At 68.4% G+C, this 57,207-nt stretch carries 53 protein-coding genes; 36 read left to right on the top strand and 17 right to left on the bottom strand.

All coding sequences use genetic code 11. The features are described 5' to 3' along the window. The first annotated feature begins 283 nt into the window (after positions 1–283). From ABD231_RS28480 to ABD231_RS28445, 8 genes are all read left to right on the top strand, one after another. A complete protein-coding gene (locus ABD231_RS28480) occupies positions 284–439 on the top strand; it encodes a hypothetical protein (protein WP_344158574.1) in 156 nt (51 codons plus the stop codon). Between the two features lie 21 nt (positions 440–460). Beyond that, on the top strand, positions 461–610 hold the full coding sequence (locus ABD231_RS28475; protein WP_344158572.1) for a hypothetical protein: 150 nt from the start codon (positions 461–463) through the stop codon (positions 608–610). A 6-nt stretch (positions 611–616) separates the two neighbouring features. After that, positions 617–778: a hypothetical protein gene (locus tag ABD231_RS28470; protein WP_344158570.1), complete on the top strand. Its 162-nt coding sequence runs from the start codon at positions 617–619 to the stop codon at positions 776–778. A gap of 12 nt (positions 779–790) precedes the next feature. Beyond that, on the top strand, positions 791–958 hold the full coding sequence (locus ABD231_RS28465; protein ID WP_344158568.1) for a hypothetical protein: 168 nt from the start codon (positions 791–793) through the stop codon (positions 956–958). A gap of 107 nt (positions 959–1,065) precedes the next feature. After that, complete coding sequence (locus ABD231_RS28460) at positions 1,066–1,194, top strand: hypothetical protein (RefSeq protein ID WP_344158566.1); 129 nt, start codon at positions 1,066–1,068, stop codon at positions 1,192–1,194. Positions 1,195–1,200: 6 nt separating this feature from the next. Beyond that, on the top strand, positions 1,201–2,439 hold the full coding sequence (locus tag ABD231_RS28455; RefSeq protein WP_344158565.1) for a lanthionine synthetase C family protein: 1,239 nt from the start codon (positions 1,201–1,203) through the stop codon (positions 2,437–2,439). A gap of 11 nt (positions 2,440–2,450) precedes the next feature. After that, positions 2,451–5,348 carry a lantibiotic dehydratase gene (locus ABD231_RS28450; protein WP_344158564.1) on the top strand — a complete coding sequence of 966 codons (2,898 nt, stop codon included), beginning with the start codon at positions 2,451–2,453 and terminating at the stop codon, positions 5,346–5,348. Next, entirely contained in the window at positions 5,345–7,255 is a 1,911-nt protein-coding gene (locus tag ABD231_RS28445; RefSeq protein WP_344158562.1) for an ABC transporter ATP-binding protein, read from the top strand. The genes ABD231_RS28450 and ABD231_RS28445 overlap by 4 nt, the downstream gene beginning before the upstream one ends. Here the strand turns inward: ABD231_RS28445 and ABD231_RS28440 are convergent. Beyond that, complete coding sequence (locus ABD231_RS28440) at positions 7,203–7,850, bottom strand: LuxR C-terminal-related transcriptional regulator (RefSeq protein WP_344158560.1); 648 nt, start codon at positions 7,848–7,850, stop codon at positions 7,203–7,205. The two genes, ABD231_RS28445 and ABD231_RS28440, sit on opposite strands and share 53 nt — an antisense overlap. Positions 7,851–7,976: 126 nt before the next feature. On the opposite strand from ABD231_RS28440, the gene ABD231_RS28435 reads away from it, so the two are divergent. Together ABD231_RS28435 and ABD231_RS28430 are read left to right on the top strand one after the other, a co-directional pair. Then, complete coding sequence (locus ABD231_RS28435; RefSeq protein WP_344158558.1) at positions 7,977–9,278, top strand: serine hydrolase domain-containing protein; 1,302 nt, start codon at positions 7,977–7,979, stop codon at positions 9,276–9,278. 88 nt (positions 9,279–9,366) lie between these two features. Beyond that, positions 9,367–10,947 (top strand): IucA/IucC family protein, encoded by a 1,581-nt coding sequence (locus ABD231_RS28430; RefSeq protein ID WP_344158556.1) that lies wholly within the window; start codon positions 9,367–9,369, stop codon positions 10,945–10,947. On the opposite strand, the gene ABD231_RS28425 is transcribed toward ABD231_RS28430, so the two are convergent. Next, positions 10,937–12,340 carry an amidase gene (locus tag ABD231_RS28425; RefSeq protein WP_344158554.1) on the bottom strand — a complete coding sequence of 468 codons (1,404 nt, stop codon included), beginning with the start codon at positions 12,338–12,340 and terminating at the stop codon, positions 10,937–10,939. The genes ABD231_RS28430 and ABD231_RS28425 overlap by 11 nt on opposite strands. 60 nt (positions 12,341–12,400) lie before the next feature. Further along, positions 12,401–13,894: a PfkB family carbohydrate kinase gene (locus tag ABD231_RS28420; RefSeq protein ID WP_344158552.1), complete on the bottom strand. Its 1,494-nt coding sequence runs from the start codon at positions 13,892–13,894 to the stop codon at positions 12,401–12,403. A 122-nt stretch (positions 13,895–14,016) separates the two neighbouring features. Between ABD231_RS28420 and ABD231_RS28415 the strand changes: the two genes are divergently transcribed. After that, positions 14,017–14,679, top strand: a complete 663-nt coding sequence (locus ABD231_RS28415; RefSeq protein ID WP_344158550.1) for a class I SAM-dependent methyltransferase — start codon at positions 14,017–14,019, stop codon at positions 14,677–14,679. A gap of 96 nt (positions 14,680–14,775) precedes the next feature. Then, positions 14,776–15,225, top strand: a complete 450-nt coding sequence (locus tag ABD231_RS28410; RefSeq protein WP_344158548.1) for a DUF805 domain-containing protein — start codon at positions 14,776–14,778, stop codon at positions 15,223–15,225. 53 nt (positions 15,226–15,278) lie between these two features. Here the strand turns inward: ABD231_RS28410 and ABD231_RS28405 are convergent, their stop codons facing one another. Beyond that, the gene (locus ABD231_RS28405) at positions 15,279–16,685 is read right to left on the bottom strand and encodes a metallopeptidase TldD-related protein (protein ID WP_344158546.1); all 1,407 of its coding nucleotides are present in this window, start codon (positions 16,683–16,685) and stop codon (positions 15,279–15,281) included. Beyond that, complete coding sequence (locus ABD231_RS28400) at positions 16,682–18,199, bottom strand: TldD/PmbA family protein (RefSeq protein ID WP_344158544.1); 1,518 nt, start codon at positions 18,197–18,199, stop codon at positions 16,682–16,684. Before ABD231_RS28400 ends, ABD231_RS28405 begins: the two co-directional genes overlap by 4 nt. Positions 18,200–18,294: 95 nt before the next feature. Here ABD231_RS28400 and ABD231_RS28395 point away from each other — a divergent pair, with 95 nt between their 5' ends. Genes ABD231_RS28395 through ABD231_RS28385 form a run of 3 tightly spaced genes read left to right on the top strand, consistent with a single transcriptional unit; the run spans position 18,295 to position 20,157 of the window. Beyond that, positions 18,295–18,807, top strand: a complete 513-nt coding sequence (locus ABD231_RS28395; protein ID WP_344158542.1) for an RNA polymerase sigma factor — start codon at positions 18,295–18,297, stop codon at positions 18,805–18,807. Beyond that, positions 18,804–19,460, top strand: a complete 657-nt coding sequence (locus ABD231_RS28390) for a hypothetical protein (RefSeq protein WP_344158540.1) — start codon at positions 18,804–18,806, stop codon at positions 19,458–19,460. Before ABD231_RS28395 ends, ABD231_RS28390 begins: the two co-directional genes overlap by 4 nt. 22 nt (positions 19,461–19,482) lie before the next feature. Continuing rightward, on the top strand, positions 19,483–20,157 hold the full coding sequence (locus tag ABD231_RS28385; RefSeq protein WP_344158538.1) for a hypothetical protein: 675 nt from the start codon (positions 19,483–19,485) through the stop codon (positions 20,155–20,157). Here the strand turns inward: ABD231_RS28385 and ABD231_RS28380 are convergent. Further along, positions 20,154–21,152: a TerC/Alx family metal homeostasis membrane protein gene (locus ABD231_RS28380; protein WP_344158536.1), complete on the bottom strand. Its 999-nt coding sequence runs from the start codon at positions 21,150–21,152 to the stop codon at positions 20,154–20,156. The two genes, ABD231_RS28385 and ABD231_RS28380, sit on opposite strands and share 4 nt — an antisense overlap. A 10-nt stretch (positions 21,153–21,162) precedes the next feature. Continuing rightward, on the bottom strand, positions 21,163–22,023 hold the full coding sequence (locus ABD231_RS28375) for an alpha/beta fold hydrolase (protein WP_344158534.1): 861 nt from the start codon (positions 22,021–22,023) through the stop codon (positions 21,163–21,165). Positions 22,024–22,169: 146 nt separating this feature from the next. Here ABD231_RS28375 and ABD231_RS28370 point away from each other — a divergent pair, with 146 nt between their 5' ends. The 5 genes from ABD231_RS28370 to ABD231_RS28350 are packed head-to-tail and all read left to right on the top strand — an operon-like array spanning position 22,170 to position 27,745. Beyond that, positions 22,170–23,099, top strand: coding sequence for an ABC transporter permease (locus ABD231_RS28370; protein ID WP_344158532.1), 930 nt, complete (start codon positions 22,170–22,172; stop codon positions 23,097–23,099). Continuing rightward, positions 23,099–24,097 carry an ABC transporter permease gene (locus tag ABD231_RS28365; RefSeq protein ID WP_344158530.1) on the top strand — a complete coding sequence of 333 codons (999 nt, stop codon included), beginning with the start codon at positions 23,099–23,101 and terminating at the stop codon, positions 24,095–24,097. Before ABD231_RS28370 ends, ABD231_RS28365 begins: the two co-directional genes overlap by 1 nt. Next, on the top strand, positions 24,090–25,088 hold the full coding sequence (locus ABD231_RS28360) for an ABC transporter ATP-binding protein (protein WP_344158528.1): 999 nt from the start codon (positions 24,090–24,092) through the stop codon (positions 25,086–25,088). The genes ABD231_RS28365 and ABD231_RS28360 overlap by 8 nt, the downstream gene beginning before the upstream one ends. Continuing rightward, positions 25,085–26,059 (top strand): ABC transporter ATP-binding protein, encoded by a 975-nt coding sequence (locus ABD231_RS28355; RefSeq protein WP_344158526.1) that lies wholly within the window; start codon positions 25,085–25,087, stop codon positions 26,057–26,059. The genes ABD231_RS28360 and ABD231_RS28355 overlap by 4 nt, the downstream gene beginning before the upstream one ends. A gap of 6 nt (positions 26,060–26,065) precedes the next feature. Beyond that, complete coding sequence (locus tag ABD231_RS28350) at positions 26,066–27,745, top strand: ABC transporter substrate-binding protein (protein ID WP_344158524.1); 1,680 nt, start codon at positions 26,066–26,068, stop codon at positions 27,743–27,745. A gap of 3 nt (positions 27,746–27,748) precedes the next feature. Here the strand turns inward: ABD231_RS28350 and ABD231_RS28345 are convergent, their stop codons facing one another. Then, complete coding sequence (locus ABD231_RS28345; RefSeq protein ID WP_344158522.1) at positions 27,749–28,246, bottom strand: phosphatase domain-containing protein; 498 nt, start codon at positions 28,244–28,246, stop codon at positions 27,749–27,751. Continuing rightward, positions 28,239–28,784 carry a GNAT family N-acetyltransferase gene (locus ABD231_RS28340; RefSeq protein ID WP_344158520.1) on the bottom strand — a complete coding sequence of 182 codons (546 nt, stop codon included), beginning with the start codon at positions 28,782–28,784 and terminating at the stop codon, positions 28,239–28,241. Before ABD231_RS28340 ends, ABD231_RS28345 begins: the two co-directional genes overlap by 8 nt. A 749-nt stretch (positions 28,785–29,533) precedes the next feature. On the opposite strand from ABD231_RS28340, the gene ABD231_RS28335 reads away from it, so the two are divergent. Both ABD231_RS28335 and ABD231_RS28330 read left to right on the top strand, forming a co-directional pair. Beyond that, a complete protein-coding gene (locus tag ABD231_RS28335) occupies positions 29,534–30,664 on the top strand; it encodes a metallophosphoesterase family protein (protein WP_344158518.1) in 1,131 nt (376 codons plus the stop codon). After that, positions 30,661–33,426, top strand: coding sequence for an AAA family ATPase (locus tag ABD231_RS28330; RefSeq protein ID WP_344158516.1), 2,766 nt, complete (start codon positions 30,661–30,663; stop codon positions 33,424–33,426). The genes ABD231_RS28335 and ABD231_RS28330 overlap by 4 nt, the downstream gene beginning before the upstream one ends. Here ABD231_RS28330 and fdhD read toward each other — a convergent pair. Then, on the bottom strand, positions 33,410–34,243 hold the full coding sequence (gene fdhD / locus ABD231_RS28325) for a formate dehydrogenase accessory sulfurtransferase FdhD (RefSeq protein WP_344158514.1): 834 nt from the start codon (positions 34,241–34,243) through the stop codon (positions 33,410–33,412). The two genes, ABD231_RS28330 and fdhD, sit on opposite strands and share 17 nt — an antisense overlap. A gap of 10 nt (positions 34,244–34,253) precedes the next feature. Next, positions 34,254–35,234, bottom strand: a complete 981-nt coding sequence (locus ABD231_RS28320) for a phosphotransferase (protein ID WP_344158512.1) — start codon at positions 35,232–35,234, stop codon at positions 34,254–34,256. 155 nt (positions 35,235–35,389) lie between these two features. Between ABD231_RS28320 and ABD231_RS28315 the strand changes: the two genes are divergently transcribed. Both ABD231_RS28315 and ABD231_RS28310 read left to right on the top strand, forming a co-directional pair. After that, positions 35,390–35,842, top strand: a complete 453-nt coding sequence (locus tag ABD231_RS28315; RefSeq protein WP_344158510.1) for a hypothetical protein — start codon at positions 35,390–35,392, stop codon at positions 35,840–35,842. Between the two features lie 61 nt (positions 35,843–35,903). After that, a complete protein-coding gene (locus ABD231_RS28310) occupies positions 35,904–36,509 on the top strand; it encodes a trimeric intracellular cation channel family protein (protein WP_344158508.1) in 606 nt (201 codons plus the stop codon). Here ABD231_RS28310 and ABD231_RS28305 read toward each other — a convergent pair. Together ABD231_RS28305 and ABD231_RS28300 are read right to left on the bottom strand one after the other, a co-directional pair. Beyond that, positions 36,506–37,381 carry a MerR family transcriptional regulator gene (locus ABD231_RS28305; protein ID WP_344158506.1) on the bottom strand — a complete coding sequence of 292 codons (876 nt, stop codon included), beginning with the start codon at positions 37,379–37,381 and terminating at the stop codon, positions 36,506–36,508. The two genes, ABD231_RS28310 and ABD231_RS28305, sit on opposite strands and share 4 nt — an antisense overlap. Positions 37,382–37,422: 41 nt before the next feature. Further along, a complete protein-coding gene (locus ABD231_RS28300; RefSeq protein ID WP_344158504.1) occupies positions 37,423–38,622 on the bottom strand; it encodes an MFS transporter in 1,200 nt (399 codons plus the stop codon). A gap of 103 nt (positions 38,623–38,725) precedes the next feature. On the opposite strand from ABD231_RS28300, the gene ABD231_RS28295 reads away from it, so the two are divergent. From ABD231_RS28295 to ABD231_RS28285, 3 genes are all read left to right on the top strand, one after another. Then, entirely contained in the window at positions 38,726–39,799 is a 1,074-nt protein-coding gene (locus ABD231_RS28295; protein ID WP_344158502.1) for a ferrochelatase, read from the top strand. Continuing rightward, entirely contained in the window at positions 39,796–40,587 is a 792-nt protein-coding gene (locus ABD231_RS28290) for an inositol monophosphatase family protein (RefSeq protein ID WP_344158500.1), read from the top strand. Before ABD231_RS28295 ends, ABD231_RS28290 begins: the two co-directional genes overlap by 4 nt. A 296-nt stretch (positions 40,588–40,883) precedes the next feature. Then, positions 40,884–41,183 carry a DUF4193 domain-containing protein gene (locus tag ABD231_RS28285; protein ID WP_130379292.1) on the top strand — a complete coding sequence of 100 codons (300 nt, stop codon included), beginning with the start codon at positions 40,884–40,886 and terminating at the stop codon, positions 41,181–41,183. A gap of 76 nt (positions 41,184–41,259) precedes the next feature. Here the strand turns inward: ABD231_RS28285 and ABD231_RS28280 are convergent, their stop codons facing one another. Both ABD231_RS28280 and ABD231_RS28275 read right to left on the bottom strand, forming a co-directional pair. Then, a complete protein-coding gene (locus ABD231_RS28280; RefSeq protein ID WP_344158498.1) occupies positions 41,260–41,574 on the bottom strand; it encodes a DUF4235 domain-containing protein in 315 nt (104 codons plus the stop codon). A gap of 30 nt (positions 41,575–41,604) precedes the next feature. Beyond that, positions 41,605–42,060: a DUF3093 domain-containing protein gene (locus ABD231_RS28275; RefSeq protein WP_344158496.1), complete on the bottom strand. Its 456-nt coding sequence runs from the start codon at positions 42,058–42,060 to the stop codon at positions 41,605–41,607. A gap of 52 nt (positions 42,061–42,112) precedes the next feature. On the opposite strand from ABD231_RS28275, the gene dut reads away from it, so the two are divergent. From dut to ABD231_RS28255, 4 genes are all read left to right on the top strand, one after another. Further along, the gene (gene dut / locus ABD231_RS28270) at positions 42,113–42,565 is read left to right on the top strand and encodes a dUTP diphosphatase (protein WP_344158494.1); all 453 of its coding nucleotides are present in this window, start codon (positions 42,113–42,115) and stop codon (positions 42,563–42,565) included. Between the two features lie 80 nt (positions 42,566–42,645). After that, entirely contained in the window at positions 42,646–43,296 is a 651-nt protein-coding gene (locus ABD231_RS28265) for a DUF3710 domain-containing protein (protein ID WP_344158492.1), read from the top strand. Positions 43,297–43,316: 20 nt separating this feature from the next. Continuing rightward, positions 43,317–43,706 (top strand): OB-fold nucleic acid binding domain-containing protein, encoded by a 390-nt coding sequence (locus ABD231_RS28260; RefSeq protein ID WP_344158490.1) that lies wholly within the window; start codon positions 43,317–43,319, stop codon positions 43,704–43,706. Further along, positions 43,699–44,424: a DUF3159 domain-containing protein gene (locus ABD231_RS28255; protein ID WP_344158488.1), complete on the top strand. Its 726-nt coding sequence runs from the start codon at positions 43,699–43,701 to the stop codon at positions 44,422–44,424. The genes ABD231_RS28260 and ABD231_RS28255 overlap by 8 nt, the downstream gene beginning before the upstream one ends. A 174-nt stretch (positions 44,425–44,598) precedes the next feature. Here ABD231_RS28255 and ABD231_RS28250 read toward each other — a convergent pair whose 3' ends face one another. Both ABD231_RS28250 and ABD231_RS28245 read right to left on the bottom strand, forming a co-directional pair. After that, entirely contained in the window at positions 44,599–45,279 is a 681-nt protein-coding gene (locus tag ABD231_RS28250; protein WP_344158486.1) for a potassium channel family protein, read from the bottom strand. After that, positions 45,279–45,941 carry a potassium channel family protein gene (locus ABD231_RS28245; protein WP_344158484.1) on the bottom strand — a complete coding sequence of 221 codons (663 nt, stop codon included), beginning with the start codon at positions 45,939–45,941 and terminating at the stop codon, positions 45,279–45,281. Before ABD231_RS28245 ends, ABD231_RS28250 begins: the two co-directional genes overlap by 1 nt. 92 nt (positions 45,942–46,033) lie before the next feature. Here ABD231_RS28245 and ABD231_RS28240 point away from each other — a divergent pair, with 92 nt between their 5' ends. The 5 genes from ABD231_RS28240 to acnA all read left to right on the top strand — a co-directional run bounded on the left by ABD231_RS28240 (position 46,034) and on the right by acnA (position 57,204). After that, positions 46,034–48,061: an APC family permease gene (locus ABD231_RS28240; RefSeq protein WP_344158482.1), complete on the top strand. Its 2,028-nt coding sequence runs from the start codon at positions 46,034–46,036 to the stop codon at positions 48,059–48,061. Further along, a complete protein-coding gene (locus ABD231_RS28235) occupies positions 48,058–49,239 on the top strand; it encodes a class I SAM-dependent RNA methyltransferase (RefSeq protein WP_344158480.1) in 1,182 nt (393 codons plus the stop codon). The genes ABD231_RS28240 and ABD231_RS28235 overlap by 4 nt, the downstream gene beginning before the upstream one ends. A 64-nt stretch (positions 49,240–49,303) precedes the next feature. Continuing rightward, positions 49,304–53,347 (top strand): hypothetical protein, encoded by a 4,044-nt coding sequence (locus ABD231_RS28230; protein ID WP_344158478.1) that lies wholly within the window; start codon positions 49,304–49,306, stop codon positions 53,345–53,347. A 10-nt stretch (positions 53,348–53,357) separates the two neighbouring features. Further along, entirely contained in the window at positions 53,358–54,299 is a 942-nt protein-coding gene (locus ABD231_RS28225; protein ID WP_344158476.1) for an LLM class F420-dependent oxidoreductase, read from the top strand. Between the two features lie 130 nt (positions 54,300–54,429). After that, positions 54,430–57,204: an aconitate hydratase AcnA gene (gene acnA, locus ABD231_RS28220; RefSeq protein WP_344158474.1), complete on the top strand. Its 2,775-nt coding sequence runs from the start codon at positions 54,430–54,432 to the stop codon at positions 57,202–57,204. Positions 57,205–57,207: the final 3 nt, after the last annotated feature.

Genomic DNA, 57,207 nt, shown 5'->3' with positions numbered 1-57,207 from the left:
CTCCGGGAACGACCGGGAAATTGTCCCGGCCGTTCCCGGCCGTCGTCTCTGTCGTCCCGGGACCGAAGGCCCGCAGGCTGAAGCGCAGAACAGTTCATCCACCGGGAGGACCAACGTGCCGACAGCCACCATCGACGAGTTCGATCTCGACATCCACCTCGGGCCCGTCGACACGGGCTCCGTCACCCTGCAGCGGACGGCGGAACCGAGCTGCGTGACGTCGGCAGCGGCCAGCGAGCCGCGTATCTGTTGCACTGACGGCTGCTGCTGAGAAGGGGACACCATGCCGATCATGACCCCCGACGAGTTCGATCTCGACATCCGGCTCGGGCCGTACGACGCCGACGGCTTTCCCGAAGCGGCGACCCGGCCGCCGGTCACGCGTGTCGGGAGCTGGGACTACTGCTGCACGGACAACTGCTGTACGACGACCGACTAGCCGAACCATCAGGAGGAACCGGTGAACACAACACTTGTCGACGAGTTCGATCTCGACATCCAGCTCGGGCCCGTCGACTTCATCGAGATCGAAGCCGCGACGGTGCGCACCAGTGGCCGGGCATCGACCGAAGGCGTCTGCTGCACCGACTACTGCTGCACGACCCTGTAGGCCGGCATGTCTACCGCAACGCTTGACGAGTTCGATCTTGACATCCGGCTCGAGGTGATCGATTCGCAGCGGATCGGTACGCCGATGATGGCGACCAGCCGGCCGTGGTCGGAGCCGTGCTGCAGCCACAGCTGCCCGATCGAGTGCAAGCCGTCCGTCGACTGCTGATTCGGAGGAAACATGCCTACCGCAACTCTTGACGAGTTCGACCTGGACATCAAGCTCGCACCGGCCTGGCGGCCGCGGATCGACCAGCCGATGCTGTCCGGGACCCGGCCGGACTCGGAGCAGGTTTGCTGCACCGACTCCTGCCCGATCAATTGCCAGACGACGACGCAAGTCTGCTGAAACGAAAGAGGCAGCATCCGGCTGCCGAAGGCGCAGTCCCGGGGTATCGCACTGGTGTCCCGGGGCGGGCGCTCGGATCATGGACGAAACCGATGAAGGGGAGAAAGATGCCGACAGCAACTATCGATGAGTTCGAGCTCGACATCCGGCTGCAGGAGCCTGAGCAGCTGAGCGCCGAGAAGTACCCGCCGCCGACCATCCCGCTCAACTGCACGACCTCGAAGTACTGCGACTGAGTGCCGATGCCTACAGCAACCAGCACCGGCTGGCAGCCGGTGCTGAGTGCGGAGTTGCGGGCGGCGGCAACCGCGCGTGCCTTCGAGGTGGCTGAGCGGTTGCGGGGGCGGAGCGAGCGGGAGCCGGGGCTGGATGGCTCGGCGGGTACGGCGTTTCTGTTCGGGCAGCTGGATCGGATCGCTCCCGGCGAGGGCTGGGACCAGCACGCGCACGCGGCGCTCACGGACGCGGTTCGCGGTACCGAGACCAACGGGCGGAATCACCCCGGCCTGTTTGTCGGGACCAGCGGGCTCGCGGCTGCGGCCACCTACCTGTCGCGGGAGGGCAGCCGGTACGGCGGTTTGCTCGCGACGCTGGACGAGCAGGTCGCGCAGGCGACGTCGGAACTGTCGGAGCGGTTCGTCAAGAAGCCCGCCCGCCAGCCGTACGAGGACTTCGACGCGATCTGCGGTCTGGCCGGCCTCGACCGCTATCTGTTGTCGCGAGAGCGGCCTCAGCTGGCTGGCCTGGTCGCGCTGTGCGACTCGGGGCCGGACGATCCGAACTGGTTCACCCCACCGGAGGCGCTTCGCAAGGACACTGCCATCGCGGAGTGGTACCAAGGCGGCGTCTACAACCTTGGGCTCGCCCACGGCATCCCCGGACCGCTGGCGGTCCTGTCGGTGGCCTACTCGCAGGGGTACGTCGTACCTCGGCACGCAGAGGCGATCGCGCGGACTGCGGAGTGGCTGGCCGCGCAGCGGTTCGACGACGAGTGGGGTGCGAACTGGCCTGCGTGTCTGACACCTGGTGGATCGCCGGACTCGTCCCAGGCTGCTTGGTGCTACGGCAGTCCAGGGGTGGCGAACACGCTCCTGCTGGCGGGCAATGCGATCGGTGACGACAAGCTGCGGGAGCTGGCGATCGAGGCGATGGCCGCGCTGTACCGCCGGCCGTGGTCGGCGCGGCTGACCGGGCAGTCACCTGGTCTGTGTCACGGGGTCTCCGGTCTGCTGCAGATCACACTGCGGTTCGCCAACGACACCGGGGAGCCGCTGTTCACCGAGGCGGCCACCGAGCTAACCGAGCGGCTGCTCGACCTGTACCGGCCGGAGCTGGCGACCGGCTACTACTCGCGCAAGTCGACCGGTGAGCTGCGCGAGCACGCAGGACTGCTGGATGGAGCAGCCGGCACCGCACTGGCGTTGCTGGCGGCCAGTACGCCGGTTGAGCCGGCCTGGGATCACGTATTGCTGCTGAGCTGAGGGGGAGCCGCATGTTTCGGCCGTTGGACTGGGTCATGGTGCGTACGCCGCTACTACCGGTCGAGGCGTTCCTTGACCCGCCGACGGCGGTTGCGCCGGGTACCGAACTGCCCGCGGATCCGCGCATCCAGCGTGCGCTGGCAGTCGGGGCCGGTGACCTGTCACGCGCGCTAGGCAAACCACCCAACACCGAGAAAGCGTTGCGGCGGATGCGCAGTAGCCTCCAGCGCTATCTGATCCGGATGTCGACGCGACCCACGCCGTACGGGACGTTCGCAGGAGTCGCGGTCGCGCAGTGGGGTGACACGACAGACCTGGCGCTGACCACCGACCCAGCACGGGCCAGGACGCGGCCGGACATGGGCTGGCTGCTCGAGCTGATCGCCGAGCTCGAGCAGAAGCCGGATGTCCGGGCCGGGTTGCGCTGGTACACCAACCCGGCTGCCAGCTTCCACGCGGACCGGCTGTTCCTTTCCGAGCGCGCTGTCCTGACTGACCCCGCCGAAGCCGGCCGCGCAGTGAACCTCCGGGCCACTCCAGTCGTGCGCGCTGCTCTCGAAGCCGCCCGCACACCTGTCCCGTACGACGACCTGGTCGGCGCACTCGTTGCGAACGGCGCACCGCGCGACAAGGTGGAAGGCCTGCTGCAGCAGCTCTGGGAGCAGACCGTTCTACTGACCGACCTGCGGCCGCCGGTCACGATCTCAGACCCAGCCAAGTACGTCGTCGACCGGCTAGCGACTGTGCCGGCCGCCCGGGCCGAGGCGGCCGCGTTGGCCGAGCTGCTGGACGACGCCGCCGAGTGGGACGGGCTGGACGTTGAGCAGGCCGCCGCGCAGTACCCGAAGCTGGTTGCGAAGGCGAAGACCCTGCGGGACTCGCCCACGCAGTTCCAGACCGACATGGCACTCCCACTCACCGGCCGGGTCACCCGGGAGGTGGCGGAGGAGTCGGCCCGGTTGGCCGAGCTGCTGGCACGACTGTCGCCGTCCGCTGCCGGTGTGTCCTCCCTGGACGGCTACCGGAGCCTGTTCGAGGACCGCTACGGCCGGGACCGCGAGGTGCCGCTGCTCGAGCTCCTCGACCCGGAGCGAGGTCTCGGCGTACCGCCGCGCCCCGAGCGTCTCGAGCCGACCGATGAGCAGAAGCGCCGCAACCGGACGCTGGTCGACCTCGCACTCGATGCGCTGAAGGACGGCCGCGCGGCGGTGGAGTTGGATGACGCGACCCTGGAGAAGCTCACCCTGGGCTCGCGACCGGCACCCGATTCGCTCGATCTGTCGGTGTTCGTGGTGGCCGGCTCCGCGGCCGCTGTGGATGCCGGTGACTTCCGCTTGGTGGTCGGGCCGAACGTCGGTGGTGGCGCGGCCGGGCGTGTGCTGGGCCGGTTCGCCGATCTGGTCGGGGTGGAGCCCCTGCAGGCAGCGGCCGCCGCCGAGGCTGCCGTGAACCCGGAGGTGCTGCGTGCCGAGGTGAGCTACCTCGCGCGCCACGTCCGGTCGGCCAACGTCAGCATCCGTCCGCTGGTCCGCGAACGCGAGATCGCCCTCACGACCACACCTGGCGAACACCAGTTGCCGCCGGACGAGCTGGTCGTCGGCCTCAGCGGCGGCCGGTTCGTCCTGCGCTGGGCAGCTGATGGTCGCGAGGTCGTTCCGTGCGCCGGGCACATGCTGAACACCGTCGGCGCACCGGAGATCGTGCGTTTCCTGGAGCAGGTCTTCCACGATGGCCGGCTGGTGGGCCTGAGCTTCAACTGGGGAGCTGCGGCCGACTTCGCGTTTCTCCCGCGGGTGCAGCGCGGCCGACTGGTTCTGTCGCCCGCGATGTGGCGAGTGGAGCCCGCGGACCTGACCGACTTCGCGGCCTGGCGAGAACGCTGGCAGCCTCCGCGCTACGTGTACCTGGCTGTCTCCGACAATCGGTTGCTGCTCGACCTCGACAACCCGACGCACGTCGAGCAATTGCAGGATCAGGTCCGTGAGCAAGCCGTGTTGCACGAGGCGCTGCCCGCACCAGGTGATGCCTGGGTCACTGGGCCGGACGGCAACTACTTCAGCGAGCTGGTGGTGCCGCTGGTGCTCGACAAGCCAGTGGTGCAACCAGCGCGCCGCCGGTCGCCGGTACGCCGTTCTGAGACCGTACGGCGGTTGCACCCGCCGGGGAGCGATTGGTTGTTCGCGAAGTTGTACCACGTTCCGGCGTACGAGGACGATCTGATCGCGCATGCGCTACAGGACTTCGGGGCAGAGTCGTGGTTCTTCATGCGGTACGTCGATCCGGACCCGCACCTGCGGGTTCGGTGGCGCGGTCAGCCGGATGCACTGGGCGTCTTGCAGTGGGGCGCGCAGCTGGTGGAAGACGGGTACTGCAAGCGGTTCGGGCTGGACACGTACGACCAGGAGGTCGAGCGGTACGGCGGTCCGGTCGGGATGGAGCTGGCTGAGCAGCTGTTCGATGCGGACAGCGAGCTGGTGGCCGAGCTGCTGCGACAACGGCGGACGCTCGACATGTCGTTGCTCGGCGTCTACACGGTGGACGCTCTGCTCGCCGCACTCGGCTATGACGTGGCTGAACGCGAGGCGTTGTGCCGAAGCGGCGTTGAGGATCGCAAGGCGACCGCCGACGAGTTCCGGAAGGAGCAGAACGCCTTGCGGGCTGTGCTCGGTGACCCGGACTGGTTGCCCGCGTCAGCGCGGCCAGCAATCAAAACCTGGTCAGAGCGGATCGCGAGCATCACCCCGCGCCTGGCAGACGCTGACGTGAGCAAGGACGTGCTGGCGCAGAGCTACGTGCACATGCATTGCAACCGGCTGCTGGGGTGCGGTCATCCGCCGGAGCAGCGAGTGCGTGGGCTGTTGGTGCGCACGCGGGAGAGTCTGGACCGGGCGCCGTGGCGGCAGCGGTGACTCGACCGCTGGTCGGCGTCGACGAGGTGACCGCACCGGACTGGCTGCAGATCGGCCAGCAGGCAGCGGGGAGCGGTCTGCGCACCGCACTGCGCTCGCTGCCAGGTGCGGTCACGCTGGTGAGCTCGCTGGCGTGGCGCACCTCGCGTCGACTGACACTGGCCGTGGTGGTGCTCCAGTTGGCGGCCGGTTGCGTGGCAGCATTCGGATTGCTCGCCACAGCCGACGTACTGACTGCGTTGCTGGCAGGTGGTCCCACACCCGACCGGCTCGTTGCTGCGCTGCCTGCGGTCGCCCAACTGGTCGCACTCCTCTCGGGCCGAGCGATCTTGGATGCGTTGGGCGGTGCGGCCCAGTCGGCGTTGCGGCCGCGGATCGAGCAGGCGGCGCAGCATGAGCTGCACAGGGCGGTTGCTGATGTCTCGCTGATCGCGTTCGAGGACAGCGAGTACGTCGACCTGCTGCGGCAGGGGCAGGAGCGCGGAGTCCGCAGTATCGAGATCAGCGTTCGCGGTGTCGCCGATCTGGCCAAGTCGATGATCCAGTTGGTGGCAGCGGTGGTGACAGCCGGCCTGCTACACCCCCTGCTGGCGCCGCTGGTCCTGTTCGCCGTCGTACCGGAGATGCTGGCGTCCGCACGCGCAGTGCAGCTGCAGTACTACTCGTTTCTGCGAATGGTCTCGTTGCGTCGCCGTCAGTCGATTGCCAGCGGACTGCTCACCGGTCGGGCGACCGCGGCCGAGATGCGGGCGTGCACGGCAGGCCCTGCCCTCTTGGCCGAGTACCTCCGGATCAGCACGCGCCTCACCAAGGAGGCGCAGCGCGTCGAGATGGCGAAGTCCGGAGTCAATCTGGTCGGACGGGCAGTGGCTGGTCTCGGTACGGCGATCGGCTTCGGCGTGCTCGGTTTGATGCTGTACGCCGACTGGCTGCCACTCGCACTCGCTGGAACCGCTGTGATGGCGATGCGCCTCGCTGGGACCGCACTGTCGAACTCGATGGCCGGAGTCACGCAGATCTACGAGAACTCGTTGTACATCGAGCTGTACACGACCCTGCTCGAGCAGACTCGCCGCCACACCACCCCGGTGACCGGCAAGACCGCACCCAGCGACCCGCGGCGGATCAGTCTTGAGGCGGTCAGCTTCACCTACCCCGGTCAGCCGGAGCCGGCGCTGCGCGACCTCAATCTGGTCATCCGCAAGGGCCAGACCGTCGCACTGGTCGGTGAGAACGGCTCTGGCAAGACAACCCTGGCCAAACTGCTCACCGGCCTCTACGCGCCCAATGAGGGACGGGTGTGCTGGAACGGCATCGACCTCGCAACAGTCGACGCGCACACCGTGCACGACCGGATCGCGATCGTCGCGCAAGACCCCGCCCGCTGGCCGATGTCGGCGTACGACAACATCCGTATCGGCCGGCTGGAATCACCGAACGACCTGGACCAGGCGCTCGCTGGGTCAGGAGCCGACGAGGTGATCGCCGAGCTGCCGGCCGGCGGCGACACCGTGCTGTCCCGGGAGTTCAAGGCCGGTCGTGACCTGTCCGGCGGTCAGTGGCAGCGGATCGGTCTGGCCCGCGGGCTGTACCGCGACGCGCCGATCCTGGTCGCCGACGAACCGACGGCGGCCATGGACGCCCGCGCCGAGCAGGCCGCGTTCGACTCGCTGCGGCGGATCGGCACCGGGCGGACCAAGATCCTGATCACGCACCGCCTCGTCAACGTCCGGTACGCCGACCTGATCGTCGTACTGGAGCACGGGCGGATCGTCGAGCAGGGGAGTCACACCGAGCTGCTGGCACGGGGTGGCGTGTACGCCGGGCTGTACGAACTGCAGGCGTCGGCCTACCTCAGCCCAGACCCTCGTGCCGAGCCCGAGCGGCTGCTTCGGCCCGCGAACTGACGCCCAGCTTGGCGAAGATCGCCGAGAGGTGGTTGCTGATCGTTTTCGGGGCCAGGCCGAGGCGCTGCGCGATCGCGGAGTTCGGCAGGTTCTCCGTGATCAGAGCCAGTACGTCGCGCTCGCGGCCGGTGAGGCCGGACAGCTGACCGGTGTCCCGGACCGCGCAGCCGACCAGTCCGCTGAGTCGCCGGGCGACGGTGGGGCCCAGGACGGCCTCACCAGCCGCGACACCGCGGATCGCGCGCAGGATGCTGTCGTGCGGAGCGTCCTTGAGCACGTAGCCCAGTGCGCCCGCCTGAAGTGCCGAGACGATCGACTCGTCCGCATCGCTCATCGTGAAGATCAGGATCCGGGTGTGCGGAGCGGAGCGGAGAATCTCGGTGACGGTGCGCCGACCGAGGTCGAGGTCCAGGACGACGACGTCCGGGCGATACATCAGGACCGCGCGCACGGTGTCGCCGTACGACTCTGCCTCCGCGGCGACGGCGACGTCGGGGATGGCCTGGAGGACGGCGCGCAGGCCGCTGCGGATCACCGGATGCGCGTCGGCGAGTACCACCCGAAGCGCCTCCGGAGCGACTTGTTCTGCGGCCACCTGGCGTTCACCTCCCCGACGAGTAAAGCCGACCGCACACCGTGATCACCCCGTCGCCGGGTCAGGCCTGCGAGCACATTCCACAACCCCAACGGGCATACCCCGCGCGGGCATTACCCTGTCCGGGTGACCGACGTACGTGCAGACACCGCCGCCGCCCTGACCGCCGGGATCGCAGTCGCGCAGAGCGAGACCAGAGTGCCATCGGTGGCTGCCGGTGTGGTGCGGGATGGCGAGCTGGTCTGGACCGGTGCGCGTGGCCGGTTCGCCGATGCTGCTGGGCTGGGGCCGGGGCCGGATGTGCAGTACCGGATCGGCTCGATCACCAAGACGCTGACGGCTGTGCTGGTGATGCAGTGCCGCGACGAAGGGTTGCTCGCGCTGAATGATGCCGTGGGCAAGTATCTGCCGGTGATCGCGTTCGGCGACCGCACTGTGCGGCACCTGCTTGCGCACAGTGGCGGGATGAACGCCGAGCCCGAAGGGCCTTGGTGGGAGCGCAATCCGGGCGTCTCGTTCGACGAGTTGGTTGCGGCCATGGACGAGTCGCATGCGGTCGGTCCGGCTGATCGGCGGCATCACTACTCGAACCTTGGCTACGCGGTGCTGGCCGAGATCGTGGCGCGGGTGCGCGGCGAGTCCTGGCTGGACCAGGTGCAGCGGCGGATCCTCGACCCGCTGGAGATGCGCCGTACGTCGTACTTCCCGTTCGGCGCGGCTGCGCAGGGGTACTCGGTGCATCCGTTCAGTGGGCAGCTGATCGAGGAACCGGCTTATGACTCGGGCGCTATGGCGCCGGCCGGGCAATTGTGGAGCACGGTCGAGGACCTGGCGAAGTACGCGAACTTCTGGATCGACCCGGTTGGCGAGGTGCTCAATCGCGACACCGTTGACGAGATGGCTGCGCCGGCGGCTGCGGATCCGCGCGAGGCGCTGACTGCGTCGTACGGGCTCGGGCTGCGGTTGATTGCCGAGGACCCCTATCTGCTGATCGGGCACACCGGATCGATGCCGGGCTTCCTGGCTGGGCTGTTCATCGATCGAGTGCGTCGAATCGGCGCGGTCACGTTGGGGAATGCGACGTACGGGAAGGTCGCGTCGCTGGCGCCGGAGCTGATCAGCACGCTGGTTCGCCATGAGCCGGTGCTCGCGCGCGAGTGGTTGCCGGAGCCGCAGCTTGAGCAGGGCAACGATCTGCTCGGCCACTGGTACTGGGGAAACACGCCACTCACGATCGCGGTCAGCGGCGGGGTGCTGCAGTTGTCGGGCGCGATGAGCTGTCGCTTCACGCCGTTGGGTCCTGATCTCTTTCAAGGGCGGGACGGGTACTTCGCGGGGGAGCGGCTGCGGGTTGTCCGCGCGGCCGGTGGAGTCGACCATCTGAACCTGGCCACCTTCGTGCTGACCAGGACGCCGTACGGCGAGTGACGATGACCACGCGGAGTCGGCTGGTCACCCGAGCCGATTGAAGTTAGGCTCACCTAAGTAAGCGTTGCCTTACTTCAGGAGAGTGAGCGTGAGCTCGACCGAGACGGCCGTCGCGGCGCATCTGAACGCGATTCTGCGGTGCTACACGCGGGAGGCTGCGGTACCGGTGACCACCGGCGTACTGCGGCTGGCCGTCGGCGCATCGACGGTCACGGCCCGCGTCGAGCATGCCTCGCGCAGCGGCTGGCACCAGTTCACCGAGATCCTGGTGGACGGCGTCCCGCCGGCACCCGAGGAGCTGGTGCGGCTGCTGTCGGCCGGCACGGATCCGGCCGAGGTCGACGACCTGGCAGCCCGTACGGCGGAGTCGGTGCGCAACGTCGCGTACTTCGTCGACGCGGGTGGGGCCGACCGTGGTCCGGGCCGCTTCCTGGAGATCGAGCAGGCGTTGCTGTTCGGTCAACTGAACCACCCGGCACCCAAGAGCCGGGACGGATTGAGCGGTGCCGAGCTGGCGAGGTACTCGCCGGAGCTCGGTGGCCGTTTCGCGGTGCACTGGTTCGAGGCCGACACCGAGTTGGTGTCCTCGGACCAGGTGGCCGGCGCGCCCTCGCTGCAGGGACTGGACGCTGTGCAGCTGATGGGCGCGCTGGCCGGTATCACTCCGTCGGCGGGCCGGGTGCTGATCCCGGCTCACCCGTGGCAGGCGGCGGCACTGCGGCAACGGCCACGGGTCGCCAAGTTGCTCGGGGAAGGCCGCGTGAAAGAGCTCGGCCCGCACGGCGCGCAGTGGTACCCGACCTCCAGCATGCGCACTCTGTACCACCCGGATCTGCCGGTGATGCTGAAGCTGTCCCTCGGCCTTCGCATCGCGAACTCACGCCGTGAGTCGACCCCGACCGAGCTCCGCCGCGGCCTCGAGGTCTATCGGTTGCTCGATGCGGCCTACAACGCCGGTACGGCGACCGCCCATCCGCGGTTCACGATCGTGCGGGATCCAGCATGGATCGCTCTTGACGAGGGTGGACCCACGTTGACCGGACTGGACGTTGCTGTCCGAGAAGTGCCGAGTGACGTCAACAGTTATGCATGTTTGGCCGGACTGGTCGCACCCCGTCCAGACCGCATCAGTCGACTCAGCGAATTCGCCGCCGACGATCCGACCGGCTGGGTGGCGTCGTACATCGACAACGTCTTGATCCCCATGCTTCATCTGTACGCCGAAACTGGCATCGGCCTCGAAGCGCATCAGCAGAACACCCTGGTCCGCTTGGACGGCCTCGGCCGCATCAAGGGTGGCGCCTACCGCGACAACCAGGGCTACTACCTCGCGTCGTCGTACCTGCGTGGTCTGCTCGCTGTGACCGGTCTGCGCGACTCAGCACTGGCTGTGGTCGACGACAGCACAGTCGACGACCGCCTCACCTGCAGCCTGCTCTACAACCAGGCGCTGGCGGTTGTGGGCTGTCTGGCGGCCGATGGCGTTGCCGACGAAGCAGAACTGCTCGATGTGGTGCGCGACCGGCTCATCCTGGCCCTACCGCTCCTGCAAGCCGCGGGGCCGGACGGTGATCGTCTTGCGCGCCGCTGGCTGACCGCAGACACCCTGCCCTGTCAGGCGAATCTCTCCACCGTCTACCTGAACATCCCGAACCCGCTCACCGCATAAGCGGCGGCCCGGACCGCCAGAGCTCAAGTTCCTCGTCGATGACGACTCCGAGGCCGACCAGCTCGGCCTCACGTTCGGGGAGACCAGCCAGGGACAGACCGACCGGCAGGCCCCGATGGTCGAACCCGGCCGGCACACTGAGCGCCGCAAAGTCCGCAATCGACCAGGGCAACGACTGGCGGAGCGCTGGGCCTTCCGGCGGCCTGGTGCCGTCGAGCAGCGGGGGTGCCGCGTCGAGTGTCGGATGGGCGATGGCATCCAGCCGATGGGTCGCGATGATCGTCCGCCAGTCCGACTCCCACCGCGCACGCAACACCAAGGCTTCGGCGTACCGCTCCGGACTGACCTGCTCACCGCTGCGGACTCGCTCAAGCACCTGCGGGGTGTACAGGTGGCTGTCGGTGATCAGCGCGTCGTGGACCTGACGGGCTTCGTGCCCAGTGACGGTGTCGAAGACACCGGTGGATTTCGCCAGCACCGCCTCGGTGTTCGGCGGGTGGCCGATCTTGACGAGCTCTGCGCCGCGGGCGACCAGTAGATCGAGGGCTCGACGGCAGACAGTGGCGATCTGGTCGTCGACCGGCTCCCACGACATCGCGGTGGGCAGTCCGATCCGCACACCGCTCAGGTCCTGCGGAGCGTCGAGCGGGTACGCCGGTACCGCAGCCGGCCCGGCGGGCACGCGCATCAGCAGCGAGATGTCGAGCATGCGACGTGCCATCGGCCCGGCCACGTCGAAGCTCGGGCTGAGCGGGATCACGCCGTACAAGGGAATCCGGCCGCGGGGACTGCGGAGGGTGCTGACACCGCACGCGGCGGCCGGGATCCGGAGCGAACCACCGGTGTCGGTTCCGAGTGCGATCGGAACCATGCGGCCGGCGACCGCAGCCGCAGAGCCACCGGACGAGCCGCCCGGCGACCGTCGCAGGTCCCACGGGTTGGCGGTGGGACCGGACGTCGTCCCGTAGGCGAACTCATGCGTCGTCGTCTTCCCGAGCAAGCCCGCGCCGGCCGCCTCGAGCCAGCCCCAGGCGGCCGAATTCTCCTGCGGAACATAGGTCGCCAGCACCTGACTGCCCGCGGTGGTCCGCACCCCTTTGGTGCGGAAGACATCCTTCAACGCCACCGGTACGCCGGCCAGCGCGCCGACCGCGGTCCCCGCAGCCCGCGCGCGGTCGGCGCGGTCCGCGGCCGCTGCCGCCAGGTCGGGGGTCTGCGTGACGAAGGCTTGGATGGACGGCTCGGCCAGGTAGATCCGCCGGAGGCAGTCGGCGAGCAGTTCCCGCGCGGAGAGGGTGCGGTTCGCGAGCATCGGCAGCAGTTCGGTGAGAGTGAGATCTGCAGCATCAGTCGTGATGACGGGTCGGCGAGATGGGCGCGCTCGGGTGACCATGCCGCTCAGTCAAGGTCACGGCAACTGGCTGTCAAGGTGCTGCCAATTGGCAGCCGGCGGCTACAACTGGCCGGTGAGGCCGAACGGCGAGCGCGCCAGCAGCCCCTCGATCCGGGCGCGGTCGGGCATCGAATCCGACAGCGGGAACCCGGCCACCGCACAGGACATCGACGCGGCCGCCCACAACGCGACCTGCGCGGAGAACTTGCCGTGGTTGTCGAGCAGCCGGGCCGCGAGCGCCGTACAGAACGCGTCCCGGGCAGCCGCTGACTCCTTGAAGATCGACGGGATCGTCGGCACGCTGAGAACGTCGCCCGAGGGATCCGAATAGATCGTGCAGCCGCCGTTCACCAGCAGGCACAAGTGTCCGACCCCGGCGGCGACCAGGTCCCGGGCGACCGAACCGGGGTCGAACGGACCGGTGCCTTCGGCAACCAAATGGCCGAGCTCCCAGGCATGCGCGACCAGGTAGTCGATGCGCGCGAAGGTGTCCGGCGAGAGCCGTTCGCCGACGTACGGCTGGCCGGGCGTGACGATCACGACCGGCCGGGTGGCCGGCGAGCGGTGGGCCAACGCGAGCGTGTGCTGCATCGTTTCGCGCGGTACCTCGAACGTCATCAATAGCGCGTCGCAGCCGGCGATCTGGGCGGCCCGTTCGTCCAGGTCCTCGGTGGACAGGTAGACCTCGCTCTGGTTGCGCCAGTTCACAGCGATGCTGTCGCCGAGCTCCTTCTCGAAGACTCCGGTGAACGGCGTCCGCCGGCCACGAACGCGCTTCACCAGTGAGGTGTCCACACCTTCGTCGCGCAAGTACTGCAGGATCTCGGTCCCGAACGGGTCGTCGGTGACCGCGGCGATCAACGAGGTCTGCAGGCCGAGGCGGACGGCCGCGACCGCCTGAGTGAGGCCCTTGCCGCCGGGGGAGAGGTAGAAGTCGAACGCCTCGGTCGACGTCTCCGGCTCCGGCAGCGCCTTGGTCCGGAAGGTCGCGTCCATCACCGCGCCGCCGACCACGATCACCCGTCCTGTTGACGGCGAGTCGGTCGAGTAGACGTCGCGCCGGATCAGCTGGTTCGCCAGCTCACGCAGTACGGCGGGTTCCGTCGTACCGCGGAGTGCACGATCGCTCGGCGCTTCACCGGCCCGGTGCCCGAGGGATTCGTGCAGGCGGTGCCAGTTGTTCAGCAGGGTCTCGCGTCTGCGGCCGAGCGAGGTGCTGTAGAGACCGCGGGTGATGCGCTCGTCAAGACCGGCTCGGCGGTACAGGTCGGCGTACAGGCCGAGCGCGAGGATGGTGTCGGCGACGAGTTGTTTGCTGCCGTGCAGGTCGTCGCGGACACAGCTGGTGACCAGGTCGAAGGCAGCGGCCGCCGGATCGAGGTCGTGCGCGCTCGCCAGCTGTCTGGTCGCGGCCAGCTCGAGCAGCGGCGCCGCGATCCCGGTGCGGCCGGCGCTGAGCCTGGCCACAGTCAGGCCGTCGTGCGTGCGCAGCTTCTCCAGCACGCTGGTCAGCAGCAGCACGTCGGCCGGCAGCTTGTCGCTGGGGTTCGTCACACCGCTCCCGGGTCGTGGATCTGGTCGCACCAAGTATGCGGGCCAACGCAGTCGGTTCGCACGGTAGGCTGGCGCGGTCCGCCGATCGTCCAGATCGGTGTGACGACCACGGGGAGCAACACATGAACACTGGACACGTCGAGCTCGCACGGGCTCAGCAGGAACGGTGGGAGACCGCTTACGCGCGGCAGCCGCAACTGCACGGAGCGGAGCCGTCGGTGGCGGCGCAACGAGCAGCGGAGACTTTTGGTGCCGCAGGCATCGATGACGTCCTCGAGCTCGGTGCCGGTCACGGCCGCGACGCACTTTTCCTGGCCAGGCAGGGATTCAGCGTCCATGCCACCGACTTCAGCGAGACCGCGCTCGACCAGTTGCGGCAGCAGGCACAACGCGAAGGTCTCGACGACCGCGTCACCGCCGCCCTGCACGACGTCCGCGATCCACTGCCACCGGCCGACGCCACAGTGAACGCGGTCTTCGCGAACCTGCTGCTGAACATGGCGTTCACCCCCGACGAGCTGCGCGGCCTGGTCGGTGAGATCCACCGCGTCCTGCGCCCCGGCGGCCTCTTCGTGTACGCCGTCTGGTCCGCCGACGACCCGTGTGCGGCGAACTGGCAGGACCTGGGTGGCGGCCTGTCCGTCCACGACGGTTTCGCCGGCCGCTTCTTCGACCGCGCCCGCCTCGACGAGCTGACCGCCGGTTGGGAGCAGGTCGACACCACGGCGTACACCGAAGGCCCGAAACCACACCGGCTGTGGCGGGTCACGGTCGCGAAAAGGTGAAGTTAGCTCGAAGTACGGCGCGCCACGTTGCAGTGTGATCACCGAAGGGTGACCGTGCTGTGACGCGTCTCACCTTCTCACTATCGGAGAGCAGCAATGCACTGGTTCACAGATGTGATCACCAAGCGGTACGCGCAGTTCAGTGGTCGCGCTCGCCGCAAAGAGTTCTGGATGTTCGCCCTGATCAGCTTCGTGATCTCGATCATCCTCGGGATCCTCGACCAGCTCCTCGGGCTGGACTTCAAGAGCGGCAGCGGCAGCACCGCCGTGCGCAGCGGTGGCTGGCTGGAGACCATCTTCGGCCTGGCCGTGCTGATCCCGACGATCGCGGTCGCCGTCCGGCGGATGCACGACAAGAACCGCAGCGGCTGGTGGGTCCTGATCTGGCTGATCCCCTGTATCGGGTGGATCTGGTTCATCGTCTGGCAGGCCCAGGAAGGCGATGCCGGCGACAACCAGTACGGTCCGGACCCGAAGGCGGCCGAGCGTGGCCAAGGGTTCGGTGGACCGGGTGGTCCGGCCGAGCCGGGGTATCCGACGGTCTGACAGCAGCACAACGCCCCGCGAACCAGGTGACGGTTCGCGGGGCGTTTCCTATGTCAGCTGGCCTGGCTGACGCTGGACATGTTGAAGTCCGGGATGAGCAGCGGCGGAGTGGCTGTGCGGGAGAACTCGTCGCCCCACTCGCGGGAGAACGACGGCACGGTCGCGCCGGCGGCGCCGATTCGGGACAGGAGGTCGACCGGGCTCTCGTTGAAGCGGAAGTTGTTGACCGCCCCGGTGACCTCGCCGTTCTCGATCAGGTAGACGCCGTCCCGGGTGAGGCCGGTCAGGAGTGAGGTCTGCGGGTCGACCATCCGGATGTACCAGAGGCAGGTCAGCAGCAGGCCGCGCTCGACCCCGGCCACGAGGTCGTCCGTCGTACCGGTGGCGCCGTCGACCGAGAGGACGTAGTTGTCGATCGGGGGAGCGGGGTTGCCGGCGCCGATCAGGTCGGCGGTGTGGCGACTGGTCATCAGCGTTTCGAGTTTGCCGTCGCGGATCCAGTCGGTCGCGGACAGCGTGAGGCCGTTGTCGAAGACGCTCTCCGAAGCACCCGACGAGCGGGCGACCGCGAACGGGAAGGTTTCCAGACCAGGCAGGTTCGGATCCGAACGCAACTGGACCGGCCTCGACGACAGCGTCTCGCCGACCCGGGTGCCGCCGGACGCCTTCGCGAAGACACTGCGACCCTCGAAGGCCTGCCGGCCGTCCAACTGCCAGAACAGGTACGTCGTCAGGTCGGCCACCGCGGCCGGCGGCAGAACGGTTGCGTGGCGACCGGGGTCGACGGCAACTGTCCTCGATGCCCAGCCCAGTCGCCGAGTGAGCTCGGCGTCGAGTGCCAGCGGGTCGATGTCGGTGAAGTCGCGGGTCGCCGCACCGGCCCACGCGGACTGGCTCAGGTCGCCGGACTTGCCGGTGGAGCTGACGAAACCGCGCGGCAGGGACTGACGAAGCCGGAGCCCGGCCGACGAACCGACGTACAGGGTGATGACCTCGTGGTCGGCGAATCCGTAGAGCCAGCGGCTCTCGCTGGTGGCCCGTCGCAGGGTCTCGCCGAGTGCCGGGGCGAACTTCTCGTAGACGGTGACCGAGGTTTCCTCCGGCTCGTCGTCCCAGTCCGGGCTGGTGGTGCCGTCGACCAGCGGTCGCGCGTCCTCGGCCGGTGTGGCGGCCCGGGCGGTCGCGACCGCGGCCGAGACCTGCTGACGCAGCGATTCGTCGGTGACCGCCGTACGGCGAACCACGCCGGTCGCAGTGCCTTCACCGGCACCGACCGTGGCGATCACGGTGACGTCCGAGCCGCGCATCGCGCCGTTCGTTGTCAGGGTGTTGTTGGCCCAGCGCAGGTTTGCGCTGGAGGTCTCGGCGACGATGACCACGCAGCCGTCGGCGCCCTCGGCCGCGGCGAGCGCGAGCCCGCGCTCGACGGTGTCCTGCGGGGTGAGCTGAATGGCGGTCACCGGCCGGCCTCCTGCGTGGTGTTGAGAATGCGGACGCCCCGGAACAGGGCGGACGGGCAACCATGACTGACCGCACCGGACTGCGCGGGCTGCGCCTTGCCGCAGTTCAGCGCGCCGTGCAGGACGTAGGTCTCCGGGCCGCCGACGGCCTCCATCGAGCCCCAGAAGTCGGTCGTGGTGGCCTGGTAGGCGATATCGCGAAGCTGACCGTCCAGCTTGCCGTTGGTGATCTTGTAGAACCGCTGCCCGGTGAACTGGAAGTTGTACCGCTGCATGTCGATCGACCAGGACTTGTCGCCGACGATGTAGATCCCGTTCTCCACCCGGCTGATCAGCTCCTCGGTCGAGGGGCCGCCTTCCGCGGGCTGCAGCGACACGTTGGCCATCCGCTGGATCGGGATGTGGCCGGACGAATCGGCGTACGCGCAACCGTTCGAGCGGGCGGTGCCGAGGAGTTCCTCGTTCACCTTCGCCATCCGGCGGTCGACCTGATAGCCGACCAGTACGCCGTCCTTGACCAGATCCCACTGCTGGCCGGCGACCCCTTCGTCGTCGTACCCGACCGTGGACAGGCCGTGCTCGGCGGTCCGGTCACCGGTGACGTGCATGATCGGCGAGCCGTACTTGAGATTGCCGAGTTTGTCGGTGGTCGCGAAGCTCGTGCCGGCGTAGTTGGCCTCGTAGCCCAGCGCGCGGTCCAGCTCGGTGGCGTGGCCGATCGACTCGTGGATCGTCAGCCACAGGTTGGTCGGGTCGATGACCAGGTCGTACACCCCGGCCTCGACACTCGGCGCGACCATCTTCTCGGCCAGCCAGCCCGGGATCTGCGCGAGCTCGTCGTCCCAGTCCCAGCCGGTGCCGGTCAGGTACTCCCAGCCGCGCCCGGCCGGCGGCGCGCAGCTCGTCATCGAATCGAACCGCCCGGTCTCGGCATCCACGGCGTACGCGGTGATGTCCGGTCCGATCCGCACCCGCTGCTGCGTGTACGACGTGCCTTCGGTGTTCGCGTAGAACTTGCACTCGTGGACCGAGGCGACATGCACACTCACGTGCGCGACGCCGTCCGCCTTGAGCAGCCGGTCGCTGTAGTCGGTGAGCAGCGCGACCTTCTCGGTCCGCGGCACGCTGAACGGGTCGATCTCGTACGACGAGATCCAGGTGACGTCGTCGTACACCGGCTCGTCGGCGAGCTCGATCGTCTCGGCGTTGATCGGCCGCGACACCTGCGCCATGTGCACGGCCTGCTCGGCGACCTGCACCACCTCGTCGGTCGTCAGCGCCACCCCGGCCGCGAAACCCCAGGTGCCTTCATGCACGACCCGCACCGCGAGACCGAGGTCCTCGCCGTCGCTCGCACTCTCCAGCACACTGTCGCGGAGCGCGATCGACTCCGACCGGATCCGCTCCAGGCGGAACTCGGCGAAGGTGGCCCCGAGGTCCCGCGCGCGCTGCAGAGCGGCCTCCGCGAGCTCATGCCGGGGAAGGGCAAGGAAGGTCTCATCGATGTCTGGCACGAAACCGACCCTATACAGCGGAACCGACAGACCGGCTGCGGTGTAGTGACAATGACCTGAAGGTGTCAGGAGGTTGTATCAGCGATCTGGATGAAGTGGCGATTCTGGCTCGGGCGCGTGGTGGGGATTCCGCCGCGTACGGCGAGCTGGTGCTGCGGCATGCCCCGATCGCCAAACGTACGGCGGTCTTCCTCGGGGCCGGTGCGGATGCCGACGACGTGGTGCAGGAGGCGTTCGTGAAGGCGTACCGGGCGCTGGGTGGTTTCCGGAGCGAGGCCGCGTTCCGGCCGTGGCTGCTGCGGATCGTCGCCAATGAGACGCGGAACTGTTTGCGGTCGCGGAGTCGTCGGAGTCGTCGGGAAGAGATCGCTGCGCCGCTGGACGTCGTACTGGATCCGGCTGACGAGACGGTGTCGCTGGAACGGCGGGCTGAGCTGCTGAGCGCCGTACGGGCTCTTCCAGAGCCGCAGCGGCTGGTGGTCACGTGCCGATACTTGCTGGAGCTGGATGAGCAGGAGACGGCTGTCGTGCTCGGCTGGCCACGGGGGACGGTCAAGTCGCGGCTGCATCGGGCTTTGGAGCGACTCAGGAAGGAGGTACGGCCATGAACCTGGATGACGAGCTGCGGGCGTTGGGGCGCTCGGCTGTGGTACCTCCGGTCGACCCTGAGCTGACTGCTGCAGTGCTGACGCGAGTGGCCGCCGTACCGGTGCGTCGGCGGTTGCGGGACCGGTGGCGGGCCTTCCTGGCCGGACTGTGCGTACTGCTGGCCGGTCTGGCGCTCACGCCGCCGGTGCGGGCGACTGTGGCCGAGTGGCTGCGGATCGGGGGAGTGGAGGCGCACCCGGTCGGCACAGGACCCAGTACGGCGCCTCCGGTGCCTGGGGTGCCAGGGCGCATGTCCCTGGAGGAGGCTGCGCGGGTTGCTGGTTTCACTCCGGCACTTCCGCGTGAGCTGGGGACCCCGAAGGGTGTCGAGGCGTCGCCGGGCTTTGTCGCGCTCGGGTGGGACGGGGTGCGGCTGGAGCAGTTCCGGTCGACGGTGGATCCGGTGTATTGGAAGAAGAACTACACCGCGCTCGAGTACGTGCCGGCGGTCGAGGGCTACTGGTTCGGCACGCCACACGAGCTGGTGCTGGTGGACAAGCGCATCGTCCGGATTGCCGGCCCTACGCTGGTGTGGGAGCGCAGTGGTGTCACCTACCGACTCGAGACCGCGGATAAGGCGGATGCCATCCGGCTGGCGGCCGGAACCTCCTGACCGCCGGCGGTGTATCCGGTTCATGATCAGACGGTTGCTCGCCCTGCCAGCTGTTGTGCTGTTGCTGCTCACCATGGCCACACCCGCCGCCAACGCGGGCGGTCCCACCAGCGTGCTGCTCAGCGCCCCGCCACAAGTGATCGCCTTCGGCTACGAAGACCCGGAGTACACCGAGCTCCAGAAGCTCACGAACGCCAACGGAGCACGAGGCGGTCCCGATCAGGAACAACACGACCTCGGCTCGTTCGTCCGCCTCACCTGGCTCATCCACGACATGTCTGTCTGGCGTCGCGACATCATCTACCCCGACGCGCCCGGCGGCCCCTGGATCGCCACCACCGAAATCACCGACGAAGCCAGCGCCCCCACCCACCCGACCTGGCACCGCGCCACCGACCCGGTCGCCCTGGTCAAACTCCTCAGCAGCCTCAAACTCCTCCCCGGCCTCCGCAACGGCGAGCAGACCTCCGGCGGCCCCACCGCCGTCCCCCAACGCCAACCGGAGGCCCAACCTCCCGCCGCCACCGAGCTGCCCACCACCACCGAAGCGCCCGCCTCGACTCAGTCCGCCGCCACGTCAGACTTCTTCACCGGCTGGCGCTGGCTCCTACCCGGCGCACTCCTAGGCGCGCTGATCACCTGGGCAGCAACCCGCTTCCTCCGCCAACGCCAGTGGGACCTGGTCGACGCCGACTAGTCCTCGGTCGTCTTGCGCTGGCCGGTCAGCGATCCTGCGTGGGCGACGGCGGTCGGGTCGTTGCGGGTCTTCAGCAGGCTCGCGACGACCACGATCACCAGGATGCCGATGATGACGCCGAGGCTGACCGGGGTGGAGACCTCGGGGATGGACTCGTGGATGTCCACGTGGCCCCAGTGCAGGATGAGTTTGACGCCGATGAAGGCGAGGATGATCGCGAGGCCGGCCGACAGGTACACGAGACGGTCGAGCAGGCCCTTGACCAGGAAGAACAACGCTCGCAAACCGAGTAGGGCAAAGGCGTTCGCGGCGAAGACGATGTAGGCCTCGTCGGTGACCCCGAACACGGCCGGGATCGAGTCGAGGGCGAAGAGCAGGTCGACGCCGCCGATGGCGACCAGTACGACGAACAGTGGGGTGACCACCTTGCGGCCGTCGATGCGGGCGGTCAGCTTGCCGCCGACGTACTCCTCGCTGACCGGGAGGACGCGGCGGGCGGTCTTCACGATCACGTTGTTCTCGACGTCGGGGTCTTCGTCGCGGTGCCGGAACAGCTGGACCGCGGTGTAGAGCAGCAGCAGCCCGAAGATCAGGAACATGAACGAGAACAGCGACAGCAGTGTTGCGCCGAGCGCGATGAACGCCGCCCGCATGACCAGCGCGAGCACGATGCCGAAGGTGAGCACCTTGTGCTGGTGTTCCTCCGGTACGGCGAACGTGGTCATGATGATGACGAAGACGAACAGGTTGTCGACCGACAGACTCTTCTCGACGATGTAGCCGGCGAAGTACTGCGCGCCGAAGTCACCGCCGTACTGGCTCATGAACCACAGGCCGAAGGCGATCGCGACCGCGACGTAGAACACCGACCAGGCGGCCGCCTCCTTGAACCCGACCCGGTGCGGCCGGATCGCCGCGAGCAGCAGATCCACGGCAAGCAGTACGACGATCAGTCCAATCGTGATCGCCCATGTCGTCCCACTGAGCTCGAGCATGGTGCCGAGCCTACCGACCCGCACCAGCCCCGTTCGTTGCGCCGCGCAACCATTCGAGAATTTCCCGGTATGCCGCGGACGGCGGCACGTGGCCGCCGTCGTACTGGATGGATTCGGCGGCCGGGATCGCCTCGGTCAGCAGCACGGCATGCCGGCCGGCTCGCGCATCGGCGGTGCCGTGCCAGATGGTCGTCGGCACCCGGACGTCGGCCAGCTCGAATCCCCAGGGCGTGGCGAACGCGACGTTGTCGTCGAGACAGCCGTCGGCGCTGCCGCTACCGAACGTTGCGGTCAGGCGGGCCATCGCGGCGGCGTCATCGCGCGCGGGCGGCCCCGGCGGCGAGCCCGGCGCGGGCGGAAACTCCGGCCCGCCGGCCGCGACCGACGCCATGATCTGTTCGGCCCCCGCCGCGAACCGCGCGCGGAACCTAGCAGGGTCGTGTACGGCGAGCCACGCCGTCAGGCTCCGTCGCGGATCGGCCGCTTCGTCGTCCTCGGTCGGCTCGGGACCGTCGGCGGTCAGCGGGGCGATCCCGCCGACCACGGCACAGCAGGTGACCCGATCAGGCAGCAGTGCGGCACACGCGAGCGCGTGCGGCCCGCCGCCGGAACCGCCGATGACGGCGAACGTCGTCCACCCGAGCGCATCAGCCAGCCGCGCCACATCACTTGCCCCGTCGGCGACCGTACGACCCGGCCGACGCGGCGAACCGCCGTACCCGGGACGGTCAGGGATGAGGATCCGCAGACCGGATGCCGCCAGGTCTTCGACCGCTTCCGGCCGTTTCCAGCGGGTGCTGGGGGAGCCGCCGAGCGACATCACCGGGAAACCGTCGGTGGGACCGTAGAGGCTGTACTCGAGCAGTTCCATGAGCGGAGAGTAGTCAGCCGACGGGAGGTAAACGAATCCGGAGTTATCGAGTCGAGATTCTCAGGATTCAAGATGGGCCGGACGTGGTGGGAGGATGCGGCCTAGCTTGTGTCGGCTGTTCGAAAACAACCTCGTCGGGAGTGCGTGTGAGTTCGTCGGTTGCCGGGGCCGTCTCGCCTACTAGGCAGGCGCTGCGTCGGGTACGACGGGACCGGAGTGCACGAGTCGGTCTGGGACTGGTGGTTGCGCTGATCGTGGTCGCGGCCGCGTCGCCGTTGCTGGTCAAGTTGTCGGGGCAGGATGCGTTCACCTATCACATCGACCTGCTCGATCCGGTCCGCGGCAACGCGCCGCGAGGGTCGTTCGGTGGGGTCAGCGGTGAGCACTGGTTCGGCGTGGAGCCGTTGACCGGGCGGGACTTGTTCTCGATCGTGGTGCTCGGCCTGCGCACGTCGCTGGTGATCGCGATCGTGGTCACCGCGGTCACGACCGTGGTCGGGACCCTGCTCGGCATCACCGCGGCGTACGTCGGCGGTTGGTTCGACGCGATCTTGTCCCGGTTGCTGGACTTCCTGTTCGGGTTCCCACAGCTCGTCTTCATGATTGCCCTCGGCATCATCGTGCCGGCCAAGGTGCCGCGGACAGTGCTGCTGGTCGGCGTGCTCAGCGTCTTCGGCTGGGCCGGGCTGGCGCGGCTGATCCGGGCGCAGGCGCGGTCGCTGGTCACCCGCGAGTTCGTCGAGGCTGCCCGTAGCGTCGGCTCATCCGGCTGGTGGGTGATCACCCGCGAACTGCTGCCGAACCTGCTCGGCCCGGTGCTGGTGATCGCGACCTTGTCGATCCCCGGCTACATCGGCGCCGAGGCCGCGCTGTCGTTCCTCGGAGTCGGTGTTCCACCACCGACACCGAGTCTCGGTCGCTCGATCTCCGACTCGATCGCTTGGGTCTACACCGGGACCGATCCGTGGTTCATGGTCTTCCCCGGGATCGCGCTGTTCGTCGCCGTACTGGGCTTCACGCTGCTCGGTGACGGCGTTCGCGACGCGTTCGACGTACGGCTGCGGAGGACGCACTGATGCCCGACATCGTGTGGTTCGTCATCCGCCGCTTGTTCGCCGCGCTGCTCGTCATGCTCGCGCTCAGCCTCGCCGTCTACTTCGTCTTCTACGCGATCCCCGCCGACCCGGCTCACCTCGTGTGCGGCAAGCCCTGTACGCCGGATCGTCTCGAGCAGGCGCGTCATTTCATGCAGCTGGATCAGAGCACGATCCAGCAGTACCTGAACTTCCTGAAGGGTATCTTCGCCGGTCGCACGTACGGCGACGGCGCGGCGGCCGTGCAGTGCAATGCACCCTGCTTCGGGTACTCGTTCCCGTTGGCACGCCCGGTCAGCACGCTGATCATGGACCGGTTGCCGGTGACTGCGTCGATCGCGCTCGGAGCCGCCGTACTGTGGTTGCTCATCGGCGTCTCGCTCGGCGTGATCGCCGCCCTCAACCGGGGCCGCCCGCTCGACCGGTTGGCCGTCGGGGTGGCATTGATCGGTGTGTCGACGCCGTCGTTCCTGCTGGGTCTGCTGGCGATCCTGGTCTTCGGATTCTGGCTGAACATGGTCCCGGTGAGCGGTTATGTTCCACTGACGGATAGCCCGGTCGACTGGGCCTGGCACCTGGTCACTCCCTGGCTCGTCCTCGCGGTGCTGCAGGCGGCGTCGTACATCAGATTGACCCGGGCGCAGATGCTCGAGGAGCTGAACCTCGACCACATCACCACCGCGCGCGCGAAGGGTGCCGGCGAGGCGCGCGTCGTGGTGACACATGGTCTGCGTGGTGCGCTCGTGCCGATCGTGACGCTGTTCGGGCTGGACCTCGGCGGTCTGCTCGGCGGCGCGATCCTGACCGAGAAGGTGTTCAGCATGCAGGGGCTCGGTGAGTTGCTGATCAGCGCGGTCGGGCAGCTGGACGTCGCGGTGGTCGTCGGGGTCACGCTGTTCTCGGCGTTCCTGATCATCGTCGCGAACCTGGTGGTGGACATAGTGCACGGAGCACTCGACCCGAGGGTGAGTCATGGCTGAGCCAGTGCTGGAAGTTCACGACCTGCGCGTCACCTTCGACACCGAAGGCGGCCTGGTCCCTGCTGTCGACGGCATCGACTTCTCGGTCGCTGCCGGGCAGACGCTGGCGATCGTCGGCGAGTCCGGTTCGGGGAAGAGTGTCAGCTCGGCGGCCGTGATGGGCATCTTGCCGTCGAATGCCGAGGTGAAGGGCGAGGTGCTGCTGGACGGCCGCGAGCTGGTCGGCCTGCCCGCCGACGAGCTGCGCAAGATCCGCGGCAACGACATCGCGCTGGTCTTCCAGGACGCGTTGTCCGCCTTGAATCCGTACTACACCGTCGGCTGGCAGGTCGCCGAGGCGTACCGGCTGCACCACGACGTCTCGAAGAAGGCTGCGTTCCAGCGGGCCATCGAGCTGCTCGACAAGGTCGGCATCCCGGACGCCGCGCGGCGGGCGAAGAGCTACCCGCACGAGTTCTCCGGGGGAATGCGGCAGCGGGTCGTGATTGCTATGGCTCTGGTGAACAACCCGCGCGTGCTGATCGCCGACGAGCCGACCACGGCCCTCGACGTCACCGTGCAGGCGCAGATCATGCAGCTGCTGTCCGACGTCCAGGCAGAGTTCGGTACGGCGCTCGTGCTGATCTCGCACGACCTCGGAGTGGTCGCCGAGGTGGCGGACGACGTACTGGTCATGTACGCCGGTCGCGCGGCCGAGCGGGGTTCGGTCCGGGACTTGTTCTACCGGGCTGCGCACCCGTACTCGCTTGGACTGCTCGGTGCGATGCCGCGGATCGACGTACCGCCTCAGCCACGGCTGGTCACGATTCCCGGTTCACCGCCGTCGCCTGGATCGATCACCACCGGGTGCCCGTTCCAGCCGCGGTGTGCCTACACCGAGCGGGTCGGTGAGCGCTGCATCACCGAGCGGCCGGAGCTCACGCCGCGCCCCGGTGAGGGCGATCACGAGGCCGCGTGCCATCTCGGTCGGCGGCCGGAGGTGGTGTCATGACCGAGGAGTTGTTGCGGCTCGATGGGGTCCGGAAGCACTTCGGGTTGCGCGGTGCGCCGTGGCGCGAATCCCAGACGGTGAAGGCCGTCGATGGCGTCAACTTCGTTGTGCGTAAGGGCGAAACGGTCGGCTTGGTCGGCGAGTCCGGTTCGGGGAAGTCGACGCTGGCGCGGGTCGCGACCAGGTTGCTGGATCCGACATCGGGCCGGGTGGAGATCGGCGGCAAGGACGTCACCCGGTTCCGCGGCCGGCGGTTGCGACCGGTTCGCCGTACGGTCCAGATGGTCTTCCAGGACCCACAGGCCTCGCTGAACCCGCGGCAGTCGGTCGGCACCATTCTCAGTACGCCGTTCCGCGCGCAGGGGACCCGGCCGACCCGGGGTCAGCTGATCGAGCTGCTGCAGAAGGTCGGTCTGTCCGAGGAGCACCTGGAGCGGTACCCGCATGAGTTCTCCGGCGGGCAACGGCAGCGGATCGGGATTGCCCGAGCGCTCGCGGTCAGCCCCGACCTATTGATCTGCGACGAACCCGTCTCGGCGCTCGACGTCTCCGTCCAGGCTCAGGTGTTGAACCTGCTCGCTGACCTGCGCGACGAGCTCGGTCTCTCGTACGTCGTCGTGGCGCACGACCTGGCCGTCGTCCGGCAGGTGGCGAGCCGGGTGGCTGTCATGTACCTCGGCACGATCGTCGAGGAGGGCCCGTCCGACCAGGTCTACGCGGCACCGGCCCATCCGTACACGAAGGCGCTGCTGTCCGCAGTGCCGGTGCCTGAGCCGGGTGTGACGCGCGAGCGCATCGTGCTGACCGGCGACGTACCGACACCGATCTCCCCACCGTCGGGCTGCCCGTTCCGGACCCGCTGTTACAAGGCCGAAGACATCTGTGCGACTGAACGACCTGTCCTTGAGCTTGTGCAGGGCCACACTGAGCATCGCGCCGCCTGCTACTTCCCCGAACCCCCCACCTCCTGAGAGGACATGATGAAACACATCACCCGAGCGGTCGCGGTTGCGGCCGTGCTGGCGTTGGCGGCCACCGCCTGCAACGCCAACAACAAGGACGCCCCGAGTGGAGGTGGCTCGTCCGCGGCCGCCGAGGCGGGCGGTACGCTGCAGTTCCTGAGCACCAGCAAGGAGATCAGCTTCGACCCGGCCAAGAGCCAGAACCTCGGGACGAGCGCGATCCACCTGATCCTGCGCGGCCTGACCGCCTGGAAGACCGACCCGGGCAAGCCGACCGAGCTGGTCCCGGACCTGGCCACCGACACCGGTCAGGTCAGCGACGGCGGCAAGACCTGGACGTACAAGCTCAAGCCCGGCCTGAAGTACGCCGACGGCTCGACGATCGTTGCCGCTGACATCAAGTACGGCATCGAGCGCTCGTTCGCGCCGGAGCTGTCCGGTGGTCTCGGCTACCACAAGTCGCTGCTGGTCGGCGGTGACAAGTACACCGGTCCCTACAAGGGCGGCGCGCTCGCGTCGGTGGAGACGCCGGACGACACCACGATCATCTTCAAGCTGAACAAGCCGTTCGGCGACTGGCCGTGGGTGGCCAGCATGCCGGCTTTCTCGCCGGTCCCGAAGAAGGCCGACACCGACCCGGCTCACTACGGCGAGAAGCCGGCGGCCAGCGGTCCGTACCAGGTGAAGTCGTACCAGCCCGGCTCGAAGCTCGAACTGGAGCGCAACCCGAACTGGGACAAGGCCAGCGACCAGGCCCGCACCGGCCTCCCGGACGCCTACGTCTGGCAGATGGGCCTCGAGGCCAACACCGTCAACCAGCGCCTGATCCAGGACGCGAACGACGACAAGAATGCGGCTGCGACCGGCGTCAGCGTTCCGGCCGCACTCATCCCGACGGTCACCGGCAACCCGGCCGTCAAGGCCCGCGTCGCCACCTCGCCGTCCGGCGCGCTGCAGTACCTCGCGATGAACAACAAGCGCCCCGCGCTGTCCAACCCCGAGGTCCGCAAGGCGATCCAGTACGCCGTCGACAAGCAGGCCGTCCAGGTCGCCGAGGGCGGACCGGAGTTCGGCGGCGAGATCGCTTCGACCCTGATCACGCCCGGCATCGAGGGCTACTCGAAGTACAACACCTACGAGGCCCCGCCTGCCGGTGATCCGGACAAGGCCAAGCAGCTGCTGGCCGCCGCGGGTGTCACCAACCTGCGCCTGACCCTGGTCGCCGACAACGCCACCGGCCTCCCGGTCGCCCAGGCGATCCAGCAGGGCCTCAAGCGCGCCGGCATCACCGTCGACATCAAGCCGCTCGACAGCGAACCACTGAGCGACCTGATCACCGGCAACAAGCCCGACTATGACCTCACCGTCTCCAGCTGGCTGCCCGACTTCCCGAGCGCGATCGGCAACATCCAGCCGCTGTTCGCCACCTCGGAGATCGGCAACGGCGGGTACAACATCTCCCGCTACTCCAACCCCACGGTCGACGCCGCCATCAACGCTGCCACCGCCGAGTCCGACAAGGCCAAAGCAGCCGCGGCCTGGGGCGCCCTCGACAAGCAGATCATGAACGACGCACCGCTCGTCCCGCTGCTGTACGCGCGCAACGCGTTCCTGCACGGCTCCAAGGTCCAGAACTTCTACCTGCCGAGCTACCCGCCCTACCCGAACACGCTGATCCTGGGCCTCAGCAAGTAGTAGCTACGTCCGGCCCTCTTTCTCCTGGGCCTCGAAGAGGGTCGGCTGGGTCTCGGCATCGAGTCCCCAGTCGGCCCTCATCACCGTGTACCCGGCCTTCTCGGCCACCGCACACACCTTGATGTCATCGTCGACGAGTACGGCGACTTTGCGCTCCTCCGAGAGTCGCTTCAGCCGGTCGAGTTTCATCTGCGCGCCGGCACGGCGGTCGGCGTTCCGGCGCATGTAGACCGTGCCGTCGGGGAAGCCGTTGTCCTTCAGCCACTTCAGCGTGTCCCGCCGCAGCCGCTCGGGCCGGCCCGTCAGGTAGACGATCTCGTGATCGGCCGCGAGCGTCGTCGCGACGGCCAGCCCTTCGTCGAGCACCGCGTCGTTCTTGGCCTCGGCGAAGAACGAATCCCAGTCCTTCGGCTTGCGCTCCAGATAGTGGATCCGCCGACTCGTGTCGGACAAGGTCGCGTCGATGTCGAGCACGGCGTACGGGCGTTGATCGTCAGACACGCTGCTGAGTTTCCCAGGTTTGCCGGTCGAGCGCGTACTCGACCTCACCGAACTCGGTCCCCGGCAGCGGGTCGTCGAAGTGCTCATGCCACAACCGCACGAACCGTAGTCCGCTCCGGCGCATGACCGCCCGCGACCGGTGATTGACCGCCATGGTGTCGGCGATCACTCGGTCCATCTTGAGTTGTCTGAACGCGTAGTCGATGAGCGTCTTGGTGCCTTCGGTCGCGTATCCCTTGCCCCAGGCGGCCCGGTTCAGGCGGTAGCCGACGTCGACTGTGCTCGGTTCCCCGGTCGGCTGCAGCCCGAACCAGCCGACGAACGCACCGCCGGCCTTCTCGTGGGCTGCAAACGTCCCGAGCCCTGGGTGCTCGTCATAAACCTTGAGGATCGCCGGCAGCACGACTGTCGTGATCTCCGCCCGCGGAGTCGGCTGACCGGTCAGGAACCGCATCACCTCCGGGTCGGAGTCGAGCCCGGTGAGCAGGTCAACATCATCGAACGTGAACTGACGCAACACCAGCCGCTCGGTCTCCACCCCGACACCCTCCCACCCACCTTGAGCCCCCACCAACCATTTCCCACCCCTGCACGTGGTCGACCCGTGCCCAAGGCCGAGCATGTGCCTCACCTTGAGCACCCACGGCCCATTCCGGCGCTGCTGACTGGTGGGTGGGTGGTTCGGGTGCCCGTCAAGGCGGCGGTCTGCACTACGTGTCGTTGCCGACGCGGCCGCCATGCCACCCCGCGAGGTGAGTTAGCCATCGCCTGTCCGATCGCTCACCACCCGCCTCCACCCCAACACATTTGATGGGTTCACCCATCGGCTTGTGGGTTCTCCACCCTCATGCGAGTGCAGGACCCACAATCTGAGTGGGTCACCCATCAGATGGCGGCCGGTTGGGGCTCGCCGCCGGCACCACCAACTTGCTCCCGACCGGGCCCTCCGACACCGCGCCCCGGCGACCACCTCAGCCATGGGCGACCACCTCAGCCATGTAGGTGGGCTCAGCCGGTGGAGCCCTGCTCCGGGAGTGAGGGGCGGACCGCCACCACTCACCAACTTGCCGGCGGTCGTGTGGTTCACGCTCAGCGCATCGTTCGGGGAGGCCGTGAATGGGGTTTGGTGAGTGGGGCAGGTCCGCGATCGGGGTGCGGCGCTCGCCACCTGCACCCGTCGACCACGACCTCAGCCCTGAATTGGGTGTCCGGAGTGTGGGCGGATGGGGGTTGGGGGTGTGTTGGGTTGGGTGGATTTCGGGGGGTCGGGTTAGCGTTCTCAGCGCAATGGACGACTCGATCACGTTTCTGCACAGTTCGGACTGGCAGCTCGGAATGCTGCGCCGGTTCCTGGGGCCGGACGGTCAGGCCCGGTGGGGGCAGGCCCGGCTCGATGCTGTCGCGCGGATCGGCGAGGTTGCCGAGCAGACCGGTGCCGCGTTCGTGGTGGTCACCGGTGACGTGTTCGAGCACAACCAGGTCGAGCGGCAGACGATCCTGCGGGCCTGTGAAGCGCTGAAGCGGATCCCCGTCCCGGTGGTGCTGCTCCCCGGGAACCACGACGCCCTCGAGCCCGGCTCGCTGTGGACCTCGAGCCAGTGGCAAGCGCACGCACCGGACCACGTCACAGTGCTGACCGACACGACGCCGATCGAGATCCTCCCGGGAGTCGAGGTCGTCGGCGCACCCTGGCGGTCGCGACGACCGACCTCCGACCCGGCAGCGGCCGCCTACACCGACCTCGAACCAGCACCACCGGGTACGACGCGGATCCTCCTCGTGCACGGCCAGCTCACCAGCCTGAGCGGCGGCATGTCCGAGGTACCGCCCATCGACCAGCCGGCCCTCGAGGCCGCAGTAGCGACGAAGAAGGTCCAGTACGTCGGCCTCGGTGACCGCCACTCGACGACGAAGGTCACTGACCGGATCTGGTTCTCCGGCACCCAAGAGGTCACAACCCCGGAGGAGACCGACCCGGGCAACGTGCTGAAGGTGACAGTCAGCCAGAGCGCTATCGACGTCGAGCCCATCCGCGTCGGCGCCTGGCACATGGTGGATCACCGCGTCGAGTTGTTCGACGAGGAGTCGCTCAAAGCGCTCGAAGATTGGTTCGCTGAACTGCCCGACAAGGAGCGGACCTACGTCCGCCTGGCTGGCGACGGCTCGCTGAGCCTCCCGCTGCTCAGCCGCCTCGACACGATGATCGACGTACAGGGTGAGGCGTTCGCCAGCGTCGAGAAGTGGGCCAAGTTCTGGACAGTCCGCCCGGCACCGGATGCGGCGGATCTCGATGCGTTGCAGTTGAGCGGTCCCGCGCGCGCAGCGATGGAGGAGTTGCGCCAGGCCCTCGCCGGTGGAGACGAGAGTGCGGGTGCGGCGCTTTCGCTGATGCATCGATTGGCGCGGGACGCGGGATGAGGCTGCACTCTCTGACGCTGCGGAACTTCCGCGGCGTCAAGGACCGTACTGTTCGGCTGCCCGCTCTCGGTACGACGGTTGTGGTCGGCGACAACGAGGTCGGCAAGTCCAGTTTGGTCGAGGCGTTCGGGCTGATCTTCGACCTGCCCGACGATTCCAAGTCGACCCGGATCCGCGACATCCAGCCGGTCGGCCAGGACGTCGCGCCGGAGGTGACCGCCGAGCTGACCCTGGGCGGTCGCGAGCTGACCTACACGAAACGCTGGTTGAAGAACCGCTCGACCGAGCTGGCCGTCGTCGAGGCCGACGGACGCCGTACGGCGTGGACCGGGCGCGAGGCGCATAACGAGGCCGAGCGGCTGTTCCATGAGTACGTCGATCCGGTGCTGTGGCAGACGTTGATGGTCAGCCAGGGTCAGTCGCTTGTGCTGCCGACCCCGGCTGATGCCGAGCCGCTGATCACGGCCGTCACTGCCGAGTCCGGTACGCCGGTCGATGGCGCGTCGATGCCGTTGGTGAGCGCGGTCGAGCACGAGTACTTGCGGTACTGGACTCGCGGTGGCCGGGCGACCGGGGACTACGCGAAGTCGGAGAAGGCGGTCGCCGCGGCTGAGCTGCAGGCGGCGCAAGCGTTGAAGGCGATGGAGGAGGTCCAGCAGGACATCCGCCGGGCCGAGCGGTTGACGCTCGACCTGGCCGACGTTGATGGTCGGCTGGGCGATCACCTGACCACGGTCGAGGAGGTTCGCGAGCGCAAGCAGGCGACCGACGAGATCCTGCTTCGCCGCGACACCGTTCGCTCGAAGGCCGAGACCGCGCGCGCCCGGTTGGTGAACCACACCCGCACGCGGGAAGAGCGGGAACGGCTCTTCGACGAGGTCGAGCGGTTCACCAAGATCGACGCCGAGCTCGCGGAACGCCGTACCGATGCGGACACGGTCGCCAAGGCCGCGGCCGAGACCGTGCAGGCGGCCGAGGCGGCGCTGGCGGAGGTGATCGAGCTCAAGGATCTCCGCCGGACCGACGTGCAGGACGCCGAGCGGCGGGTCAGTCAGCTGGTGGATCAGGCCGAGCTGGAGCGGTTGGTCGGGCAGCAGACCGAGCTGATCGACGTTCGGGCCCGGATCGTGACGGCCGCGGCGATCCTGGACAAGATCAAGGTCGACGACGGGTTGTTCGCGGCGCTCGAGGACGCCCGCGCCGCGGTGGTCGAGGCGCGCGCGGCGCTGGCGGCCGGCGTACCGGAGGTCGTCGTACGGCGGCTTGGCGCGGAGCCGGTCGAGTTGTCGGGCAAGGGCGTTGAGGCCGGCACCAAACGGATGCCGAAGGAGCTCGGGTTCGACGAGACGGCCGAGCTGCTGGTCTCGGGTGAGCTGGTCGTCGGCGTACCGGGGCAGGTCGAGGTCACCGTGCGCGCGGGTGGTGAGGCGGCGACCCTGCGGTCTCGCGTCGATGACGCGGTACGGCGTGAGAAGGAGTTGCTGAAGAAGGCCGGGGTGAAGGACGTCGCGGCCGCGCGTGAGCAGTTGCGGAAGGCCGATACGGCGTCGGCTGAGTTGCAGGAGGCTCGTCGTACCGAGAAGTCGTTGACGTCGGCAGGCGACCCGGGGGAGCGGATCGCGGTGCTGACCGCGCGGCTCGGGATCGGTGCTGAGGACGAGGGCGAGCAGAGTGGTTCGAAGCAGGCGGCCGTTGAGGGTGTGCCTGGGCAGATGTCGCTGTTCGAGGAGTTTGCCTCGCCGCTCGACACGCTCTTCGACGACTTCGAACTGCCCGCTCCGCCGCCGGATGATCTGACCGGTGCGCAACGCCAGCTGGATGATGCGCGTACCGAGCTGGCTGGTGTCGAGCGGTTGCTGACCGAGGCCGAGTTCGCGGCGGCGCAGGCACGGAAGGCTGCGGATGAGGATCGGTCCGAGGCGCAGCAGGCGCGGGCGCGGTCCGAGATCGCCGGTGAGCGGTTGGCGGCGGCGGTCGAGGCGCTCGCAGCGGCTCGGAAGGTGCTGGACGACGAGGCGGTGGCAGCGGCTGAGACCGACGCGACGGCTGAGGTCGAGGCGGTGCTGGAGGAGCTGACCGCGGTCCAGGAGCAGGCCGATGCGGCCGGTGCGGATCAGGTGGCCGGTGAGCTGGCCGATGCGCTGGCGGTCGCGACGCGGATGCAGGGGGAGCGGGACACCCTGCGCGATGCGTTGCGGACGACCGAGGGCCGGCTGGAGCAGTCCGGGCGCGATGGGATGGCGACTCGGCGGGATGTGGCCGAGTTGGAGCTGGCCGCGATTCGTTCGGAGCACGAGAGTCTGCATCGGCGGGCCGAGGCAGCACGGCGGGTCTACGAGACTTTGGGGCGGCATCGGGCCGCTGCACAGACGAAGTACTCGGAGCCGCTGCAGACGCGCATCGAGGCCCTGGGACGGGGTGTTTACGGGCCGTCGTTCAAGATCTGGCTGGATGACGACCTGGCGGTCGCCGAGCGCGAGCTGGACGGCGTTCGGCTGCCGATCGAGGCGTTGTCGACGGGTGCGCAGGAGCAGCTCGCGATCATCACCCGGCTCGCGATCAGTCACCTGGTCAGTACCGGTGACGGCAGCGTGCCGGTGATCTTCGACGACGCACTCGGCTGGTCCGACAAGGCCCGGCTGCGCGACATGGGCGCGCTGCTCGGCCGGGCCGGGGATCACGGGCAGGTCATCATCCTGACCTGTATGCCGGACCGCTACGAGTACGTCCCGAAGGCGACCTTCATCAAGCTGGACGGATGATCCGCTCCGGGTTGCTGTAGATCACACACCGCTCTCCGCGGGCGAACCCGGCCACCGTCACGCCGAACTGCCGCGCGAGATCCACTGCCAGACTCGACGGCGCGCCGACCGCGACGATCATCCCGAGACCGGCCGCGACCGCCTTCTGCACGATCTCGTACCCGACGCGACCGCTGACCGCGAGCACCAGGCCATGGCGCGGTTGCTGGTTCAGCACGGTCCAGCCGACCACCTTGTCGACGGCGTTGTGCCGGCCGACATCCTCCCGTACGACGATCTTGCGGCCGTCCGCGGTGAACAGCCCGGCCGCGTGCAGACCGCCGGTGCGGGAGAACGTGGGCTGAGCTTCGCGGAGCAGATCCGGCAGCCGCCGTACGACGTCGATGTCGACCTCGACGGGGTCGACCGGCTCGTAGTCGCGCTCGGCGAGTTCGTCGAGGGACTGCTGGCCGCAGACCCCGCAGGCGGCCGAGGTGACGCCGTACCGCTGGGGTGGTTCGCGGTCCGGCGGACCGTCGAAGGTGACCGTGACGGTGTTGAACTGCTGCTCGCGGGTCAGCTTGTTGTCGGTGCAGTAGGCAACGGTCCGGATCGCGCCCGGGCGGACCGCGAACCCCTCACCGAGACAGAAGCCGGCGGCCAGCTCGAAGTCCGATCCCGGGGTGCGCATCGTCACCACCAGCGGCTCCGGCGGCCGGCCCGGCCACTCGAGCCGGAGCTCGAGCGGCTCCTCGGTGACGACGACGTCCTCACGCCGCGAGGTGCGCTCGCCGTCGAGCACCTCGACCTTGAACCGGCTGGTCGGAGCTTTGGTCATACCCTCAACGTTAGGCGGTCCATCCACGTCGGGTCGCCAGCCAGTCCAGGAAGGTCCAGGCGTAGAAGCGCTGGTGCTCACGCAACGCCTGCGTGGTTCCGGTCGGCGGTGGGGTGTCGGGGTGCTTCAGCATGTACGCCGCGACCACGGCGACGAAGCAGTCGAGCTCATCAGCCGGTACGTCGGCAGTCAGCGGGCTGCTGCGGATCGCCGTACCGGTGTCGATGCCGTGGTGCTGTGCGACTGGGAGCAGGCCGACCCAGTCCAGCCAGCGCGGACCGAGGGCCAGCCAGTTCCAGTCGACTGTCCAGCAGGTGCCGGTCATGTCGATCAGCAGGTTGTCCGGCCGCAGGTCGGTGTGCGCGGCCGCGTCGCCGGACAGGGCCTCCGGTACGGCGTTCATCAGGTCGGCCAGCTCAGGCAGGATCCGCGGTACCCACTCCTGTAGTCCGCGTGGCAGCGGACGATCCCCGGCCAGGATCTGCGAGGGAACGAGCAACGCTGATTCCCCGGACTCCAGGTCCTTCAGGAACGACTCCAGCCCGGCGATCGGGCTCGGGGCCAGCGTCTCCGCCATCGCCTCGCATCTGGCCGTCACCAACGCGAAGTCCGCAGGCGTCCACGGCGCACCTGGCATCCGCGCATCCACCCACTCCGACACCACCGCGAACCAGTCCTCCGTCCGCGCTGTGGTGACAATCGCAGGGGCCTGCGCTGCAGCCGGGAGCTGCGGGACTACCGCGGCTTCGCGCTGATAGGCGCCGTACGAGTGCAGTGTCTTGTCGGACGCCTTCACGAACACCCGGCGACCGTCGGCAAGGCGGACCGGCGCCGCGAACCCGCCCGTGAACCCGGAGGTCACCGACGGCGCGGCACTCACAATGTCGGTGCCCAAGGCAACAGACAGCGCCTGCTGAAGAGCCTCCGGCAACGCATCCCAGGTCGGGCGCGACGAGGTGGCACTGTAATCGACATCAGGCGGTCCGCTCATGCCCACAGACGATAGAGGGCCAGTGCACTACACCGCGCGGGGTTTAATCCGAGAGGGTTGAAACCCAGATCGAAAGGTCGAGCGGAACCCATCTGTCACCCCTTACCATCGCAGCGAAATTTCTCGTTCGAGCTGGACCGAAGGGGTTGGGACATATGCACAAGGGACGCATGATCGGCATCACACTGGCGGCGCTGGGCATGGCGCTGGCCGGTGGGTCGCAGGCCGTGGCGAAGGAAGCTCCGGCGGTTGTCGCACAGCCCGCTGCGGTCGCGGCCGGGACGCCGGGGATGTCGCCGGCGCCGGAACGTGCCACCTACGTTGGCCGGAACAACTTCTACGAATACAACTGCCGGTCCGGCCGGGCTTGCCTGGCCGTGTGGAACGAGCCGGGTGGCAACTGGCGTGTCTTCGACATGCTGGCGTGCACCACCTACCGACTGTCGGAGGCGTACGGCGAGGGAGGGCTCAAGAACAACCAGACTGGCGGCGCGATCGTCAGCATGTACGGCGCCAGCGGCAACCACCTGTACTCGTTCGGGACGGCGGGGCAGGAGCCGCACGTGGTCCGGGACCTGACCCCGGTCTACACCGTTCGTCCCTGCTGACACGAGCTTTCACGTGGGCGTCGTACCGGGCGCCCGCGTGGGGGCGAGGTAGCGTGCGGATGTGGCTCTGCACGTGCTGGATCTGATCGGGATCTTTGTGTTCGGGATCACCGGTGCGCTGGTCGGGGTACGGAAGCAGCTGGATGTGTTCGGGATCCAGGTGCTGGCGTTGGTGACCGGGCTCGGCGGTGGGTTCATTCGCGACGTACTGATTGGTGCTACGCCACCGGCCGCGCTGAAGGACTGGCGTTATCTCGTGGTGCCGATCGTTGCTGGGCTGGTGACCTTCTTTCTGCATCCGGGGATTGAGCGGTTGGAGCGGCTGGTCAACATCTTCGACGCGGCCGGGCTCGGGTTGTTCTGCGTGACCGGTGCGTTGAAGGCGATGGCGTACGGACTCTCGCCACTCTCGGCGGCGTTGCTCGGGACGATCTCGGGGATCGGGGGTGGGGTGATCCGGGACCTGCTCAGTGGGCGGGTCCCGGTGGTGTTGCGCCGGGAGATCTACGCGACTCCGGCGTTCCTGGGGGCGACGATCGTGGTGGTGGCGGGGGCGCTCGAGTACGACGCGATCTGGGTCTCGTACGTCGCCGTGCTCACCTGCTTCACCATTCGCCTCCTCGCCATCCGCCGCGGCTGGAACGCGCCCCTACCCCGAACCCACTAGCCGGCGTGCCGAAGGGCGGTGCGGGTCCAGTCGTAGATCGGCTGCAACGGCTCAGGGTCCTGCCACCCGTTGACCGCGGCGAGCAGCCGGAGGTACCGGAACCACCGCGGATCCCCGGCTGTGTCGAGCAGACTGCTCAGCCGGGCGCGCAGCTCGTCGTCGGCAGGTCTGCCGACCCGGCGCGCGTAGTCGGCCGTGATCTCGTCGACCAGCGCACGGGCCTCCGGTGAGGCCGGATCGACGGCTGCCGCGAGGGCCGGGCCGACTCGTTGGCGAAGGGTGGCGACGACACCGGGCCGGAGGTCGTCGGCGCGGTAGTCGTCGACCATCTGCCGGACGGTCGCGCGGAACGCGGTGTCCGTCAGCATCTGGGCGAGCTCGAACCAGGCGCAGAGCTGGTGGTCGGCGGCGTCGTCGGGCAGCTCGGGTGTGAGCGTCTGCCGGACGCCCCGCAGCTCGGGATCGTCGCCGATGACAGCGTCCAGGAAGTCGGTGACGAGCGCCTGGCGGTCGTCGTCGGACTCGGTCAGGTCAGACATCTGATGGATCTCCTCAGGGCGTTGAGCGACCACGCGCAACACTGCCTGCCGGAGCTGGAGAGTGCGGATCTGCACTCCCAGCGCCTCGGCGTGTGCCGCGGCCACGTCGGAGAGCGCGCGTTCGCCGGTCAGCACGGCTCGGACAGTCGGTACGTCGATGCCCAGTGCACGCAGCCGTCGGATCAGCTCGAGCCGGCCGACCGCATCCTCGTCGTACCTACGATGCCCGGACGGCGCGCGCCAGGAATCGAGCAGGCCGAGGTCCGAGTAGTAGCGCACGGTCTTCACCGTGACCCCTGCTCGGAGCGCGATCTCACCGATCGAATGGTCCATGCCCGGAACTCTCACATCTCCCCTAGGAGGAGATGCAAAGTCTAGTTGTGGGCGAAGGTGGTTTTGGGCCGGGCGAAGGTAATGGAGGCGGCGGCGATGAAGGCGCAGGCGATACCTACGGCCACGGGAACCCAGTAGGCGTCCGAGGGACCCCACAGGTCTACCGCGTGACCGGCGGCGGCGTTGCCGGGGGCTACGCCTAGAAGGATGCCGGTGACGGTCCAGGTGATGGCTTCGGTGAGGCGCTCGGGCGGGACCCACTCCTCGACGCACGCGGTGACCGCGACCATGGTCGGGGCGATCGTCATACCGCAGCAGAACAGGACGACGCCGAGCAACCAGACGCTGTCGACCCAGGGGAGGGGTGCCAGGGTGATGGCGAGCAGGATCGTGCCGATCAGCAGCCGGCGCTCCACTGGGGCTCGCCAGTGCACCGAGCCGTACCAGAGCCCGGCCAGCAGGCTGCCGAACGCCCAGATGGCCAGTACGACGCCAGCCATACTGGCCTGGCCCTTTCCAGTGGCGAAGGCGACCGTGATCACCTCAGCACCACCGAGGGTCGCACCGAGACCCAGACCGATCAGGCTGAGCAGTGCGATCGACACCCACGGCATCGGCGCCTGCTCCTTGCCGTTCGCCTTGCCCCGGCCAGGCGGGTCCGAGCCGCGCAGGAACGCGAGCCACAGACCCCCGAGCAGACCGAGTACGCCGGCCGTGGCGAGGCCGGCGTACGGGCTGATCTCGGTCGCCAGGAAGGTGACCACGACCGGACCGATGATGAAGACGACCTCATCACCGACCGCTTCCAGAGCGAACGCCGTCTGCAGCGCTCGGCCGCGGCCGAGCAGGTGGGTCCAGCGCGCCCGGACGAACGAGCCGACCTGCGGACGGGTGCCTCCGGCAACGAAGGCGAGTGCGTAGAGCACCCAGGTGGGCGAGTCGGCGCGGACCGCTACCAGCAGCCCGGCGAGCCCGACCGTGCAGAGCACTGAGCCGACGATCAGCAGCATCCGCTGGCCGAAGCGGTCGACCAGCCGGCCCTGGATCGGACCGGTCACCGCACCCGCGACGACGGCCACGCCGGAGACTGCACCGGCCAGGCCGTACGAACCGCTCTCCCGGGCGATCAGGATGACGACACCGAGACCGGTCATCGAGATCGGCATCCGCCCGAGCACACCGGCACTGAAGAACGCGCCGGCGCCGGGACGGCGCATCAGGTGCAAGTAAGGCTTCAGCATGGCAGTTGCACCTTAACCGCTCGACGACCAAGTCCTGACATCGACGTGCCTGCTTTGAATGCCCCGAGCACCGCCGTTTCCCCCGGGCTGAGAGACTGGATCCATGCCCGTCGGTACCACAGATGCTGCCCCGTACGACGCCGTCCTCCTGCTGTCCTTCGGAGGACCCGAGAAGCCCGAAGACGTGCTGCCCTTCCTGCAGAACGTGACCCGGGGCCGGGGTATCCCGGACGAGCGGTTGAAGGAAGTCGGCGAGCACTACTACTCGTTCGGCGGCAAGAGCCCGATCAACGACCAGAACCGCGCGCTGCTGGCCGCACTGCGGGAGGAGATCGAGCTCCCGATCTACTGGGGTAACCGGAACTGGGCGCCGTACCTGACCGACACGCTGCGCGAGATGGCGGCCGACGGCATCCGCCGGGCGGTGGTGATCGTGACCGCCGCCTACCCGTCGTACTCGGGCTGCCGGCAGTACCGCGAGAACCTGGAGGACGCGGCCCGCGACGTACCGAACGCGCCGCGGCTCGACAAGCTGCGCCACTACGCGAATCACCCGGGTTTCGTCGGCTCGTTCGTCGAGGCGACCGCCGACGCGCTCAGCACGCTGCCCGAGGGCAGTGCGATCGCGTACGTCACCCACTCGATCCCGAACGCGATGAACGACACCAGCGGTCCGGACGGCAACGGGTACGTCGACTGGCACCTGGACGTGGCTGCGGAAATCGATGCGGAGCTGGAGCGCCGTACCGGACAGACCCGGCGTACCGACCTCGTCTACTGCTCGCGGTCCGGCCCGCCGCAGGTGCCGTGGCTCGAGCCGGACGTGAACGACCACCTGGAGGCTCTGGCGGCTGACGGGGCGCCCGGGGTGGCCGTCGTACCGATCGGGTTCGTCAGCGACCACATGGAGGTCATTTACGACCTCGACACCGAGGCGGCCGCGACTGCTGAGAAGCTCCGGCTGCCGATGGCCCGGGCCGCGACGCCCGGGACCGACGAGCGGTTCGTCACCATGCTGCGCGACCTGGTCCTGGAGCGGGCGGCCGCCGAGCGCGGTGAGCAGCCGGATCGGCCGTGCGTCGGCAAGCTCGGCGCCGCCTGGGACGACTGCCGGCACGACTGCTGCCCGCCACTACGCCGTCCGGCCCGACCATCTGCTGTGAAGGAATCTGCATGAACCCCCAGGACCTCTTGAAGCTCGCAGTGACGGTCGCCGAGGAAGCGGCGGCCCTGATCGTCGAGCGGCGACGGGGGACCATCACGGTCGCCGACACCAAGAGCACGATCACCGACGTGGTCACCGCGGTCGACCGGGAGTCCGAGGAGCTGATCCGGGCCCGGGTGCTGCAGGCCCGGCCGGACGACTCGTTCCTCGGCGAGGAGGGTGACGACGTGGTCGGCACCAGCGGAGTGCGCTGGGTGGTCGACCCGATCGACGGCACGGTCAATTACCTGTACGACCACCCGACGTACGCCGTCTCGATCGCGGTCGAGGTCGACGGTACGACGGTCGCCGGGGTGGTCGTGGACGCGCCGAAGGGCGAGGTGTTCACAGCGACTCTCGGCGGCGGTGCGTTCCTCGACGGCAAGCCGATCAAGTCGTCGGACTGCTCCGAGCTCGCGAAGGCGCTGGTCGGGACCGGCTTCGGCTACGACCCGGCACGGCGCCAGGTCCAGGCCGACGTGATCTCGCATCTGATCGCCAAGGTCCGCGACATTCGCCGGATCGGGGTCGGCGCGATCGACCTCTGCTACGTGGCGTGCGGCCGGCTGGACGCGGTCTACGAGCGCGGTCTGAACCCGTGGGACTACGGCGCCGGCGCGCTGATCGCCTCCGAGGCGGGTGCGCGGGTCGGCGGGCTGCACGGGGAGCCGGTCTCACCGGAGATGTCGATCGCGGCCGCTCCGGGGCTGTTCGGACCCTTCCACGACCTGCTGGCCGAGGCGAACCCGCTGCGCGCCTGATTGCAGTTGAGGGTTCGTTTCTGCTCGAACTGAGCAGTAATGAGCATTCAATTGTTCGGTCCTGACAATTGTTGCGACACGCGGGTCACAAGTTGGACCCCGGCGCGCGCGAAGGGCCTCCGATAGGGCACAATCCCGTCCTCGGGAGCGGAAGTTGCCGCTCCCGGCCTGGCTGTCAAGGGTTTCGGGGGACGAAACGTTCGGCGCTGTACCTCAGCGCGGAATTTCTCGGCCACTCCACCCGTTCAAGGGCTCAGCAAGGCAACACCACGGGTACGAAGAGGGCAGGGAACACCATGGCGACTGATTACGACGCCCCGCGCAAGACGGACGAGGACGCTTCCGAAGAGTCGATCGAGGAACTGAAGACTCGCCGTCACGACAAGAACTCCGGCAAGGTCGACGAGGACGAGGCGGAGGCGGCCGAGAGCTTCGAGCTGCCCGGTGCCGACCTGAGTCACGAAGAGCTGGCAGTGCGGGTGCTGCCACGCCAGGCCGACGAGTTCACGTGTTCGAGCTGCTTCCTGGTTCACCACCGCAGCCAGCTCGCAGAGACGAAGAACGGGCAGCTGATCTGCCGCGACTGCGCAGCCTGACCTGCAGCCCTCTTCTTCGTTTTAACGTCAACGGGACCGTCCCCTCGCGGGGAACGGTCCCGTCGTCGTGTCCGAATCAGTCCTTGTCGATGCTCTTCACGAGCCCGATCCGGGTCGTGGAGTCCTGCTCCCACCCGGGCGGGGCGTGCCCGGTCGACTTCAAGTAGTACGACGCGGCCTGGCGCTCGGCGAACACCGTCGCCACGGCAGCGGCCGCCGCGCTGGCAGCCGCCCAGGCCGCCACCTCGACGTACCCGCCCTGGCCCTTCTTCGGCGGCTTACCGCCCGAGCCGAGTTTCCAGGCCGTACTGACCGCCTTGCTGGCGGCGATACCGACTGCGACCGAGAACGCGGTCTGCACCAGCTTCCAGCCGATCTTGGCTCCGACCACGACATGCCCTCCTTGCGAGTTACCTGACAGTCAGGATCTTGTCACGCTGTTCCCGCTCAGGGCTGCTGCCAATCGCTCCGGGTGGCGCGTGGCGACCACCCAGTACGGCGCTGGGTCGCCTGGATCGGTGATCGCGACCCGCACGGCGCCCCGGGCGTAGCTGCGCAGCAGCAGGTAGGACTGGGGGGCGCAGTCGCGGCCGAAGGCGTTCCGGGCGGCCTCACCGGTCAGGGCTTCGGCTGCGCCGAGATGCGCGCGTTCGATGACCGCGCGGCCGGCGCGGAGGCGCTCGTCATCCACCTCGACGCGGGCGCCGCCGTACCGGATCAGTAAGGCCAGCAGCACCAGTAGTGCGACGGCACCGACGATCACGCCGGCGAGCAGTCCGGCCGGGACAGCAGTGATGACGAACAGCGTCGCAACAGCGGCGGCGGAGATGATCCACCATGACACCGGCACGCTCAGTCTTTCGCGGTAGACACCCACAGGGCCAGCCTGGCATGTGGTGTGCCGGACCGCGTCGGTAGGGTCGCTTCTCGTGACCGAGGTTCTCATCCAGCGACTCGACCCTGACCTGCCGATCCCGGCGTACGCGCATCCCGGCGACGCCGGCGCGGACCTGGTGGCGGTCTCCGACATCACCCTCAAACCCGGCGAGCGCGGCCTGGTCGGGACCGGCATCGCGATCGCCCTGCAGGACGGGTACGTCGCCTTCGTGCACCCGCGGTCCGGTCTGGCGGCCAAACACGGGGTGTCGATCGTGAACGCACCGGGCACCGTGGACGCGGGCTACCGGGGTGAGATCAAGGTCTGCCTGATCAATCTCGACCCGCACGCCGAGGTGACGCTGAAGCGCGGCGATCGGATCGCGCAGCTGATCATCCAGCAGGTCGAGAAGGCCAAGTTCGTCGAGGTGACCACACTGCCGGGCTCGGACCGTGGCGAAGGTGGGTACGGCTCGACCGGCGGTTTTGGGAATGTGACACGCTGAGGCTGGTGCGCCGGGTGACACCAGTGATGCGCCAGACTACGGCCGCCGTAGGAATCGATTCAGGGAAGTAGGGAACGGCTGTGATCTTCCGCCGTAAGGGCAAGAACGAAGACCTCGAGACCGAGGTCGAAGAAGCAGGCACGGGTACGGCGGATCCGCGTGCCGAGGGTCCGTTCGACTCCACCGAGGTGGACGCGGAACTGCTCGAGGCCGACGACCGGATCGACCTCGGTGCCCTGGTGATCAGCGGCCTGCCGGGGATGGAACTGCGGTTGCAGGTCGACGAGCAGTCCGGCGAGGTGCAGGCCATCCTGCTGGTGGTCGAGGAGTCGGCACTGGAGCTGCGCGCCTTCGCCGCGCCGAAGCGCAGCGGCATCTGGTCCGAGGTGCGTCAGGAGATCGCCGGCGAGGCGACCCGGATGGGCGGTACCGCGACCGAGAGCGAGAGCTCGTTCGGAACCGACCTGGTGCTCGTCGTACCGGTCGAGGATCCGGACGGCAAGATCTACAGCCAGACCTCCCGCGTCGTCGGCATCGACGGCCCGCGCTGGCTGCTGCGCGCCACCATCCTCGGCCGCGCCGCGGTCGAGCCGGAGGCCGCTGCACCGCTCGAGCAGACGCTGCGCGAGGTGATCGTCGTCCGCGGTGACGAGCCGATGGCCGTGCGTGAGTCCCTGCCGCTGCGGCTGCCCGAAGGTGCCCAGCCGGTGGAAGGCACGGAGCAGGCGTAACCCGGACTACAATCACGACTATGGGTAGCGACAAACCCGCCGGCCTGTTCCGGCGGGCCTTCCGCGGGCTGGCCGGCGACCGGGACCAGCAGGACGCCGAGGTCCTTCAGGACTACGCGCTCGACTGTGGCGCGCGGTCGATCACCGGCTGCCGCGACCGCGAGGTCGTCACGCTGTACGGCACGTTGCGGACCATCACGTTCAGCCCGCGCGGCGGCGTACCGGCCTTGGAGGGTGAGTTGTACGACGGCACCGGCACCGTGAAGCTGGTCTGGCTGGGCCGGCGCAAGATCGCCGGTATCCACCCGGGCTCCGAGCTGACCGCCTCCGGCCGGATCGGCGTCGTCGACGGCGACCGGGTGATGTTCAACCCGCGCTACGAGCTGCGCCCGACGGCCGCCCATGGCTGACACCGACGTCAAGCCTCCGAAGAGCACCACGAAGCAGGTGCTCGGCTGGGTCGGCATGCTGGTCGACATCGGCCTGCCCTGGATCGCCTTCACCGTCGTCTACGCCTTCAGCGACCACGACCTGAAGCTCGCCCTGATCGTCGCCATCTCGGCCGCCGCCGTGGTCGGCATCATCCGCCTGATCCAGCGCAAACCGATCGCCAACGTCATCGGCGGTTTCATCGGCGTCGGCATCTCCGCCTTCACCGCCTCCCGCACCGGCCAGGCCGAAGACGTCTTCCTCCCCGGCATCATCCTGAACGCAAGCTTCTTCACGCTCTACGCGGTCACCCTGATCACCCGGTACCCGCTGTTCGGCCTCCTGTACGGCGCGATCACCCAGACGTGGTTGGCCTGGCGCCAGGACGTAGAGCTCAACCGAGCCCTCACCCGCGTGACCATGGTCTTCGCAGCCCAGGTAGGCATCCGCCTGGCCGTCATGCTGCCCCTCTACCTGACCAACAGCGTCAGCGCCCTAGGCGTAGCCAAGATCGCCCTAGGCCTCCCCTTCTACGCCCTCACCCTCTGGGCGGCCTACGCAGTCCTCCGCGGCTCCATGTCCGAAGACAAGTGGGACGAAGTCAAAGAAAACTTCACCCATCTCCTCAAAGGCACCCAGCCGACTCCGCCTGCCCCGGCCGAAGACAAGAAAGCCGACGAGCCCGCTCGCGAGAACTAGGCAGCCGGTCAGCTCAGCAGTCCCACGTGCATCCCGGGGGTGTGCACCCGGTGTGGGGGGCTTGAACAAGTTATGCCTTGTTCACCGCCCCCATTTCCTGTCCACACCCACAACAACTGCGCGTCTAGCTCGGGGCACCCAGTCGACCTCTGGACGCTTTTGGGGCTCTTGCTGCTAGTCGCGGCCTGGGCGGTGGTGGTGGGGGGAGAGCATGTCTTCTAGTTGCTCTTCGGTTTCGTCGGCTGCGACGAAGAGGAGTTCGTCGTTCAGTTCGAGGGTGCCGTCGGGGTCTGGGCGGAGGACTCGGCCTTCGCGGAGGATGACGACCAGGGCTGTGTCTAGGGGCCAGTCGATGTCGCCTACTCGGCGGCCGATCATGGGGGAGTCCTCGGGGAGGGTGAGCTCGACGAGGTTGGCGTCGCCTTGGCGGAAGGTGAAGAGGCGGACGAGGTCGCCGACCGAGACTGCTTCTTCTACCAGGGCGGACATGATGCGGGGGGTGGAGACGGAGACGTCTACGCCCCAGGCCTCGTTGAACATCCACTCGTTGCGGGGATGGTTGACCCGGGCAACGGTGCGGGGGACGCCGAACTCGGTTTTGGCGAGTAGGGAGACGACGAGGTTGACCTTGTCGTCGCCGGTGCTGGCGATGGCCACCTGGCAGCGTTGCAGGGCTGCTTCCTCGAGGGACGAGAGTTCGCAGGCGTCGGCCAGCAGCCACTCGGCGCGCGGGACGGACTCGGCCTTGATGGCTCGGGGGTCCTTGTCGATCAGGAGGACCTCGTGGCCGTTGTCCAGCAGTTCGCTGGCGATCGACCGGCCGACCTGGCCGGCCCCGGCGATGGCTACCCGCATCACAGCTCCTCAGGCTTGGTGCCGAGCTGGGACTCGATCGCGGCGGCGTCCCGCTCCAGCATCACGACGTGGACCAGGTCGCCCTCCTGGATGACCGTGTCGGCCTTGGGCAGGATGCCCTCGCCGAGCCGGGTCAGGAACGCGACGCGCGCGCCGGTGGCCTTCTCGATGTCGAAGGCGAGCCGCCCGACCCAGGCCGAGTGCACGTGCACCTCGGCCAGGCGGACGGTGCCGGACGGGTCGCGCCACTCCGGCTCCGAGCCCTCGGGCAGCAGCCGGCGCATCATCTGGTCGACGGTCCAGCGGACCGTGCCGACGGTGGGGATACCGAGTCGCTGGTAGACCTCGGCGCGGCCCGGGTCGTAGATCCGGGCCACCACGTTGCCGATCCCGAAGTTCTCCCGGGCGACGCGCGCGGCCAGGATGTTCGAGTTGTCGCCGTTCGAGACCGCGGCGAACGCCTCGGCCTCCTCGATCCCGGCGTCGATGAGCACCTCACGGTCGAAGCCCATCCCGGTGACCGTACGGCCGGTGAAGTTCGGGCTCAGCCGGCGGAAGGAGTCGGCGGACTGGTCGATGATCGCGACCGTGTGGCCACGCTTCTCGAGGTTTCTCGCCAGCGTCGACCCGACGCGGCCGCACCCCATGATGACGACGTGCACTCGCTGATCACTCCTTGCCCCGTCGGGGCACAATGGTCGGTTCGGCAGGGATAGACGCTACAGGAGACTCGGGGGCCCTCTAACATCTCCCTGTGACTCCCGCTCTCGGCGATATCGGTAAACGGCTGCTGCTCGGTCGCAAACTGCGCAGCACCCAGCTGGGTGAGACGCTTTTGCCCAAGCGGCTCGCCCTGCCGGTGTTCGCCAGTGACGCACTGTCCTCGGTCGCTTACGCACCTGACGAAATCTTCCTGACCCTGTCCCTGGCCGGTCTGGCCGCCTACAGCTTCTCCTGGAAGATCGGCCTGCTGGTCGCGTTCGTGATGCTGGTCGTGGTCGCGTCGTACCGGCAGAACGTGCACGCCTATCCGTCGGGTGGTGGGGACTACGAGGTTGCCACGGTCAACATCGGTCCGACGGCCGGTCTGACCGTGGCCAGTGCGCTGATGGTCGACTACGTGCTGACGGTGGCCGTGTCGATCTCGTCAGGGGTCCAGAACGCGAAGTCCGCACTCCCGTTCCTGGCCGGCCACGAGGTGCCGATCGGGGTCGGGCTCGTCCTGTTGCTGACCGCGATGAACCTGCGCGGCGTCCGCGAATCCGGGGCCTTCTTCGCGATCCCGACGTACGTCTTCATGCTCGCAGTCATCGGTATGGCGCTGTGGGGTGTGATCCGGTATGCCTTCGGCGAACTGCCGATGGCCGAGAGCGCGCAGTTCGAGGTCAGGCCCGAACCGGGACACGAGATCTTCAACGGGCTCGCGGCGGTGTTCCTGCTCGCCAGGGCGTTCTCATCGGGCTGTGCCGCGTTGACCGGTGTCGAGGCGATCAGCAACGGCGTACCGGCGTTCCGGAAGCCGAAGAGCAAGAACGCGGCGACCACGCTGCTGCTGCTCGGCACGATCGCGGTCACGATGCTGATGAGCATCCTGTTCCTCGCCGACAAGATCCGGCTGCGGTTCGCCGAGGACCCCGCGACCCAGCTGACCCAGAACGGCGAACCGGTCGGCGCCGGATATGCCCAGAAGACCGTGATCGCCCAGATCGCCGACTCGGTCTTCTCGAACTTCCCGCCCGGCTTCTACCTGGTGATCGGCGCGACCATGCTGATCCTGGTGCTGGCCGCGAACACGGCGTTCAACGGCTTCCCGGTCCTCGGCTCGATCCTGGCCCGCGACGGTTACCTGCCGCGGCAGTTGCACACCCGCGGCGACCGGCTTGCCTACAGCAACGGCATCATCCTGCTGGCGCTCTGCGCGATCGGGCTGATCATCGCCTTCGACGCCGAGGTCACCAAGCTGATCCAGCTGTACATCGTCGGAGTGTTCGTCAGCTTCACGCTCAGCCAGTTCGGCATGATCCGGCACTGGACGCGGCACCTGAAGAGCGAGACCGACGGCGGCAAGCGCCGGCAGATGATGCGGTCCCGGGTGATCAACACGGTCGGTCTGACGATGACCGCCACCGTGCTGGTGATCGTGCTGATCACCAAGTTCACCCACGGCGCCTACATCGCGATCATCGCGATGGCTGTGCTGTTCCTGCTGATGAAAGGGATCCGCCGGCACTACGACACGGTCGGTAAGCAGACGGCTGTGGATGGTGACGAGACGCTGATGCTGCCGTCCCGCGTGCACGCCATCGTGCTGGTCTCCAAGCTGCACAAGCCGACACTGCGGGCGCTGGCGTTCGCCAAGGCGGCCCGGCCGTACACGGTCGAGGCGGTCACGGTGGACGTCGACCGGGCCGAGTCCGACGTACTGCAGTCGGAGTGGGACCGGATGGGGATCCCGATCCCGCTGAAGCGACTGGCATCGCCGTACCGGGAGATCACCCGGCCGATCCTGCAGTACGTGCGGGACATCCGCAGGCAGTCGCCGCGGGACGTGGTGATGGTCTACATCCCCGAATACGTGGTCGGCCACTGGTGGGAACACGTGCTGCACAACCAGAGCGCACTGCGGCTCAAGGGGCGGCTCTTGTTTACACCTGGTGTCATGGTTACGTCCGTTCCTTACCAGCTGATCTCGTCGCAGGCTGCGGAGGAGCGGCAGGACCGGGAGGAACGAGTGGCCGGACAGGTACGTCGAGGGCCCCGCAAGTCGTCAGGAGATCGGTGACAGCCGAGGACACAGCCGACAGCATCGTCGGGACGGTAGTTGAGGTCGAGGTAGGACCAGTGGCGCACGGCGGCCACTGTGTGGCCCGGTACGAAGGGCAGGTCGTCTTCGTCCGCCACGCGCTGCCGGGTGAGCTGGTGCATGCCCGCATCACTGAGCAGACCGCGAAGTACCTGCGGGCGGACGCCGTACAGGTGCTGACGCCGTCACCGCAGCGGATCGAGCCGCCGTGCCCGCACGCGGGTCCGGGGCTGTGCGGTGGCTGCGACTTCCAGCACGCGAACATCGTCGAGCAGCGCCGGCTGAAGGCCACCGTGGTCTCGGACACGCTCCGGCGGATCGGTGGGATCGAGCGGACCGTGGTGATGGAGTCACCAGGGGACGAGGGCCTCGGCTGGCGGACACGACAGCGGTACGCCGTAGTGGACGGACGCCCGGGGATGCGGGCACACCGCTCTCACGAGCTGATCCCGATCGACAAGTGTCTGATCGCTCACCCGGGGACTCCGGATGTGCTGGGACAGCGGTGGCCGGGTGTGACATCCGTGCAGGCGGTTGTGTCGTCTGAAGGGAAGACCGCCGTACTGACTGACTCCACACCTGCTGGGCGGGTTGTGGAGGTCGTGCGGAACCGGCGGTTCCGGGTGGAGGCCGGTGGCTTCTGGCAGGTGCACCCGGCTGCACCGGAGACGCTGGTGGACGCTGTGATGAGCGGACTCGAGCCTGCGGCCGGGGAGACGGCTCTGGACCTGTACTCCGGCGTGGGGCTGTTTGCGGCCTTCCTGGCGGAGGCTGGGTGCTCGGTGCTGGCGGTGGAGGGTGACAAGGACGCGGTGAAGAACGCGCGTCGCAATCTGCACGACCTGCCGAGCGTGACGCTTGAGGCCGGCGACGTGGACCGGGTGCTGAACGCTGCGGCCGGGCAAGGGCTTGAGCACGTCGACCTGGTGGTGCTGGATCCGCCGCGCACGGGTGCCGGGAAGGACGTCGTACGGCGTATTGCGGCGCTGTCGCCGCGGCGGATCGCGTATGTGGCGTGCGATCCGGCGGCGCTGGCGCGGGATCTGAAGATGTTCGGGCGGCTCGGGTACGGGATCGCGTCGTTGCGGGCGTTCGACCTGTTCGGGATGACACACCACATCGAGTGCGTGGCCGTGTTGCAGCCTGTGGACAGCTGAGTGGTGGGTACACCGGCCACGGGGTAGCGTGCTGGCTCTGGATTCCAATGCGCTGGAGACCTGAATGCCGCTCGTTGACCTCGACGACCCGGAGGAGTTGCGCGCTCGCTGGAGCGCGCTGGCCGCCGTGTCCCACGCCACCGGTTTCGACCGGCGGTGGTACGCCGATATGGGCGGGTACTACCACCAGGACGAGACGGGCTCCATCCTGCGGCTTCAGCGGCTCGGTGACGGGCGGGCGGTGCTCTTCGGGTATCAGACTCAGCACAGTCAGACGGCTGGGTCGGATCTGCTGGCCGGCTCGCCGGAGTGGATCGGCCAGCCGGAGGTGCGGCAGCGGCTCGCGGCGGGGGAGCTGGGGTTCGTCTACGGCGCCTTCAACGGGACTTGGGCGCGGGCGGCGTACGAGGGTGATCCGTGGGAGCCGGTGCCGGACGGGTTCCTGGAGATCGGCGGTTGGATCACCTCGGAGGAGGACTCCGCCCGCGAAATGATCGAGTGGGTCGCGGAGTGGGCCGACTACCTCGGTGGTCTCGACTCGCTGCTTCCGGCGGGGATCGCGTTGATTCGGACCGGTGGGGCGATCACGCCCGAGGCGCTGGGTGCGTTCTTCGCGGCGTTCACCATCGACCCGCGGTCGCCGGTGCAGCCGAACATCCCGGTCGGAGTGGCTGCGGCGCGGGAGTTCAGCGCGAATCTTGCAGTCGCGGAAAAGTTTCCGTCCGAGCCTGACGCACCGGTGGGTTCGGTCGTTGAGCCTGTCGTGACTGGAGCACGCGACGACGGCCGGGCCGGGTACGACGAGGAATCGTTCGTCGTGCCGCCGGGAATCAGCCCGTTCACCGGGCAGCCGATCGCCACCGACACCGGCGGGATCCCGCTCGAGTCCGGTCAACCTGCGGCGTACCAGCAGGTTCCTTTCGGGCGTGATGAGAAGTCCGATGAGTACGGGGTAGTCGGCAAGAAGCAGGGTTGGCTCCGCCGCCGCAAACAAGACGAGCCCAGTACGCCGGCCGCCGCCCCACCCGCCGCTCCCGCGCCCGGCTCCTACGTCCCGACGGACGTCCCCGACAACGGCCTCCCCTACAACCGCCTGCCTTCGTCGGAGCCCCCACGCGTAGGCGGCGGCCGCCACGAAGGCGACGACTTCTACGCCAGCCTCTTCGCCGACACCCCAGCAACCCCCACCACCCCCGACCCAGACTGGGAAACCGCCGAACAACCCGCCTGGTCCGACGCCGACGCCACCAGCGAATACAACCCCTTCCAAGACGCCCAGCCCAACGACGCAACCGCCGAGCGCCCACCCATCACCCCCGAGCAGCCGGCACCCCACTCGCCTTTCGCACCAGGGCCGGATGCGACGGCACCCCACTCCCCGTTCGCTCCTGTGTCCGATTCGGACGTGACGGCAGATCACTCGCCGGTCGCTCGTGCGTCGGATCAGGGTGCGGCTGCTGGCCACCCGCCTTCTGCTCCTGCAGCGGATCCGCAGGCGACGGCGGCCTACTCGCCGTTTGCTCCTGTGCACGATTCGGATGTGACGGCGGATCATTCGCCGGTCGCTCGTGCGTCGGATCGGGGTGCGGCTGCTGGTCACCCGCCTGCAGCTCCTGCAGCGGATCCGCAGGTTGCGGCGGGTCCCGGACAGGCGAACGAGGGCTGGGGCGGCCCAGCCTGGGTCAACGGCCAGTGGGTCGAGGCGCCGCCGTCCTCCAGCGCGTCTGCGCCGAGCACCACCAACGCTCCGGCGGCTCCCAGCCCCGCACAGCCGACCGCTTCCGACGGCTCGAGCCCCGAGGTCGGCACCCCGGCTGCTGCTTTCGCCGATGACGACGATGCACCCACTGCGGAGATCGCCGCCGTACCGGCTGACGACGAGGCCTCGTTCACCGGCCCGTCGCCGTTCGCTCCGGCGGTAGCTGATCCCGTCGCCTCGCCTGAGCTAGCCGGTGGTACGTCGGACCGCGCTGAACCGACGACGGGCAACCCATTCGCGCCGCACCAGGGCGAATCCACCCGGCAGGCGGCGAACCCCGTTGTACCCGCCGCCAACGCGGGTGCGGTCGACGCGTCCCCATTCGCACCGCAGTCAGCCGAGCCACCCCGTACGTCGGCCGACCAGTTCCCCCCGAGTCCCGCTCGCGCGGGGGAGCCGGATGCGGGGAGTCCGTTCGGGCGGCAGTCTGCGGGAGTTGGCGAGTCGTCGGGCAGTCCGTTTGCTCCGGGAGCGGGTGCCGAACCCGACGCCGTACTGGACGACGAGACGGCTGAGATTCCCGTGATCGTCGAAGCCTCGACTGATCAATACCCTCAAGCTCAGGTCGAGCCTCACCCGCAGCCGTGGCCGCAGCCCACCCCGGGCCCCTGGCCGCAGCCGACGGATCCGCAGCCTGTTCCGACCCCTCATCCGTCCCCGGACCCGCGCCCGGCCCCAGGCCCGGACCCGTACCCCGCACCAGGCCCGGACCCCCTTCCGACACCCGAGCCCCAGCCGGATCCTTACCCGCACCCGACACCAGAGCCGACGCCCACTCCGGATCCGACACCGCGGCCCGGCCCAGACCCGACGCCGTACCCGGACCCTGAGCCGTCGCCCTTCCCCGTCCCGGATCCAACGCCGTACCCCGCTCCAGATCCGACCCCGTATCCCACGCCGGAGCCGAATCCCTACCCCGGCCCGGACCCGACGCCGTACCCCGGTCCGGACCCAACTCCCTATCCAGGCCCCGACCCGACGCCGTACCCGACGCCTGAACCGATGCCGCAGCCGGAGCCGGAGCCGGTTCCGCAGCCGGTGCCGCCGGGGGAGCCGGAGCCTGTGCCGGATCCGGTGCCGGCACCTGAACCTGGGCCGGAGCCTGTTCCTGAGCCGCGGGAGCCGTCTCCGTGGCCGGATGGGCAGCCGGGGCAGGTCGCGTCTGTGGTTGGTGACGACGAGCCGACCGGTGAGATCCCCGTGGTCGACGCCGCTGCCGCCATGCAGGAACCGGCTGAGGACGAGTGGGAGCGCGCCGGTGCGTCTGATGCGCTGACTCGCGAGCCGGAGGCACACGCGCAGTACGACGAGCCGGAGGTGCACGCTCAGAACGGGCATGCGCCGTACGGCGAGCCAATCGCCGAGGCGTGGTCGGAGGACGCGCACGTCCAGGGCGGCGAGCCGGTCGCTGGGGCGTGGCCGCAGAACGGGCACGTGCCGGATGGCGAGCCAGTTGCCGAGGCGTGGTCCGACAGCGGGCGCGCGCAGGATGGCGAGGCGGGCGGCGACGGGTGGTCGGCGAATGAGTATGCGCAGGGCGGCGGGCCGGATGAGGAGTGGGCGGAGGATGAGCCGACCGGGGTGATTCCGGCGGTGTTCGATGATGAGCCGCAGACGGCGTACGCCCAGGCGGGCCGCGATGACGGTGAAGCGCAGTCGGCGTACGCCGAGGCGGACCGCGACGGTGAACCGCAGGCGGGGTTTGCCGAGGCGGGCTCTGGCGTGGGTGCGCCACAGGAGGGGTACGCCGAGGCTGGTCGTGGGGAGGCGGGCCTCGGGACGCCGGCGGGGCTGGGCGCGCTGGCTAGTGCGGGTGGGATGTCTATTCCGGGGCTGGGGCTTGTTGGGGCTGATGGGCCTGGGGTCGAGCTTGTGCCGGGGTCGCTTGAGGAAGCCATGCGGGCTGAGCGGGAGCGGAGTCGGCCGCGGCCTAAGGGATCGCCGGCGTTTGATGCGCTGCACGCTTGGTGTCGAGCGAGGACTGCGATCGTGCCTTCTGGGTTCACGATTCAGGTGCAGGTGCTTGATCCGGGGGCGCCGTCGTACCGGTTTGATCTGGAGCCGCCTGAGGTCGACGACCCTGAGTTTGCGGCCGACAAGTTGAGCGAGTTGCTTGGGGATCTGTGGGTGACCGAGGCTCAGGGGGAGCACGGTGGGTGGTTGTTCGCGCGCCTCGACGCCGCCGGGCGCACGCTGCGGATCGACCGGTGGTACGACCAGGTGCCTGAGTGGTGGGACACGCCGGTCGAGTCGCGGCTGGACGTCGGCAACCTGGCTCGTCGCCTGACAGCGCGGGCTCCGCAGTGGCAACCGTCGTACGTGGAGAAGCTGTACACCAGCGCGAGATAGCGTTGTCCGCATGCTTCTCAGGATCTTCACCGAACCCCAGCAAGGCGCCTCGTACGACGATCTCCTCGCCGTCGCCAAGAAGACCGAGGAGAACGGCTTCGACGCGTTCTTCCGCTCCGACCACTACCTCGCGATGGGCGACGGAGACGGCCTGCCGGGCCCGACCGACGCCTGGATCACGCTGGCCGGGCTGGCCCGCGAGACGAAGCGCATCAAGCTCGGCACGCTCGTCAGTTCGGCCACCTTCCGCAACCCGGGTGTCCTCGCGATCACCGTCGCCCAGGTTGACCAGATGAGCGGCGGTCGCGCGGAGCTCGGGCTCGGCGCGGGATGGTTCGAGGCGGAGCACGCGGCGTACGGGCTGGACTTTCCGGATACGCCGGGGCGGTTCGACCTGCTGACCGAGCAGCTCGCGTTGATCACCGGGCTGTGGGACACGCCGCTGGGGGAGAAGTACAACTTCGAGGGCGAGCACTACCAGATCACCGACTCCCCGGCGCTGCCGAAGCCGATCCAGCAGCCGCACCCGCCGATCATCGTCGGCGGTGCTGGCAAGAAGCGCACGCCGGCCCTCGCCGCGCAGTACGCCGCCGAGTTCAACGCCGGCTTCCGTTCGGTCGAGCAGACCGCGGTGATGTTCGAGCGCGTCCAAGCAGCCTGTACGGCGGCCGGTCGCGACCCGAAGACGCTGAGTCTGTCGACCGCGCACACTGTCGTCGTCGGGAAGGACGACGCCGAGGTGAAGCAGCGGGCAGATGCGATCGGCCGGGACGCGGACGACCTGCGGGCCAACGCCATCGCCGGTACGCCGGCCGAGGTCGTCGACCGCCTGGGTCAGTTCGCGGCAGCAGGTTCGCAGCGCCAGTACGTGCAGATCATGGATCTGCAGGACCTGGACCACCTGGACCTGATCGCGGCGGAGGTTCTGCCCCAGGTTTCCTCACGGAAGTGACTCGATGTCGTGTATCTTGATGTCGAGAGACTTCCCCGCCACGAGGTTAGGTTTACCTGACCTCGTGGCCGGGCCGGGGGCCCGGGAGGATGGGCCCCAGCGGAACTGGACCGGATAGAGGAGCAGGTTGATGGCGAGCGTCGACAGCTTCGGTGCCCAGGGGGCACTCGAGGTCAACGGACAGTCGTACGAGATCTTCAGGTTGGCGGGTATCGAGGGGGCGGAGACGCTGCCCTACTCCCTCAAGGTGCTGCTGGAGAACCTGCTGCGCACCGAGGACGGCGCGAACATCACCGCCGACCACATCCGCAAACTCGGCAACTGGGACCAGAACGCGGCTCCGGACACGGAGATCCAGTTCACCCCGGCCCGGGTGATCATGCAGGACTTCACCGGGGTGCCGTGTGTGGTCGACCTGGCCACGATGCGCGAAGCCGTGGCCGAGCTGGGCGGTGACCCGACCAAGATCAACCCGTTGGCGCCGGCCGAACTGGTCATCGACCACTCGGTCATCATCGACGTGTTCGGTACGCCGGATGCTTTCGAGCGCAACGTGGAGTTCGAGTACGGGCGGAACCGTGAGCGGTACCAGTTCCTGCGCTGGGGCCAGACCGCGTTCGACGAGTTCAAGGTCGTCCCGCCGGGCACCGGCATCGTGCACCAGGTGAACATCGAGCACCTGGCCCGGACCGTGATGGTCCGCAACGGCCAGGCCTACCCGGACACCTGCGTCGGCACCGACAGTCACACCACAATGGTGAACGGCCTTGGTGTGCTGGGCTGGGGTGTCGGCGGTATCGAGGCCGAGGCCGCGATGCTCGGCCAGCCGGTCAGCATGCTGATCCCGCGGGTCGTCGGCTTCAAGCTCACCGGTGCGGTGCCGACCGGCGTGACTGCGACCGACGTCGTACTGACGATCACCCAGATGCTGCGCGCCCACGGTGTGGTCGGCAAGTTCGTCGAGTTCTACGGTGATGGCGTCGCGGCGGTCCCGCTGGCCAACCGCGCCACCATCGGCAACATGAGCCCGGAGTTCGGTTCGACCGCGGCGATGTTCCCGATCGACGACGTCACGCTGGACTACCTGCGGCTGACCGGTCGCGCCGACCAGGACGTCGCGCTGGTCGAGGCGTACGCCAAGGAGCAGGGGCTGTGGCACAACCCGGCCGTCGAGCCGCGGTTCTCGGAATACCTCGAGCTGGACCTGTCGACCGTCGTACCGTCGATCGCCGGACCGAAGCGTCCGCAGGACCGGATCGAGCTGAGCAAGGCCAAGGAGTCGTTCCGCGGCGTGCTGCCGGACTACGCCGCCGAGGAGAAGGACGTCGACCCGTCCGAGACCGGCAGCTTCCCGGCCAGCGACGCGCCGAACGGGCACGGCAATGTCGACGACAGCCCGCATGAGGTTGCCGCCAGCAAGGATCGGGCGACCAAGAAGACCAAGATCACGCTGGACGGCCAGGAGGTCGAGCTCGACCACGGCCACGTCGTGATCGCGAGCATCACCTCCTGCACGAACACCTCGAACCCGTCGGTGATGCTGGCCGCCGCGCTGCTCGCCAAGAACGCGGTCGACAAGGGTCTCGCGTCCAAGCCGTGGGTGAAGACCTCGCTGGCCCCCGGGTCGAAGGTCGTCACCGACTACTACGAGAAGGCGGGCGTCACGCCGTACCTGGAGAAGCTCGGCTTCCACCTGGTCGGTTACGGCTGCACGACCTGTATCGGGAACTCCGGCCCGCTCCCGGAGGCCGTATCGGCCGGCGTCCAGGCGGCCGATCTGGCGGTGGTGTCGGTGCTGTCCGGCAACCGCAACTTCGAGGGCCGGATCAACCCGGACGTGAAGATGAACTACCTGGCGAGCCCGCCGCTGGTGATCGCGTACGCGCTGGCCGGCACCATGGACTTCGACTTCGAGACCGATGCCCTGGGCAAGGACACCGCCGGCAACGACGTGTTCCTGAAGGACATCTGGCCGTCCGCGGCCGATGTCGAGAGCGTGATCTCGACCTCGATCACCAAGGAGATGTTCACCAAGGACTACGCCGACGTCTTCGCCGGTGACGAGCGCTGGCAGTCGCTGCCGACGCCGGAGGGCAAGACCTTCGCGTGGGATCCAGAGTCGACGTACGTGCGGAAGCCTCCGTACTTCGAGGGGATGGCGCACGAGCCGTCGCCGGTGACCGACATCGCCGGGGCCCGGGTGCTCGCCAAGCTGGGCGACTCGGTCACCACCGACCACATCTCCCCGGCCGGCGCGATCAAGGCCGACAGCCCGGCCGGCAAGTACCTGGCCGAGCACAACATCGACCGCAAGGACTTCAACTCCTACGGTTCGCGGCGCGGTAACCACGAGGTGATGATCCGCGGCACCTTCGCGAACATCCGCCTGCGCAACCAGATCGCGCCGGGCACCGAAGGTGGCTTCACCCGCGACTTCACCAAGGCCGACGCGCCGGTGACGAGCATCTACGAAGCCTCCGAGGCCTACGCCGAGGCCGGTACGCCGCTGGTCATCCTGGCCGGTAAGGAGTACGGCTCGGGTTCGTCGCGCGACTGGGCAGCCAAGGGTACGGCGCTGCTCGGCGCGCGGGCCGTGATCACGGAGTCGTTCGAGCGCATCCACCGGTCGAACCTGATCGGGATGGGCGTGCTGCCGCTGCAGTACCCCGAGGGTGAGAACGCGGAGTCGCTCGGTCTGACCGGCGAGGAGACGTTCGACATCAGCGGCGTCACCGCGCTGAACGACGGTTCGATCCCGCGCACCGTGCACGTCACCGCGACCTCGCCGGCCGGTGCGGTCAAGGAGTTCGACGCGGTCGTCCGCATCGACACCCCCGGTGAGGCGGACTACTACCGCAACGGCGGCATCCTGCAGTACGTCCTGCGCTCCCTGATCGCCAACTGATCA

This window comes from Kribbella yunnanensis, assembly GCF_039529655.1.
GTDB lineage: Bacteria > Actinomycetota > Actinomycetes > Propionibacteriales > Kribbellaceae > Kribbella > Kribbella yunnanensis.
The sequence above is the reverse complement of the archived record's forward strand: the minus strand, read 5'-3'. Positions and strand labels throughout refer to the sequence as shown.

Bases quoted from the DNA above. Each gene is read 5' to 3' on its own strand.
- ABD231_RS28305 (WP_344158506.1), bottom strand. From the start codon at position 37,381: ATGGACCATTCGATCGGTGAGATCGCGCTCCGAGCAGGGGTCACGGTG.
- ABD231_RS28315 (WP_344158510.1), top strand. From the start codon at position 35,390: ATGCACAAGGGACGCATGATCGGCATCACACTGGCGGCGCTGGGCATG.
- ABD231_RS28360 (WP_344158528.1), top strand. From the start codon at position 24,090: ATGGCTGAGCCAGTGCTGGAAGTTCACGACCTGCGCGTCACCTTCGAC.
- ABD231_RS28250 (WP_344158486.1), bottom strand. From the start codon at position 45,279: ATGCGGGTAGCCATCGCCGGGGCCGGCCAGGTCGGCCGGTCGATCGCC.
- ABD231_RS28225 (WP_344158476.1), top strand. From the start codon at position 53,358: ATGCTTCTCAGGATCTTCACCGAACCCCAGCAAGGCGCCTCGTACGAC.
- ABD231_RS28230 (WP_344158478.1), top strand. From the start codon at position 49,304: ATGCCGCTCGTTGACCTCGACGACCCGGAGGAGTTGCGCGCTCGCTGG.
- ABD231_RS28455 (WP_344158565.1), top strand. From the start codon at position 1,201: ATGCCTACAGCAACCAGCACCGGCTGGCAGCCGGTGCTGAGTGCGGAG.
- fdhD (WP_344158514.1), bottom strand. From the start codon at position 34,243: ATGACCAAAGCTCCGACCAGCCGGTTCAAGGTCGAGGTGCTCGACGGC.
- ABD231_RS28470 (WP_344158570.1), top strand. From the start codon at position 617: ATGTCTACCGCAACGCTTGACGAGTTCGATCTTGACATCCGGCTCGAG.
- ABD231_RS28330 (WP_344158516.1), top strand. From the start codon at position 30,661: ATGAGGCTGCACTCTCTGACGCTGCGGAACTTCCGCGGCGTCAAGGAC.
- ABD231_RS28295 (WP_344158502.1), top strand. From the start codon at position 38,726: ATGCCCGTCGGTACCACAGATGCTGCCCCGTACGACGCCGTCCTCCTG.
- ABD231_RS28290 (WP_344158500.1), top strand. From the start codon at position 39,796: ATGAACCCCCAGGACCTCTTGAAGCTCGCAGTGACGGTCGCCGAGGAA.
- ABD231_RS28410 (WP_344158548.1), top strand. From the start codon at position 14,776: ATGCACTGGTTCACAGATGTGATCACCAAGCGGTACGCGCAGTTCAGT.
- ABD231_RS28300 (WP_344158504.1), bottom strand. From the start codon at position 38,622: ATGCTGAAGCCTTACTTGCACCTGATGCGCCGTCCCGGCGCCGGCGCG.
- ABD231_RS28260 (WP_344158490.1), top strand. From the start codon at position 43,317: ATGGGTAGCGACAAACCCGCCGGCCTGTTCCGGCGGGCCTTCCGCGGG.
- ABD231_RS28355 (WP_344158526.1), top strand. From the start codon at position 25,085: ATGACCGAGGAGTTGTTGCGGCTCGATGGGGTCCGGAAGCACTTCGGG.
- ABD231_RS28335 (WP_344158518.1), top strand. From the start codon at position 29,534: ATGGACGACTCGATCACGTTTCTGCACAGTTCGGACTGGCAGCTCGGA.
- ABD231_RS28425 (WP_344158554.1), bottom strand. From the start codon at position 12,340: ATGGTCACCCGAGCGCGCCCATCTCGCCGACCCGTCATCACGACTGAT.
- ABD231_RS28365 (WP_344158530.1), top strand. From the start codon at position 23,099: ATGCCCGACATCGTGTGGTTCGTCATCCGCCGCTTGTTCGCCGCGCTG.
- ABD231_RS28385 (WP_344158538.1), top strand. From the start codon at position 19,483: ATGATCAGACGGTTGCTCGCCCTGCCAGCTGTTGTGCTGTTGCTGCTC.
- ABD231_RS28320 (WP_344158512.1), bottom strand. From the start codon at position 35,234: ATGAGCGGACCGCCTGATGTCGATTACAGTGCCACCTCGTCGCGCCCG.
- ABD231_RS28380 (WP_344158536.1), bottom strand. From the start codon at position 21,152: ATGCTCGAGCTCAGTGGGACGACATGGGCGATCACGATTGGACTGATC.
- ABD231_RS28350 (WP_344158524.1), top strand. From the start codon at position 26,066: ATGATGAAACACATCACCCGAGCGGTCGCGGTTGCGGCCGTGCTGGCG.
- ABD231_RS28415 (WP_344158550.1), top strand. From the start codon at position 14,017: ATGAACACTGGACACGTCGAGCTCGCACGGGCTCAGCAGGAACGGTGG.
- acnA (WP_344158474.1), top strand. From the start codon at position 54,430: ATGGCGAGCGTCGACAGCTTCGGTGCCCAGGGGGCACTCGAGGTCAAC.
- ABD231_RS28255 (WP_344158488.1), top strand. From the start codon at position 43,699: ATGGCTGACACCGACGTCAAGCCTCCGAAGAGCACCACGAAGCAGGTG.
- ABD231_RS28465 (WP_344158568.1), top strand. From the start codon at position 791: ATGCCTACCGCAACTCTTGACGAGTTCGACCTGGACATCAAGCTCGCA.
- ABD231_RS28390 (WP_344158540.1), top strand. From the start codon at position 18,804: ATGAACCTGGATGACGAGCTGCGGGCGTTGGGGCGCTCGGCTGTGGTA.
- ABD231_RS28480 (WP_344158574.1), top strand. From the start codon at position 284: ATGCCGATCATGACCCCCGACGAGTTCGATCTCGACATCCGGCTCGGG.
- ABD231_RS28460 (WP_344158566.1), top strand. From the start codon at position 1,066: ATGCCGACAGCAACTATCGATGAGTTCGAGCTCGACATCCGGCTGCAG.
- ABD231_RS28375 (WP_344158534.1), bottom strand. From the start codon at position 22,023: ATGGAACTGCTCGAGTACAGCCTCTACGGTCCCACCGACGGTTTCCCG.
- ABD231_RS28450 (WP_344158564.1), top strand. From the start codon at position 2,451: ATGTTTCGGCCGTTGGACTGGGTCATGGTGCGTACGCCGCTACTACCG.
- ABD231_RS28285 (WP_130379292.1), top strand. From the start codon at position 40,884: ATGGCGACTGATTACGACGCCCCGCGCAAGACGGACGAGGACGCTTCC.